At 68.8% G+C, this 55,683-nt stretch carries 53 protein-coding genes, 1 tRNA gene and 1 pseudogene (2 of these 55 cut by a window edge); 25 read left to right on the top strand and 30 right to left on the bottom strand.

Annotated elements, in window-relative coordinates; translation table 11 throughout:
* Window positions 1-652: the 5' portion of an ArsR/SmtB family transcription factor gene (locus AB4Y72_RS10765; RefSeq protein ID WP_441426148.1), read on the bottom strand. Its footprint begins 17 nt before the window's first position; 652 of the gene's 669 nt are visible here — the first part of the coding sequence; the start codon lies at window positions 650-652; its stop codon lies off the left edge, out of view.
* A 79-nt stretch (window positions 653-731) separates the two neighbouring features.
* Here AB4Y72_RS10765 and AB4Y72_RS10760 point away from each other — a divergent pair.
* Window positions 732-1,994, top strand: a pseudogene (locus AB4Y72_RS10760) (MFS transporter); the annotation flags it as partial.
* A 93-nt stretch (window positions 1,995-2,087) separates the two neighbouring features.
* On the opposite strand, the gene AB4Y72_RS10755 reads toward AB4Y72_RS10760, so the two are convergent.
* Together AB4Y72_RS10755 and AB4Y72_RS10750 are read right to left on the bottom strand one after the other, a co-directional pair.
* Window positions 2,088-3,644, bottom strand: a complete 1,557-nt coding sequence (locus tag AB4Y72_RS10755) for a DUF7059 domain-containing protein (protein ID WP_441426221.1) — start codon at window positions 3,642-3,644, stop codon at window positions 2,088-2,090.
* Window positions 3,645-3,845: 201 nt separating this feature from the next.
* Entirely contained in the window at window positions 3,846-4,646 is an 801-nt protein-coding gene (locus tag AB4Y72_RS10750; protein ID WP_441426147.1) for a MerR family transcriptional regulator, read from the bottom strand.
* 258 nt (window positions 4,647-4,904) lie between these two features.
* Between AB4Y72_RS10750 and AB4Y72_RS10745 the strand changes: the two genes are divergently transcribed.
* Together AB4Y72_RS10745 and AB4Y72_RS10740 are read left to right on the top strand one after the other, a co-directional pair.
* Window positions 4,905-5,363 carry a hypothetical protein gene (locus AB4Y72_RS10745; protein WP_441426146.1) on the top strand — a complete coding sequence of 153 codons (459 nt, stop codon included), beginning with the start codon at window positions 4,905-4,907 and terminating at the stop codon, window positions 5,361-5,363.
* A 136-nt stretch (window positions 5,364-5,499) separates the two neighbouring features.
* Window positions 5,500-6,045, top strand: a complete 546-nt coding sequence (locus AB4Y72_RS10740) for a hypothetical protein (RefSeq protein ID WP_441426145.1) — start codon at window positions 5,500-5,502, stop codon at window positions 6,043-6,045.
* A gap of 110 nt (window positions 6,046-6,155) precedes the next feature.
* Here AB4Y72_RS10740 and trhO read toward each other — a convergent pair whose 3' ends face one another.
* Complete coding sequence (gene trhO, locus AB4Y72_RS10735) at window positions 6,156-7,049, bottom strand: oxygen-dependent tRNA uridine(34) hydroxylase TrhO (RefSeq protein ID WP_441426144.1); 894 nt, start codon at window positions 7,047-7,049, stop codon at window positions 6,156-6,158.
* A 117-nt stretch (window positions 7,050-7,166) separates the two neighbouring features.
* Between trhO and AB4Y72_RS10730 the strand changes: the two genes are divergently transcribed.
* Together AB4Y72_RS10730 and AB4Y72_RS10725 are read left to right on the top strand one after the other, a co-directional pair.
* On the top strand, window positions 7,167-7,859 hold the full coding sequence (locus tag AB4Y72_RS10730) for a GNAT family N-acetyltransferase (RefSeq protein ID WP_441426143.1): 693 nt from the start codon (window positions 7,167-7,169) through the stop codon (window positions 7,857-7,859).
* 48 nt (window positions 7,860-7,907) lie between these two features.
* On the top strand, window positions 7,908-10,334 hold the full coding sequence (locus tag AB4Y72_RS10725) for a DEAD/DEAH box helicase (protein ID WP_441426142.1): 2,427 nt from the start codon (window positions 7,908-7,910) through the stop codon (window positions 10,332-10,334).
* Window positions 10,335-10,364: 30 nt separating this feature from the next.
* On the opposite strand, the gene AB4Y72_RS10720 is transcribed toward AB4Y72_RS10725, so the two are convergent.
* The 7 genes from AB4Y72_RS10720 to ssd form a co-directional block, all read right to left on the bottom strand.
* Entirely contained in the window at window positions 10,365-10,805 is a 441-nt protein-coding gene (locus tag AB4Y72_RS10720) for an Rv3654c family TadE-like protein (RefSeq protein ID WP_441426141.1), read from the bottom strand.
* Window positions 10,802-11,179, bottom strand: a complete 378-nt coding sequence (locus AB4Y72_RS10715; protein ID WP_441426140.1) for a TadE family type IV pilus minor pilin — start codon at window positions 11,177-11,179, stop codon at window positions 10,802-10,804. Before AB4Y72_RS10715 ends, AB4Y72_RS10720 begins: the two co-directional genes overlap by 4 nt.
* A gap of 68 nt (window positions 11,180-11,247) precedes the next feature.
* Entirely contained in the window at window positions 11,248-11,532 is a 285-nt protein-coding gene (locus AB4Y72_RS10710) for a DUF4244 domain-containing protein (RefSeq protein WP_441426139.1), read from the bottom strand.
* A 152-nt stretch (window positions 11,533-11,684) separates the two neighbouring features.
* A complete protein-coding gene (locus AB4Y72_RS10705) occupies window positions 11,685-12,296 on the bottom strand; it encodes a type II secretion system F family protein (protein WP_441426138.1) in 612 nt (203 codons plus the stop codon).
* Window positions 12,297-12,309: 13 nt separating this feature from the next.
* On the bottom strand, window positions 12,310-13,047 hold the full coding sequence (locus AB4Y72_RS10700) for a hypothetical protein (RefSeq protein WP_441426220.1): 738 nt from the start codon (window positions 13,045-13,047) through the stop codon (window positions 12,310-12,312).
* A 191-nt stretch (window positions 13,048-13,238) separates the two neighbouring features.
* Window positions 13,239-14,576, bottom strand: coding sequence for a TadA family conjugal transfer-associated ATPase (locus AB4Y72_RS10695; protein ID WP_441426137.1), 1,338 nt, complete (start codon window positions 14,574-14,576; stop codon window positions 13,239-13,241).
* A complete protein-coding gene (gene ssd / locus AB4Y72_RS10690; RefSeq protein WP_441426136.1) occupies window positions 14,573-15,679 on the bottom strand; it encodes a septum site-determining protein Ssd in 1,107 nt (368 codons plus the stop codon). Before ssd ends, AB4Y72_RS10695 begins: the two co-directional genes overlap by 4 nt.
* A 148-nt stretch (window positions 15,680-15,827) precedes the next feature.
* On the opposite strand from ssd, the gene AB4Y72_RS10685 reads away from it, so the two are divergent.
* Together AB4Y72_RS10685 and AB4Y72_RS10680 are read left to right on the top strand one after the other, a co-directional pair.
* Window positions 15,828-17,558: a bifunctional 3'-5' exonuclease/DNA polymerase gene (locus AB4Y72_RS10685; protein ID WP_441426135.1), complete on the top strand. Its 1,731-nt coding sequence runs from the start codon at window positions 15,828-15,830 to the stop codon at window positions 17,556-17,558.
* Window positions 17,559-17,700: 142 nt separating this feature from the next.
* Window positions 17,701-17,994, top strand: a complete 294-nt coding sequence (locus tag AB4Y72_RS10680; RefSeq protein ID WP_441426134.1) for a YegP family protein — start codon at window positions 17,701-17,703, stop codon at window positions 17,992-17,994.
* A gap of 163 nt (window positions 17,995-18,157) precedes the next feature.
* Here AB4Y72_RS10680 and AB4Y72_RS10675 read toward each other — a convergent pair whose 3' ends face one another.
* The 3 genes from AB4Y72_RS10675 to AB4Y72_RS10665 are packed head-to-tail and all read right to left on the bottom strand — an operon-like array spanning window position 18,158 to window position 21,164.
* The gene (locus AB4Y72_RS10675) at window positions 18,158-18,838 is read right to left on the bottom strand and encodes an NUDIX hydrolase (RefSeq protein ID WP_441426133.1); all 681 of its coding nucleotides are present in this window, start codon (window positions 18,836-18,838) and stop codon (window positions 18,158-18,160) included.
* Window positions 18,835-19,716 (bottom strand): endonuclease III, encoded by an 882-nt coding sequence (gene nth, locus AB4Y72_RS10670; protein ID WP_441426219.1) that lies wholly within the window; start codon window positions 19,714-19,716, stop codon window positions 18,835-18,837. The genes AB4Y72_RS10675 and nth overlap by 4 nt, the downstream gene beginning before the upstream one ends.
* Before the next feature lie 14 nt (window positions 19,717-19,730).
* Window positions 19,731-21,164: a hypothetical protein gene (locus AB4Y72_RS10665; RefSeq protein ID WP_441426132.1), complete on the bottom strand. Its 1,434-nt coding sequence runs from the start codon at window positions 21,162-21,164 to the stop codon at window positions 19,731-19,733.
* A gap of 451 nt (window positions 21,165-21,615) precedes the next feature.
* Between AB4Y72_RS10665 and acs the strand changes: the two genes are divergently transcribed.
* Window positions 21,616-23,646: an acetate--CoA ligase gene (gene acs / locus AB4Y72_RS10660; RefSeq protein ID WP_441426131.1), complete on the top strand. Its 2,031-nt coding sequence runs from the start codon at window positions 21,616-21,618 to the stop codon at window positions 23,644-23,646.
* 90 nt (window positions 23,647-23,736) lie between these two features.
* A complete protein-coding gene (gene aroQ / locus AB4Y72_RS10655) occupies window positions 23,737-24,213 on the top strand; it encodes a type II 3-dehydroquinate dehydratase (RefSeq protein WP_441426130.1) in 477 nt (158 codons plus the stop codon).
* Between the two features lie 44 nt (window positions 24,214-24,257).
* On the opposite strand, the gene AB4Y72_RS10650 is transcribed toward aroQ, so the two are convergent.
* Complete coding sequence (locus tag AB4Y72_RS10650) at window positions 24,258-25,442, bottom strand: MarP family serine protease (RefSeq protein ID WP_441426129.1); 1,185 nt, start codon at window positions 25,440-25,442, stop codon at window positions 24,258-24,260.
* A 222-nt stretch (window positions 25,443-25,664) separates the two neighbouring features.
* Here AB4Y72_RS10650 and AB4Y72_RS10645 point away from each other — a divergent pair, with 222 nt between their 5' ends.
* On the top strand, window positions 25,665-26,342 hold the full coding sequence (locus AB4Y72_RS10645; RefSeq protein WP_011693220.1) for a Crp/Fnr family transcriptional regulator: 678 nt from the start codon (window positions 25,665-25,667) through the stop codon (window positions 26,340-26,342).
* A gap of 347 nt (window positions 26,343-26,689) precedes the next feature.
* Here the strand turns inward: AB4Y72_RS10645 and AB4Y72_RS10640 are convergent, their stop codons facing one another.
* From AB4Y72_RS10640 to AB4Y72_RS10630, 3 genes are read right to left on the bottom strand one after another with little or no spacing between them, the layout of a single operon-like run.
* The gene (locus tag AB4Y72_RS10640; protein WP_441426128.1) at window positions 26,690-27,601 is read right to left on the bottom strand and encodes an NUDIX hydrolase; all 912 of its coding nucleotides are present in this window, start codon (window positions 27,599-27,601) and stop codon (window positions 26,690-26,692) included.
* Between the two features lie 16 nt (window positions 27,602-27,617).
* Entirely contained in the window at window positions 27,618-28,220 is a 603-nt protein-coding gene (locus AB4Y72_RS10635) for a RidA family protein (protein ID WP_441426127.1), read from the bottom strand.
* A gap of 2 nt (window positions 28,221-28,222) precedes the next feature.
* Window positions 28,223-28,378 carry a DUF4177 domain-containing protein gene (locus AB4Y72_RS10630; protein ID WP_009359196.1) on the bottom strand — a complete coding sequence of 52 codons (156 nt, stop codon included), beginning with the start codon at window positions 28,376-28,378 and terminating at the stop codon, window positions 28,223-28,225.
* Window positions 28,379-28,415: 37 nt separating this feature from the next.
* Here AB4Y72_RS10630 and AB4Y72_RS10625 point away from each other — a divergent pair, with 37 nt between their 5' ends.
* The 5 genes from AB4Y72_RS10625 (at window position 28,416) to AB4Y72_RS10605 (ending at window position 36,000) form a co-directional block, all read left to right on the top strand.
* Window positions 28,416-30,815 (top strand): transglycosylase domain-containing protein, encoded by a 2,400-nt coding sequence (locus tag AB4Y72_RS10625; protein ID WP_441426126.1) that lies wholly within the window; start codon window positions 28,416-28,418, stop codon window positions 30,813-30,815.
* Window positions 30,812-31,759 (top strand): metallophosphoesterase, encoded by a 948-nt coding sequence (locus tag AB4Y72_RS10620; RefSeq protein ID WP_441426125.1) that lies wholly within the window; start codon window positions 30,812-30,814, stop codon window positions 31,757-31,759. The genes AB4Y72_RS10625 and AB4Y72_RS10620 overlap by 4 nt, the downstream gene beginning before the upstream one ends.
* Before the next feature lie 374 nt (window positions 31,760-32,133).
* Entirely contained in the window at window positions 32,134-33,957 is a 1,824-nt protein-coding gene (locus AB4Y72_RS10615) for an ABC transporter ATP-binding protein (protein WP_441426124.1), read from the top strand.
* Window positions 33,954-35,849 carry an ABC transporter ATP-binding protein gene (locus tag AB4Y72_RS10610; protein ID WP_441426123.1) on the top strand — a complete coding sequence of 632 codons (1,896 nt, stop codon included), beginning with the start codon at window positions 33,954-33,956 and terminating at the stop codon, window positions 35,847-35,849. Before AB4Y72_RS10615 ends, AB4Y72_RS10610 begins: the two co-directional genes overlap by 4 nt.
* Before the next feature lie 74 nt (window positions 35,850-35,923).
* Window positions 35,924-36,000, top strand: a tRNA-Pro gene (locus tag AB4Y72_RS10605).
* Window positions 36,001-36,171: 171 nt separating this feature from the next.
* Here AB4Y72_RS10605 and AB4Y72_RS10600 read toward each other — a convergent pair.
* Window positions 36,172-36,390 (bottom strand): hypothetical protein, encoded by a 219-nt coding sequence (locus tag AB4Y72_RS10600; protein ID WP_441426122.1) that lies wholly within the window; start codon window positions 36,388-36,390, stop codon window positions 36,172-36,174.
* 130 nt (window positions 36,391-36,520) lie between these two features.
* Here AB4Y72_RS10600 and AB4Y72_RS10595 point away from each other — a divergent pair, with 130 nt between their 5' ends.
* Window positions 36,521-37,786 carry a helix-turn-helix domain-containing protein gene (locus tag AB4Y72_RS10595; protein WP_441426121.1) on the top strand — a complete coding sequence of 422 codons (1,266 nt, stop codon included), beginning with the start codon at window positions 36,521-36,523 and terminating at the stop codon, window positions 37,784-37,786.
* A gap of 96 nt (window positions 37,787-37,882) precedes the next feature.
* On the opposite strand, the gene AB4Y72_RS10590 is transcribed toward AB4Y72_RS10595, so the two are convergent.
* The gene (locus AB4Y72_RS10590) at window positions 37,883-38,869 is read right to left on the bottom strand and encodes a phosphoribosylaminoimidazolesuccinocarboxamide synthase (RefSeq protein ID WP_441426120.1); all 987 of its coding nucleotides are present in this window, start codon (window positions 38,867-38,869) and stop codon (window positions 37,883-37,885) included.
* Between the two features lie 2 nt (window positions 38,870-38,871).
* Complete coding sequence (gene purD, locus AB4Y72_RS10585; RefSeq protein ID WP_441426119.1) at window positions 38,872-40,182, bottom strand: phosphoribosylamine--glycine ligase; 1,311 nt, start codon at window positions 40,180-40,182, stop codon at window positions 38,872-38,874.
* Between the two features lie 131 nt (window positions 40,183-40,313).
* Here purD and AB4Y72_RS10580 point away from each other — a divergent pair, with 131 nt between their 5' ends.
* Genes AB4Y72_RS10580 through AB4Y72_RS10570 form a run of 3 tightly spaced genes read left to right on the top strand, consistent with a single transcriptional unit; the run spans window position 40,314 to window position 43,378 of the window.
* Window positions 40,314-41,903, top strand: a complete 1,590-nt coding sequence (locus tag AB4Y72_RS10580; protein WP_441426118.1) for a molybdopterin-dependent oxidoreductase — start codon at window positions 40,314-40,316, stop codon at window positions 41,901-41,903.
* 36 nt (window positions 41,904-41,939) lie between these two features.
* Window positions 41,940-42,956 (top strand): asparaginase, encoded by a 1,017-nt coding sequence (locus tag AB4Y72_RS10575; protein WP_441426117.1) that lies wholly within the window; start codon window positions 41,940-41,942, stop codon window positions 42,954-42,956.
* Between the two features lie 17 nt (window positions 42,957-42,973).
* Window positions 42,974-43,378, top strand: coding sequence for a sterol carrier family protein (locus AB4Y72_RS10570; protein WP_441426116.1), 405 nt, complete (start codon window positions 42,974-42,976; stop codon window positions 43,376-43,378).
* Between the two features lie 27 nt (window positions 43,379-43,405).
* On the opposite strand, the gene AB4Y72_RS10565 is transcribed toward AB4Y72_RS10570, so the two are convergent.
* The 3 genes from AB4Y72_RS10565 to AB4Y72_RS10555 form a co-directional block, all read right to left on the bottom strand.
* On the bottom strand, window positions 43,406-44,167 hold the full coding sequence (locus tag AB4Y72_RS10565; protein WP_441426115.1) for an SDR family oxidoreductase: 762 nt from the start codon (window positions 44,165-44,167) through the stop codon (window positions 43,406-43,408).
* Window positions 44,168-44,267: 100 nt separating this feature from the next.
* On the bottom strand, window positions 44,268-44,576 hold the full coding sequence (locus AB4Y72_RS10560; RefSeq protein WP_441426114.1) for a hypothetical protein: 309 nt from the start codon (window positions 44,574-44,576) through the stop codon (window positions 44,268-44,270).
* A 214-nt stretch (window positions 44,577-44,790) separates the two neighbouring features.
* Window positions 44,791-46,644, bottom strand: a complete 1,854-nt coding sequence (locus AB4Y72_RS10555) for a glycoside hydrolase family 15 protein (RefSeq protein ID WP_441426113.1) — start codon at window positions 46,642-46,644, stop codon at window positions 44,791-44,793.
* A 96-nt stretch (window positions 46,645-46,740) separates the two neighbouring features.
* Between AB4Y72_RS10555 and AB4Y72_RS10550 the strand changes: the two genes are divergently transcribed.
* The 3 genes from AB4Y72_RS10550 to AB4Y72_RS10540 are packed head-to-tail and all read left to right on the top strand — an operon-like array spanning window position 46,741 to window position 49,546.
* Window positions 46,741-47,622, top strand: coding sequence for an aldo/keto reductase (locus AB4Y72_RS10550; protein WP_441426112.1), 882 nt, complete (start codon window positions 46,741-46,743; stop codon window positions 47,620-47,622).
* A 36-nt stretch (window positions 47,623-47,658) separates the two neighbouring features.
* Entirely contained in the window at window positions 47,659-48,429 is a 771-nt protein-coding gene (locus AB4Y72_RS10545) for a DUF72 domain-containing protein (protein WP_441426111.1), read from the top strand.
* Between the two features lie 49 nt (window positions 48,430-48,478).
* The gene (locus tag AB4Y72_RS10540; protein WP_441426110.1) at window positions 48,479-49,546 is read left to right on the top strand and encodes an App1 family protein; all 1,068 of its coding nucleotides are present in this window, start codon (window positions 48,479-48,481) and stop codon (window positions 49,544-49,546) included.
* Here AB4Y72_RS10540 and AB4Y72_RS10535 read toward each other — a convergent pair.
* Window positions 49,543-51,003: a GH1 family beta-glucosidase gene (locus AB4Y72_RS10535; RefSeq protein ID WP_441426109.1), complete on the bottom strand. Its 1,461-nt coding sequence runs from the start codon at window positions 51,001-51,003 to the stop codon at window positions 49,543-49,545. The two genes, AB4Y72_RS10540 and AB4Y72_RS10535, sit on opposite strands and share 4 nt — an antisense overlap.
* Window positions 51,004-51,125: 122 nt before the next feature.
* Between AB4Y72_RS10535 and AB4Y72_RS10530 the strand changes: the two genes are divergently transcribed.
* The gene (locus AB4Y72_RS10530) at window positions 51,126-51,704 is read left to right on the top strand and encodes a TspO/MBR family protein (protein ID WP_441426108.1); all 579 of its coding nucleotides are present in this window, start codon (window positions 51,126-51,128) and stop codon (window positions 51,702-51,704) included.
* Between the two features lie 18 nt (window positions 51,705-51,722).
* Here AB4Y72_RS10530 and AB4Y72_RS10525 read toward each other — a convergent pair whose 3' ends face one another.
* From AB4Y72_RS10525 to AB4Y72_RS10515, 3 genes are all read right to left on the bottom strand, one after another.
* On the bottom strand, window positions 51,723-52,112 hold the full coding sequence (locus AB4Y72_RS10525) for a hypothetical protein (RefSeq protein WP_441426107.1): 390 nt from the start codon (window positions 52,110-52,112) through the stop codon (window positions 51,723-51,725).
* Between the two features lie 66 nt (window positions 52,113-52,178).
* Window positions 52,179-52,610, bottom strand: coding sequence for a J domain-containing protein (locus AB4Y72_RS10520; RefSeq protein WP_441426106.1), 432 nt, complete (start codon window positions 52,608-52,610; stop codon window positions 52,179-52,181).
* A gap of 65 nt (window positions 52,611-52,675) precedes the next feature.
* Window positions 52,676-53,104, bottom strand: coding sequence for an Hsp20/alpha crystallin family protein (locus tag AB4Y72_RS10515; RefSeq protein WP_441426105.1), 429 nt, complete (start codon window positions 53,102-53,104; stop codon window positions 52,676-52,678).
* Between the two features lie 152 nt (window positions 53,105-53,256).
* Here AB4Y72_RS10515 and AB4Y72_RS10510 point away from each other — a divergent pair, with 152 nt between their 5' ends.
* Window positions 53,257-53,544 (top strand): MerR family transcriptional regulator, encoded by a 288-nt coding sequence (locus AB4Y72_RS10510; RefSeq protein WP_441426104.1) that lies wholly within the window; start codon window positions 53,257-53,259, stop codon window positions 53,542-53,544.
* A gap of 55 nt (window positions 53,545-53,599) precedes the next feature.
* Here the strand turns inward: AB4Y72_RS10510 and AB4Y72_RS10505 are convergent, their stop codons facing one another.
* Entirely contained in the window at window positions 53,600-54,382 is a 783-nt protein-coding gene (locus tag AB4Y72_RS10505; RefSeq protein WP_441426103.1) for a phosphatase PAP2 family protein, read from the bottom strand.
* A gap of 427 nt (window positions 54,383-54,809) precedes the next feature.
* Here AB4Y72_RS10505 and AB4Y72_RS10500 point away from each other — a divergent pair, with 427 nt between their 5' ends.
* Window positions 54,810-55,019 (top strand): hypothetical protein, encoded by a 210-nt coding sequence (locus AB4Y72_RS10500; protein WP_441426102.1) that lies wholly within the window; start codon window positions 54,810-54,812, stop codon window positions 55,017-55,019.
* Window positions 55,020-55,157: 138 nt separating this feature from the next.
* Here AB4Y72_RS10500 and AB4Y72_RS10495 read toward each other — a convergent pair whose 3' ends face one another.
* Window positions 55,158-55,683 carry the 3' portion of an aldo/keto reductase gene (locus tag AB4Y72_RS10495; protein ID WP_441426101.1) on the bottom strand. The gene runs 506 nt beyond the window's last position, so 526 of the gene's 1,032 nt are visible here — the last part of the coding sequence; its start codon lies beyond the right edge, outside the window; the stop codon is at window positions 55,158-55,160.

Here is a 55,683-nt window from a genome sequence, read left to right as displayed (position 1 = left end):
CGGGTTTCGGGGCGGCTGGTCCGCGATCGTCCGGAATCATCGACCACATGGTGGCCATGCGCTCGGCACCCTCGGGCACGTGGTCCGGATCCTCCAGCTCGTAATCCCGCAGGAGGTCGAAGACCCGACCCGTCAGCTCGGCCCGCTGGTCCGGTGTCAGGTACAGCAGGTTGCTGGCCAGCACCACGGAGGACGGCCCTTCGGTGGTGTCCCCGCCCTGGCGCCGTTCATTGCGGGTCTTGGCGTACGCAAGGACCCGCCGCCGGTAGGCCTCGAGCTCTAGGTCCAGGACGGCGAGTTCCGGGCTGGCCACTCCCCCAAGGGAGTGGATCGTGAAATCGGTGCCCGCAGCCTTCCAGCGCCGCTCCCGGGCATCCCCGGCCGTTGCCGCCGGCACCACGATGCCCCACTTCTGCAGCGCCCGCAGGTGGTAACTCATGGCGCTGGGAGTCAGGCCGGTCTGCGCCGCGAGTTCGGTGGCCGTCCGGCTCACCTGGGTGGAATACAGTTCGGAAATAACCTCAAGCCGGGCCGCGTGGGCCAGCGCCCGGATCGCCTTCGGGTCGGTGATCTCCACTTGCTTTTCCGGACGGTGCCGGCGCTTGGCGGCCGGTGGAGCCGTGGCCTCCGCGGGCGGGGTTTCTGCATTCACCCCTCCAGTGTATCCAGCCGTTCCAAACTATGAAAGAAATGCTTGACATTAGTTTCCGGACGAGGCTAGATTCCTATTTATGAAACATACCCTTCATAAAAGTTCTGCTTCGGCGACTGCGGCGCAGGCAGGGGCGCTGCCCCTGTGGCGCAACCGCGATTTCCTGATTGCCGGCACCGCCCGGTTCGTTGCGACGGCGGGGATGGGCGCCGTCGTCGTCAGCGTCATGCTGCACCTGCAGAACGCGGCCGCCGCCGGCGAAACGCCTGTTGCCGGGCCCTGGCTGGTGGCCGCCTACCTGCTGTGCTCAGCGCTGCCGCTGGTGCTGCTGGCCCCGTGGGCCGGCCGGCTGGCCGACACCATGGACTCCCGCACGCTGGCGACGGCGAGCTCCGCGGTCAGCGCCGCCGCCGTCGCCGGCATGGGGCTGGGCATGCAGTACCTGGAGAACTATCTGCCCGTGCTCTTCGCCATGACGTTCCTGCTTGACGCGGCGCAGGCCGTGGCCAGCCCCACCTGGCAGGCCCTGCTGCCGCGGATCGTCGGCGAGGACCGCACGCCCCGGGCCATGGGGACCATGCAGGCGACCATCATGATTGCGGGCATGGCAGGGCCCGCCGCGGGCGGTCTGCTCAGCGGCTGGGGCGGAACCGGGCTGGTGTTCGCCGTGGCCAGCGGCTGCTACGTCGCCATGTCGCTGGGCGCCCTGCTGATCCGCACCCGCCGGGGCACGGCCTCCGAACGGGCGGGCCAGGCGAAGCCGGCACTGCTGGACGGGCTGCGCCTGATCCGCCGGGACGGCCTGGTCTGGGCCCTGGTTCTGGGGGCGATGTTCTTCATCATTGTCGGCGAGGCAACCAACGTGCTCGAGGTGTTCCTGGCCCGCAACGAACTTGGCGCCACCGAGACGCAGTACGGCCTCCTGTCCGCAGCCTTCGGCCTCGGCATGGCGGCGGGCGCCGCGATGGCCGGGAGGATCAGGACGCCCCGGGTCAGGCTGCGGGTGCTGCTGGCCGCCATGACCGGCGCCTCGGGGTTCCTGGTCCTGACGGGGATGGTCCCCAGCGTGGAGCTGCTCTTTGCGGCCTACACCGGGACGGGAGCGGCCTGCGGCGTCCTGAATGCCTGTTTTGGCGCCATCGCGATCCTGCGGATTCCGGAAAGCGGGCGCGGCCAGGCGATGGCGATCGTCGGCGGGATGACGCGTGCTGTCTCCATTGGCGCGCTGGCGCTGGGCGGGCTCCTGGGCGCCGTGGTGCCGGTACGAGTCAGCTTCGTGTTCACCGGGGCGGCCGGGGCCCTGGTAGCCCTCGCCCTGACCGCGTACGTCCTGCCGCGGTTCGGCCGGGAGGACTCCGGCGTTCCGGCGGAAGGGGCAGCGCTGCCGGTCGCGGCAGCTGCCGCGGGTGTCCTCGCAACGGCTGGACCGGTGGTCTCAGGCGGGCAGCAGGAAGCCGTCGCGCACCAGGTTGCCCACCTCCTCGAGCAGACCGGCGCGGAACGCCGCAGCCTCGAACCCCTCGTAGCCGCCCAGCAGCGCCTCGAGGGCGCCAATGATCTGCCCGACGGAGAGGTCGCCGTCGCACGCTGAGACGAAGCCGGCCAGCTCGGTGCTCAGCAAGTTGGTGCGCCGCAGCCCGGCGCCCTGCCGCAGCAGGATGACGCCGGGGTGTTCGGCGCCCGGGCGCTGGTGCCGCTCTTCCGTAACGTCGTCCGCGACCAGCAGGTGGGCGCCGGCCAGATCATGGGCGGCCAGCCAGTCGGCGCGCTTGACGGCGGCGCCCAAGTGCGGCCCCACCGGCTGCTCGATCGGGTAGGTGATCTCCTCGAAACGGGACAGCACCCGCCCGGCGCCGTCGGCGGGGCGCCGCAGCCAGATCATGCCAAAGCCGATCGCCGTCACGTTGCGCGAGGCGAAGTCATCGAGGTAGGCCGCGTACGAGTCCTGGTAGAGCGAGCGGTCGCGGTTTTCCGAGGCGTCCTGCAGCCAGGTCTCGGCGTACTGGTCCGGGCCGACCTGCTCGCGCTGGATGAACCAGGCGTCGGCGGCCGGGCTGGTCCAGCTCTGGGGCCGTTCGGCCCAGCCGGCGCCGGCCGGGATCTCCCAGTTGCCCAGGAGCTGGGCCGTTCCGCCCGGGGCAAGGACCGAGGGGAGCGCGCGGACCAGCGACGAAACGATCTCGTCCCCCGGCAGGCCGCCGTCGCGGTACGTGAACTGGTCCGTGGCAGTCTCGCCGGGGCTGCGGGGCGTAATGACGAACGGCGGGTTGGACACCACCAGCTCAAACTCCTCTCCGGTGACCGGTTCCAGGAGGGATCCAAGCCTCAGGCTCACGCGGGCGTCAAGGTCGGCCGGGTCCAGGTGCAGCTCGGCGGCATTGAGCATCAGGTTGAACCGGGTGAACGCCAGTGCGCGCTCGGAAATGTCCGTGGCGGTCACGTGTTCCGCGTGATGGAGCAGATGGAAGGTCTGGATGCCGCAGCCCGTGCCGAGGTCCAGGGCCTTGGCGACATGCCGGCGGGCCGTGACCTGAACCAGGGTGGTGGAGGCCTGCCCGATCCCCAGAACGTGATCGTGGCGCAGCACCCCCGCGCGCTGGTGGGCCGCGAGGTCGCTGGCCACCCAGAGGTCCGCCCCGCCCTCGGCGGCCCCGTCTTCCCCGATCGTCGGATCCCAGCCGTATGGCCGGAGGTCCACTTTCGCCTGGACCAGGTCCTCGCTGACGGGCTCCACCAGACCGAGTTTCATCAGCCCGGCCGTGCGGACGCCGGGGAGGGCGGCGTCGAGGGTCCCGGCGCGCTGCGGCTCGGCCAGGAGCCAGAGACGCACGACGGCGGCGAGCGCAGCCGTCTCCGGCTCACCGGCGGCGCGGCCCGTGACGATCAGCGCGGGGATGAGCTGGTCCCGGCCGAGCGCTGCATGCGCGGCGTCGCCCAGCAGCTCCGCGACCCCGTCCACGGTGTAGCCCACGGCGCGCAGGTCGGCGGCCAGGGCTACGAGGAGGGCCGGAAGATCACTCCGTGGCGCCTCCGGCGTGCTGCCGGCCGTGAACGGCGTTGAGGGAACGGGTGTGGTGGGGACCGGCGTGGAGTCGACCGGCGTCGAGGGGCCTTGCGCTGAGGAAGTCACCGGACAAGTTTAGTCCCGGGGCTTTGGCCCCGGGACTCCCGCCGCTGGGCCGGGCGGGTCCGGCTAGAGGTTGGCCTCCGCATAGATCCGCAGGGCGTCCCGGACGAAGGCCGCGCCGTCGGCGCCGCCGTAATTCGCGGCGAACCGGGGATCGGCCACATACATCTCGCCGAGTCCGGTGACGTACGCCTTGATGTCCGGCGCGGCGCCTGTGGTGCGGCCCGCGTCTTTGGCACTGCCCGCGCCCGGGGATGCCGCCGGAGTGCCCGGGATGCCCCGGAGCCAGTCGACGTGGCGCCGAGCCAGGCCCTGCGCCAGCGCGCCGTCCGCCGGGACGCCCGACTCCGCCGCGGCTGTCCAGTCGGCGCCGAGCTGCCGGGACTGTTCCGCCCAGGCAGCTTTCTCCGCGGCCCCCATGCCGCGCCACCACGTGTCCGACGTCGCATAAGCATCCTTGCCCCACCGCTGTTCGACTTCCTCCCGATACTGGGTGTGGTCGAAGCCATCGAACATCTTCTCGGCCATGATCTTTCCTCCCGCTTCCAGTGCCTCAATGGTGTGACGGACCGAGGCGATCTGCCGTCCCAGCCTGTCCTGTTCCTGCTGCAGCCATTCCAGATGACTGCCCAGAGCCTGCCCGGCGTGCGCCTCGTTGCGGAGCACCCCGGCGATCGCCGGCAGCCCGAGCCCCAAGTGGCGCAGAAGCAGGATCCGCTGCAGGCGGACCAGCGACTCCTCGTCGTAGTACCGGTAGCCGTTGCTGCCGGTACGGCTCGGGGCGAGCAGGCCGATGTGGTCATAATGGCGCAAGGTCCGGCCGGTGGTGCCCGTCATTTTTGCGATCTGTTGAACTGACCAGTCCATGTCCGTCTTCCCTCCGCCTGGTTGCCTAGTGTGCCGTGGTGCGCCGTGGCGCGGCGTCCCGCCGGCTTGGCTTCCTGCCGGTCCTGCTCGCCGAAACCTCCGGGCTTCCCGGTGCTGGCACCCTGTTCCTTCGACCCTAAACTTTGACGTCGCGTCAAAGTCAACCGCCATGCCCGGCATCGAAGGGAGTCCGAGGGAGACGGCGCCCGGGCAGACGGTGCGGGCGGAGGTGAAGCTGCAAGACGGTAAGTTGGAGGCATGGTTTTCCCTTCCTCCCAAGCCCCGGCCGCCCGGCTGGTTCGGCGGACGCTGACGGGTGCGGCTGCCGCCGCCGTCGTGCTGGCCGCAGTTGCATGTTCCCCGGCCGGTTCAATCGAGAACGCCGATGTCCCGGCGTGGAAGGCCACGGCCCTGCCCTCTGCCCCCGGAACTGTGCTGGAGGATGCGGGCAAAATCCTGAACCGGGATCCGGTCGTCCGGACCGCTTCCAGCGTGCCCGCCGGCACCTATACCTTGACCATGACCTGCGACGGCGGCGGGAAGGCGTTCATCGCCGTCAGCCTGGACGGACGCCAGTTGGCCGAAGCCGGAGCCGCCTGCAACGGAAGCCGCGAAACAACACGGCTCAAGGTGCCCGCCGCGGGCGACGTCACGCTCAGCACGTCAAGTGTGGATGCCCCGCTCCTCTACGCCTATCACCTGGCCGCGGCCGGCTAGCCCACCGCCCGCAGCCGCATCCTCATCGTCCGGCGCAGCACCTCCCGAAGGCCCCGATCAGCGCCTCCGGAGGGCCTCTCCGGCTGCGGACCATTGACCTCTGGCGCTTGATCCCGGGCGGTCCTAATCTCAGGGTATGCCAACTGTGCCGCCCCGCAGGGTGCCGCGACGGCGTATTCCGGCGGCCGCCGTGGTGCTCTCAATTGCGGTGTGTCTCGGGGCGGCCCTTCCCGGTTGTGCGTATGAATACAGTGCCGATCATTGGGACGACGAATCGCCCTCGATTGCGGCTTCGCCGCCGCCGGATGCTGCCCTGCCGCAGGATCCCCATCTCAACGAGCCGGTGACGGGCGACGAGCTGAACGACTGGGTTGACCGCGTGCTGCCCGACGCCGAGGGCCACGTGTTTCAGACCAGCTACGGCTCAGTCAAAGCCGGCGCGGTTCACACGGAGACGACCACGCCGCTTCCCGGCGGCACCTATTCCCTGACGTTGGCGTGCAGGAGCACGGGCCGGGTCTCCTTCACGGTCCGCAGTGGGCAGGAATCGCTGGTGGACCTGAGTTTGCGCTGCGGGACGTCACGGGTCAACGTCGTCTCCCTGGCCAAAGACGCCATTCTCACGATCCAGGTGACCGGACGGGCGGCAGCCAACTTCGCCTACCGGGTGAGGCGGATCTAAGACAGTGGATCTAAGACAGTCCGCGGCGCCGGGCATCGCCCGGGGAATCGCAGGTCCAGGGCTTCCTGCCCGGCGGCTGAGTCCATTTAGCCCCGCATTGCCGGCGCTGGTCAGGCGGCGCAGCCCTCGGGGCATCGCAGGGTTTCAGGGCTCGCGGCGCACTCGGCACAGTAGAGCGTGAGCGTTCGGCAGCTCGGGTTGGAGCAGTTTTCGAACTTGCTCGTGGGCGCCGAGCACCGGACACATGCACCGATGGTCTTGGCGTCCTCGCTGAATTCGAGGTGCATGCGCTTGTCGAACACGTACAGGGATCCCTCCCACAGCCCCTGGTCCTTGAAGGCCTCGCCGTACCGGACGATGCCGCCGTCGAGCTGGTACACCTCTTTGAACCCGCGGTTCACCATCAGGCTGGAAAGGACCTCGCAACGGATGCCGCCGGTGCAGTAGGTGACCACCGGCTTGTCCTTGAGGGCATCGTATTTGCCCGAGTCGAGTTCCTTGATGAAGTCATGGGTGGTGGCGACGTCGGGGACCACCGCGTCCTTGAACTTGCCGATCTGGGCCTCGAAGCCGTTGCGTCCGTCGAAGAATACAACCTCGTCGCCCTGCCGTTTCTTGGCCTCAACGAGTTCGTGCAGTTCCTGGGGTTTGAGATGCGTGCCGCCGCCCACCACGCCGTTGGCGTCTACCTTGAGTTCGCCCGGTGCGCCGAAGGACACGATCTCGTCCCGCACCTTGACGCTGAGCCGCGGGAAGTCCGCCGCGCCGCCGTCGGACCACTTCACGTCGATGCCGTGAAACCCCCGGTACTCGCGCGTGGTCTTGACGTATTGCTTCAGGGCGTTCAGTTCTCCGCCGACCGTGGCGTTGATGCCGTCCTTGGAGATGATGATGCGGCCGGTCAAGCCGAGTTTTTCGCCCAGGGCGCGCTGCCAGAGCCGGACGGCGTCCGGGTCTGCGAGGGGGGTAAATCCGTAAAAGAGGACAATCCTGTTTAAAGCCACGCATTTAAGGGTACTGGGTGCGCCGGACAGCCGTGCGACAGTCACAATTGGATAAGCAAGTGGTGTTCCCGAACCCGGCCCCTGTTGCTCGTGGCACCGCTGGAATACGCTCATCACATGAGTCTTGACGCCATGGTTGAAGACACCACACACCTGCTGGAAATCTGGGTGGCCGGTTGGGCAGGTTGTCGCGGATATGAGACGCGCAGGGAGGGACGGTTCCCGGCGGCTTTTCGCGCGGACACCACCCACCAATGGGAATACTTCGCCTTCGACCCCACCGATTCGGAATTCGCGGATCTGGCGGCCAAGACTGCTGAGGTGCCGGCAAGAGTCCTCACGATCCTCACCAACGATGTGGCAAGATACACGTTCCTGAGCCAGGCCAATGGCCTCCATGTCACCTCGGCTTCCCAGACCATGATGATCGTGGACATGGAGACCCAGGACGCGGAGGACCCCTGGCTTTCCGACGACGACCTCAAGCTGGAGACGTCCCGGGCGGGAGGCGTCCACCATGCCGTGGTCCGCGCAGACGACGAGATCGCCGCAAGCGGTCGCGTCTTCGTGGTGGGACACACCGCTATCTTCGACAAAATCGTGACGGCGGAGGCGTACCAGCGGCGGGGATTGGGCAGCTTCATCATGAAATCCCTCGCGGCGCAGGCGTTCGAACACGACGTCGATTCCGGGCTGCTGCTCGCATCACTGGATGGCCAAAAGCTCTATTCGCACCTTGGCTGGCGCATGGTCTGCAATGTCCTGATGCTGTCCACGTCGGACGAAGGAACAGATCTGTCCGTGGGCTGACGGATTCCGCCACCCGGCCGATTTGAGGCCGGATGAAAGAATGTGTGAGTGAACCCGCATGAGTCCCTGATTCCGCTGCTGGGCCGAGGTCCGGACCCGGAACAGCTGCGTCATGTGCGAACGATCCCCGCCCGCCAGGCCGTCATTGCGCCGTGGCCGGACTGGTCCCACCCGGATCTTGTGGCGGCCTACGGTTCCCTGGGCATCCACGAGCCCTACCGGCACCAGGTCCAGGCCGCCGAGCTGGCCCACGCCGGCGAGCACGTGGTCATTGCCACGGGCACGGCGTCCGGCAAGTCCCTCGCGTATCAGCTGCCCGCCCTGGACGCGATCCACCGCTCCGAGCTCAGAGTCCTGGCCGATCCCGGGAAAATCCACGACGACGGCGCCGTGACCCTCTACCTCTCCCCCACCAAGGCCCTGGCTGCCGACCAGCTGGCTGCCATCCGGGCGCTGAAGCTGCCCACAGTCCGGGCCGAAACCTACGACGGCGACACCGACCCCGCCTCCCGGCGCTGGATCCGGGACCACGCGAACTTCATCCTCGCCAACCCCGACATGCTGCATTTCGGCATCCTCCCGAACCACGCCTGGTGGGCCAGGTTCTTCCGGCGCCTCCGCTACGTGATCGTGGACGAGGCCCACAGCTACCGAGGCGTCTTCGGTTCCCATGTGGCGAACCTGATGCGCCGGCTGCGTCGGATCTGTGCCTACTACAGCCCGGGCGGATCTCATCCCGGGCCGGTATTCATCGCGGCGTCCGCCACGGCGTCCGAGCCCGGGACGTCCTTCGGCAGGCTGATCGGCGCACCGGTCCGCGCCGTTTCCGAGGACAGCTCGCCCCATGGATCCACCACTGTGGCGTTTTGGGAACCGGCACTGACGGAACTCCAGGGCGAAAACGGTGCCAAGGAGCGCCGGACCGCCGTCGCCGAGACCGCCGATCTGCTGGCCAACCTGGTGGCCTCCCGCACCCGCACCATCGCCTTTATCAAATCCAGGCGCGGGGCCGAGACGATTTCCTCCATCGCCAAGCGCCTCCTCGATGAGGTGGACCCGAGCCTGCCGCAGCGGGTGGCCGCCTACCGCTCGGGCTACCTGCCGGAGGAGCGCCGGGCCCTGGAAAAGGCGCTGCGCTCGGGAGAGCTGTTGGGTGTCTCGAGCACGTCCGCGCTGGAGCTGGGCATCGACATTTCCGGTCTCGACGCCGTGCTGGTCGCCGGCTGGCCCGGCACCCGCGCGTCGCTGTTCCAACAGATCGGCCGGGCAGGCCGCGCGGGCCAGGACGCCATAGCGGCCTTCGTCGCCAGCGACGACCCGCTGGACACCTACCTGGTCAACCACCCCGAGGCGATTTTCGACGTCTCGGTGGAGGCCACGGTCTTCGATCCCTCCAATCCCTATGTCCTCGGCCCGCATCTTTGCGCCGCCGCCGCGGAACTTCCGCTGGGCTTCGCCGAACTGGAACTCTTCGGAGCCACGGCCGAAAAGCTGCTGGACCGGCTGGTTGCGCAGGGCTACCTGCGCAAACGCCCGGCCGGGTGGTTTTGGACCCACCCGCAAAGTGCCGCCGCCATGGTAAACCTGCGGGCGGACGGCGGGGGTCCGGTGAGCATCGTCGACGCCGACACCGGCTCCTTGCTCGGCACCATGGACTCTCCCCAAACCCACTATCAGGCCCACACCGGCGCGGTCTATGTCCATCAGGGCGACAGCTACGTGGTGGAGGACCTCAATGAGGACGACCACTGCGTGGTGGTGCGCCGGGCGAACCCCGACTACTACACCACCGCCCGGGACGTCACCCAGATCGAGGTCCTCGAAACGGAGCGCACCACCCAGTGGGGCGACGTGGCCGTGCACTTCGGCGATGTGAAAGTCACCACCCAGGTGGTTTCCTTCCAGCGCAAGGCGTTGATTTCGAACGAGATTCTCGGCGAAGAACCCCTGGAATTGGGCGCCCGGGACCTGTTCACCAAGGCGGTCTGGTTTGTCATGGACAACCGCTCCCTGACCGGAGCGGGACTGATCGAAGCCCAGTTCCCCGGTGCGCTGCATGCCGCCGAGCACGCGGCCATCGGCCTCCTGCCGCTCGTGGCTTCCAGCGACCGCTGGGACATCGGCGGGGTCTCCACGGCCATTCACGCCGATACCGGGGTGCCCACGATCTTCGTCTACGACGGCCATCCTGGCGGGGCCGGCTTCGCCGAACGCGGCTACGACAAGGCCCGGCTGTGGCTGACCGCAACGCGGGACGCCATCAAGGCCTGCGAATGCGAGTCCGGCTGCCCGTCCTGTGTCCAGTCACCCAAGTGCGGCAACAAGAACAACCCGCTGGACAAGGACGCTGCGGTCACCCTGATCGACGTGCTGCTCAACGACGCCGGCGATCTGATGAACCCCGGCCACGCGGACACGGCGGCGGCCGCGACCGGGGCTTCGGGAGAGAATCCCGCCCAAGCGCTCCGGGCCTGAGGCCAACCCCCGGGGGCGGCCCGCCGGCCGTCACGGCGAGGGCCCGCTCCCGGGCGCCGGAGGCGGTCCCGCTCTGGCCAGCCCTGTGGCCGCCCCGAGCCATGGCCCCGCACTGAGCTGGGTGCGGACCTGAACTGTCGCGTCAGGGGCCTCAGAACAGGCGAGCACTGTGGCGTTGTTCTGCAACGCGACCTGGCGGGCCACGGCGCAGGGATCGCCGGACGTGATTCCGCGGGCGGCGTCCGCGGCGGCCAGCGCCGCGAGGTCGGCAGCCGCCGCCGCCCGGGACGCCGCGGCAGCCGACTGGGCCAGCAGCACCAGCAAGACCGCGGCCGTGATAACGACAAACCCGAGTCCCAGCGCCAGCACCGTGCCGGAGCCCCGCTCCCGCGGCCGGCGCTGACGCGGGTCACGGGGAGGGTGCGGATTCGGCGGCGACCACCTGCGGTCGCGGGCCCCCATCGGCCTCATGTGAAGCTCCGACGGGAGCCGGACGGGTCATCCAGCCGGGGCCATTGTGCCGCCACCGGGGCCTCCGACCGGGCCCAGGCGCTGGCGCTGACGGTCCACGGGATGAGCGCCCCGACAGCCCCCGGGACACGGAGGGAAACCGTGACTCTGAGCCAGTCGCCGTCGAGCGTCACCTCCGACCCGGCCGTTTCGCCGGCGAGCCGGCGGACGATGCTCCCGACTTCGCCGGCCGCAGCGCCCCTCGCCAGCGCCCGGGCGCCGCCCCGGGCTGCTTCTTCGACGCGGAGTTGCGTCACGCCCGCCGCCGACCCTGCGAGCAGAAGAGCGAGCAATAGGACGACGGAGGGCAGCGCCACGGCAAACTCGGCAGTCACGGCGCCGCGGCATCCCGGGTTGGGTGCCGGAGCGCGTCGGGGGCCACCCCCGCTGTGCCGGTCGCGTTTCATGGCAAGGTAAGCGCCGTCCTGATGAGGTTCAGGAGGAACCCGCGGACCTCATCGCTGCGCATGATGAACACGAGGAGTCCGGCGAACCCCACAGCGGCGAGGGTGGCGATGGCGTATTCCGCGGTCGCCATTCCCGCCTGCGCCGAGGGCGGCCTCCTGTGCCCGAAAGGCTGAATGGGAACAACTGAGCTGGCACCGGGGTAGATTTCGTACACCTCGGCAACGCCGTCCTCCCCCGCATCTATGCGATTCGCAGCGGGGGTGTCTTGGTTGATTGACATCTGCTTTCCTTCCACGGGATACCGGCAGGATCGCCGGCTGATTCGACTCTCCCGGCTCCGGCGCTGCGTGGTAAGCCCCGATGTCCGCCAAGTGGAAAACCCGGCCGGGACCGGCGCCATGGCGTGCTGTGGGGGAGAAGTCACGGGCCGCCTCAGGCCGGGAGCAGTCCCAGGAGCACGGGCACGACGCCGAGGCACACAAACGCCGGCAGCGAGCACAGGCCCAGCGGCACGACGAGTTTCACGCCGAGCGCCGCCGCACGCTGCTCGGCCGCCCTGTTCCGTCCGCGGCGAAGTCGGGCCGCCTGGGCATAGAGGAGGGCAGCGGACGGGGCGCCCGTGAGCGCAGCAAAGGCAAGAGCGTCGCGGAGGGCAAGCAGTTGCGGCGAGAGGGCACCGGAACTGCGCCATGCCGTCTCCCAGTCCGCTCCGACGGCGAGTGCTGAGACAACCGGCCGAAGCTGCCGTTCGAGGTCCGGCGGCACCAGTGCGGCGACGAGTTCCAGGGAACGGCCCAGCCCGGCCCCGGCATCCAGCATGGCGCCGATCAGTTCCAGCATCATGGCGGCGTCCCGCAACCCGGGGAAACCGGCAGGTCCCCGCCCGCTGCCGGCGTGAACCGTCCGACGGCCGCCGGTCCCGCCGGCCGGGGCCGGAAACTGGCGCCGGAGCCGGCGGCGGACGCGGCCCGGGCGTGCCAGGACCACAGCGGCTGCACCAGCCAGGCTCGCTGCCACGACGGCTCCGGCGACTTCGGGCCTCACGGCGGCCGCAGAGTCATGCGTGGGCTCCCGCCGCGGCCCGGACGAGCCCCGAGGACCACAACCGGCCCGCGGCGGTCAGGACCGCACCCGCGGCCAACGCCGCGAGGCCCCACGGGTTCCCCAGGAACGTCGCCACCGGGTCCACGCCGAGCAGCACGCCGAGGCCCAAGCCCGACAGCGGCAGCCAGCTCAGCAGGCGCACCGTTGCCCGGGGCCCTGCCAAGGCCGTCCGCCGGGCGGCTTCGGCGTCGTCCTCCGTCTCCAGGTTCGCGGCAAAGCGCGCCAGCACGTCGGCGAGCGGGCAGCCGCTGGCTTCCGCTGCGTCAAAGCATGCGGCGAGTTCGCCCCACACCCGCCCGTCGTGTCCGGCCCGGACACGCCTCGGCGGCTTGGCGACGGCGCCGCCAGTCCCCTCGCTGGCCGGTTCCCCGGAGATCTCATGGCGGATCGCCCCGGCCACGGAGGAGCCGCGCAGCGCGGCCGCGCGTGCTGCTGCGAGGATCCTGAGCGAGTCCGGGTTGAGCACGGGTCCGGACGCTGCACGGGTCCCGTCGCGCCCATTTCCGTCGCCCGCGCGGGTGGCCTCGGGCCCGTCCCGCTGGGCCTCCCCGCCGTATAAGACCCACATTTCGTCCCACAGCCGGGCCGGGATGCGCCCTCCCTTCAGCAACGCGGCCAATTGCTGAACCACAACGGTCATCGGGACAGCCTCAGAGGGTCCCCCGCCAAACCACCGTCCCGGGCCCGGCATGGTTCCCCGGACGGGCCCGCGGACGGGCCACCGGAGGGAACCCCCGGTCCGGGATCGCGGATGATCGCCGGCCGCGGAGCCCCGCATGCCCGCGCCTGACAATGCCCTGCGGGCACGCCGGGCTGCCGCGCCCGGAGCCGGCAGCGCCAGCCACGAGGCCGCACCCAGAACGACGATCAGGAGGACTGCCATCACAGGTTCCATGACTGCGGCGATTCACCGCCGATACCTAGTAGGCGCCCGGCGCGCTCCGCCACCTGAACCACTGAGGTGGCTGCCCCGGCCATTCCGGGATCCAGTCCAAGCCGGTCCGCCAGTTGCCGCCAGGCCGGCCCGAAGCGGACCTGGCCGCTCAACACCTCCAGTGCGGCAGTGACAACCAGCCCCTGCTCCTGTGCGTCCAGGATTCCAATGCTCGCGACCTGGCGCCCGGTCCCTGTCCGTTCGACATGAACTACGGCATCGATGGCACTCGCCACCTGCAGGCGCACAGCATCCGGGCCCATGCCGGCGAGCGCACCCAGGGCCGCCAGCCGGGCCGGCACAGCCTCCGCCGCATTCGCGTGGATGGTCCCGCCGCCTCCGGCGTGTCCGGTATTCATGGCTGACAGCAGTTCCCGGACCTCCGCGCCGCGGCATTCGCCGACCACCAGCCGGTCTGGCCGCATCCGGAGTGCCTGCCGGACCAGTTCGCCCAGGTCCACGGCGCCGCCGCCCTCCAGATTTCCGTGCCGTGACTCGAGCGAGACGACGTGCGGATGGACGGGATTCAGTTCCGCGGCATCCTCAATCAGGACGAGCCGCTCCCGGGGAGGGCACAACCCCAGCAACGTGGCCAGCAATGTGGTCTTCCCCGAGCCTGTGGCCCCGCTGATGAGGAAGCTCAGCCGACCCGCCACCATACGTTCGAGTACAGACTGGACCAGGGCCCCGCACGTTCCGGTTCCGAACATGCCGTCGCGCCTCAGCTCGGACATGGAGAAGACCGTGGCGCGGCGGATTCGAACGCTCAAGAGGGTCCCGGTCGTGGAAATCGGCGGCAGGACCGCGTGCACCCGGTAACCGCCGTCCAGCCTGACGTCGACGCACGGCGAACCGTCGTCCAGGCGGCGGCCGCCGGCCGCCACGAGCCTCGCGGCCAGGGCCCGGATCTGCGGCTCCCCGGAAAAGACCACCGGTGCCCTCTCCAGTCCGTCGCCGCGGTCCAGCCAGACCGAGTCCGGGCCGTTGACGAAAATGTCCGTCACGGCGGCGTCGAGGGTGAGCGGCTGCAGGGGCCCCAGTCCGTTCAGTTCGGCGCTGATGCTTTCCACCGCGGCCAGGGCCCCCGCCGTGCCGAGCAGCCGCCCGCTCGCCTGGACCGCCGCCGCGACCCGCGACGGTGTGACCGGCGCGGCATCGGTCATGACGGACTTCCGCACGGACTCCAGCAGCGTTTCGTCGAAAAATCCCGGCGTCCTGCCCCGCCCCGGTGCACGCCGTGAGGGCCGGTCCGGTTCGCCGAGGCCCCCAGCCGCATGGGCGCTCATGGGAGGTCACCCCAGTCCAGATCAAGGAGCCCGGCGACGCACCGGCGGACTCCGCGCTGCCGGCCGGCCTCTAGAAGACGGCCGAGCTCCGTCGCCGCGGCCAGACCCTTGATTTCCGGCAGGATCCCGTGCAGGGGAAGCCCCACGGATTCAGCGATCAGGGGCGCATCCAAGGCGGCGCCCGGACTCGCGCGGACCACCAGCGCCGTATCCACCGGAGGAAGCTCCTGCAGTAGCCGCGCCGTGGCGACGGCCGCCCGGAGCCGGGCCGGCGCCACGATCACGATCCGGTCGCATTCCCAGGCAAAGGACCGCAACGCCTCCCTTCCCCGGCCGATGTCCAGCACAACCAGTTCGCAGCCACGCCGGGCGGCATCGAGAACCCCGGCCACGGTGGTCGCGTCCACACCGGCTGCACCGTCCCGGGTTCCCTGCCACGACAGGAAGGAGAACCCGCCCGCCGTCGGCAGGGCGTCATCCAACTCGGCAGGATCGATGCTGCCGCTCGCCCCGGCAAGATCCGGCCAGCGGAGCCCGGGCGCGTCCTCGGCCGCCAATGCCAGTTCCAGCCCGCCGCCCCAAGGGTCGCCGTCGACCAGGAGCACCCGGACCCCGAGTCCGGCGGCGGCCTGCGCGATCCAGACGGCGGCCGTCGTGGCCCCGGCACCACCGCAGCCGCCTGTAACCCCGACGACGAGTCCGCCGGCTTCCGGCGCGCGGGACCGGCTGAGGTAGTCCGCCAGCCAGGCGGCGGCGTCCGGCAGCACCGCGACGCGTTCTGCCCCGATGGCGGCGGCCAGCTGCCACAAGCCGTCCCCCTCACCCTTGAGGCCGACCAGCACCGCAGGTGCCCTCCTCCGCAGCGGCAACTCACGGATGTCGCTGCCAACCAGCACGGCAGCCGCGGCGTCCCAGAAGGGCCCGGCATCGGCCACGTCCTGCACGGTCCGCAGTTGGCCCCCGGCGGCGGCGACGATGCGCTCCACCTCATTGCGCAGCACATCGACCCCGGTGACGAGCAAAGTTTGCGCGGACTCTTCGGGGATCCAGGGTCCCGGCCCCGCGGGCGGCGGGACTGGACCTGGCTGCTGGTGCCTCTTCATGCTGCCACTGTGCCCGCCCCGGAAGCGCTGCGGAACCGCCGACGTCGGCTATGTGGACAAGTTATGGGAACAAGACGATCGGGTTTCCGACGGCCGGCGCCGGCAAAGGCGCGCGGACCATTCCCCGGAGCAGGGCAGAATTGACCCTATGTACCTGCTGCTCGCCGCCCACGCCGACGGTGCGGCCCTCCAGGAAGTCACGGCGGAAGGCGTCCCGGAACCGTCCAATCCGGAACCCCGCGTTGTCAGCGCCGGCGACTTGGCCGGCGTCGTGCGCGGGCTGGAGGAGCGGCACCCGCGCTGGATCTGGCACCGTACCCAGGACTGGTACCCCCGGCTGTTGCGCGCCGGGGTGGAGCTCGAGCGCTGCTACGACCTCACGCTGTGCGGCATGATCCTGGCCCACTCGGAAGCCACCGCCCACACCGGCTATGCGCAGGCGGCGGAGAAGCTGACGCAGGATGACGAGCTGAACCAGCCGCCGCGGGCCCTGCAGCCCCCTCCCCCGCCGCCGGACCAGGGGGCGCTCTTCGATGCCCCGGCCCCCGGCCAGCGTCCCGGCCAATCCCTTGAGGCCCTTCGCGCCGAGTATGCTGCCCAGCAGGAGGCGCTTCGCCAGGCGGGGACGGACCCCGGCACGGCCAGCGCCGCTGACGCCACCCGACGGCAACGGCTTCAGCTGCTGCTCGCGGCGGAATCCGCGGGCGCCATGATCGCTGCCGAAATGCAACACACCGGTGTCCCGTGGCGTGAGGACCTGCATGAGCAGATCCTCGCCGACCAGCTGGGGCCCCGACCGGCCCCGGGCCAGCGGCCGGCCAAACTCGAATCGCTCACAGCCGAGCTCAGGCAGCTGCTGCGTTCACCCGCGCTGAACCCCGACTCGCCGCAGGATCTCATGCGCGCCCTGCACCGCAACGGCATCGAGGTGAAGACCACCCGCCAATGGGAGCTGAAGGAATCCAGCCACCCCGCGATCGTGCCGCTGCTGGCTTACAAGAAGCTGGCCCGTCTTCACGCGGCCAACGGCTGGACGTGGCTGGACACGTGGGTGAAGGACGGCAGGTTCCAGCCCGAGTACGTGGTGGGCGGCGTGGTGTCCGGGCGGTGGGCGTCGAGGGGCGGCGGGGCGCTGCAAATTCCGCGCCAGGTCCGCGGCGCGGTTCATGCTGATCCCGGCCACAAACTGATTGTTGCCGACGCCTCGCAGCTCGAACCGCGGGTGCTCGTGGCGCTCGCGCAGGATTCCAAAATGGCCGAAGCCGCCCGGGACAAGGATCTTTACGCGGGCATCGCCGCACAGGGCTTCGGCGGCGACCGGGCAAAAGCCAAGGTGGCCCTGCTCGGGGCCATCTACGGTGCGACGACGGGCGAGTCCGGGCGGCTGATGCCCCAGCTCGCCCGCACCTATCCCCGGGCCGTGGGTTTCGTCGAGCAGGCTGCCCGCGACGGCGAAGCCGGACGGACGGTCACCTCGCGCCTGGGCCGGAGCAGTCCGCCGCCGTCGGAGCGGTGGCTGCAGAGTCAGCAGTCCACCACCGCGGAGGAGCAGCGCCGGGCAGACTCGATCGCCCGTTCGCGCGGCCGCTTCACCCGCAACTTCGTGGTGCAGGGCTCGGCCGCCGACTGGGCGGCGTGCTGGCTGGCGGAACTTCGACGCCGGCTGCGCGCCATGCGGGCGGACGGCACCGCGGCGGGTCAGCTCGTGTTCTTCCTGCACGACGAAGTGATGGTGCACTGCCCCGAGGACGCCGTGGGGGACTGCATCCGGGCGATCGAAGAGTCCGCAAATGCGGCTAAAGAGCTGTTGTTCGGCCGCATTCCGGTGGAATTTCCGGTCAGCGTGGCCGTCGTGGACTCCTACGACACCGCTAAATGAGGGGCCGCGGTCACCGTCTGTAACGTACCCGTTGGTAGCTTTGTGTGGTCTCCGTCACCGGGCTAGGCTCGAAAAAGGCCGGCACATTTCCCGAACTCCGCCGGCCATTGCAACGACGCAAGGATATTGGGGAGGCAGAGGTTTGGCTGGCATTTTTGAGATCGCACAAGCAGGAGACAGGGCATATTTCTTCAAGCTGACAGCGGCGGACGGCACGGTTGTGGCCGTTTCCCCGCTGTTCAGCTCCATCCAGGGCGCTGCGGCTGGCATCACCGCCGTGCGCGAGAACGCCGCGACCGGCCTGGTGGTGGACCGTTCCGAGGCACCCGGCAGGAAAGCCGCCACCAGCAGGGCCGGAGGGCGGGCAATTGCGCCGCCGCAGGTCAGCAGGCGGGCAGGCAGCGCCCTGGCCGGCAGCGTGGCGGCGTCCAGCTAGCAACCGGCAGCGTCGCAGCGTCCAGCTAGCGGCGTCCAGCTAGCGGCGTCCAGCTAGCGGCGTCCAGCTAGCGGCGTCCAGCTAGCGGCGTACAGCCAGCGGGCGGGGCGGCAGGCCGGCGCCTGCCGCGCACGGCGCCTGTCCCTCGCATCGCGGACGGGACTCAGGCATCGATTCCGTACAGCCGTGCGCGGTCCCAGGCGACCGCCCAGCCCAGCTGGTCAAAAAGCTGGTTCAGGATCATCCCGGTAAACCCCCACACCACCACGCCATTGACGGTGAATGCGGGGCTCTGGAAGGTCTGGCCGGCCCGGCTGACCGTCGCCATGACCCGGTTGTCCGGGTCCAGCAGGTCCCGGACAGGGACACGGAACACCTGCGCCGATTCGCCGTAATCCACCACCCGCACCGGGGACTGGGAGGCCCACCAGGCCAGGACCGGCGTCACCAGGAAGTTGCCCCGGGGCAGCGCCAGTTCAGGCATGGCCCCGAGCACGTCCACGCCGGCAGGGTTCAGGCCGGTCTCCTCTTCCGCTTCGCGAAGGGCCGCCGCGACCACGGATTCACCGGGGTCGATGCCGCCGCCGGGAAAGGCCACTTGCCCGGGATGATCATCCAGCGTTTGGGCCCGCTGCAGCAGCAGGACGTCCAGATCTGCCGGCGCCAGCAACTTCTCGGAGACCGCCGGGACGTTGTCCAGCGCACCGAAGAGCATAAGTACCGCGGCCCTGCGAACGCGTTCGCCGGGTTCGACGGCGAGTTCCCGCCACCGCGGATCCGGCGGCGGCGCTATGCCCGCCTCCACTGCGGCAACCAGATCGACGAGGTCCTGGCGCGCGGTCACCGCGGTTTCCTCTGCGATTCCATCCGGATTTCCGCGGCGCGGTGCGTCTCGGCCAACAGCCGGGCCAGCAGCTCCTCTTGACCCGGCCCGAGTTCGTACTTCAGCAGCTTCTTGGCCTTCTCCGGGTCGGTCTCGCCTGCGCCGTAGCTGGGACACCAGTTCGCGACGGCGCAGGCGCCGCAAGCCGGCTTGCGCGAATGACAGACGCGGCGGCCGTGGAAGACGACGCGGTGGGAGAGCATGGTCCAGTCCTTCGGCTCGAACAGCTCGGCGACGTCGGATTCGATCCGGACCGGATCATCGGAATCCGTCCAGCCAAAGCGCCGGGCCAGGCGGCCGAAGTGGGTGTCCACGGTGATGCCCGGGATGCCGAAGGCATTTCCCAGCACCACATTGGCCGTTTTCCGTCCGACGCCGGGCAGCGTCACCAGGTCCTCCAGCCGGCCCGGCACCTCGCCGTCGTACTCGTCCACAAGCCGGTTGCACAGCGCCAGGAGGTTCCTGGCCTTCGCGCGGAAGAAGCCGGTGGGCTTGATGATGGCTTCCAGCTCTGCCGGGTCCGCCTCCGCCATCCGCCGCGCATCCGGGTAGCGTGCGAACAGCAGGGGCGTGATCTGGTTGACCAGCACGTCCGTGGTCTGGGCGGACAGCACGGTTGCCACCACGAGCTCGAACGGGCTGCGGAAATCCAGTTCCGCGTGAGCATACGGGTACTGGTCCGCGAGAGCCCGGTTGATCCGGCGGGCGCGGCGCTTGAGCGCCAGGAGCGATTCCCCCGGCGCTGGCACGGTCCCGGGCGCGGCCCGGCCGGGGCCCGCCGCGCCGGACCCCGCACTTGCGGCTCCGGCGCGTGCGGATTCCGTGCCTCCGGGTTCCATGGTCACAGCCGGGGCTAACCGCGTTCGATGTTGCTGAGGTCCCGCAGCACGCCGAGTCGGCCGTCAGTGTGCTGGACCAGGAATGAGGTGCCGCGGTCCTCAAGGGCAAGGACCCAGCCGCCGGGTTCAATGACGAAAGCCGGCGCGCCGGTGTTCTCGTCGACGGCGGTGCGTGGCTGTGCGACCGCGAACCAGAATGCCTCGTGCGCAGGGTGGGCCCCGTCCTCCGAATGCCGGCTGGCGGGGTCGACAGTGGCCCCGATGGGCTCCTGTGCGCGGACCTGCTCCTGCGGCCTGACCTGGGGGTTGACCGTGGTGGGGGCACTGCCGCCCGAGGCCGCCGGAACGTCGGCGGCGCGGGTCTGTTCCCCGGCGGTCGGGGCAGCGACGGCGGCGGTCGGGGCAGCGACGGCGGCGGCTGAGGCCGCCGGAACGTCGGCTGCGCGGGTCTGCTCGCCGGCGGTCGGGGCAGCGGTGGCTGCAGCCGCGGCGCCGGTGGCCGGCTTCTGTTCCGCGGCGGGCGACGCCGGCTCATTGGCGGGGGCCGGCGTCGACGTCGCTGCCGAAGCAGCCGCAGGTGAAGCAGCCGCAGGTGATGCCGACGGGGCAGGGCCGGCGACGCCGGCTGCCGGCACGGCGCCGGAGACCTGGGTCTCGGGCGCACTTGTAGCCGGAGGGACCGGAGCTACGACAGGCGCCGCGACCGCAGCCGCTTCGGCTGCCGAGACAACGGGTGAGACAGATGCCGGCGCGGCGGCCTGCCCGCCGGTAGCCGGACGCTTAGCCCAGCCTGCGGCGGTCCCGGATGCGGCCGCGGAGTCCTTAGCCAGCTTGGGCTCCTTCGGCGTTTTGGGCGCACGGGGCTTTTGCACCGGGGCGACGGCCTCGCGGGCCACCACGTGGGCGGGCGTTTCCTCCCGGCCCAGGAAGTCACCGGCGAAGAACGGGATCCAGCGGGCCAGTACCGTGGCCGCGAAGAGGCCGGCGGCGCCCAGGAGGGCGATCAGCATGCTCGGCACGAACGCCCCTGCGGCGGCGAGGAAGAAGAACGCGAGTGTGAACGACGCCACGACGGATGCGAACTGGTCGATCGACAGGGAACCTACCCGGATCCTCGTCGCCGGGCTGAGGCGGCGGGCTACAAACAAGGCGGTGACGATGAGCGGCAACACGATGCCCAGCCCCAGGAAGAACAGGCTCCCCAGGTTCCACAGGTTGTAGGCGAGGGCGAACATCGGAATCAGCGAGGCGACGAAAAGAAGCAGCGTGGAGCCGAAGACGGTGAGGTCACGGATGGTGAAGGGACCGAGGACGGCTTCGTGCTTCTTCGCGGATTTCTTGTCCACGGTGAAGCGCGGCGCGTCACCGAACCCGGCGGGACCCGGCTGCGCCGATCCGCCTTGGCTCTGGGCCGGCGCCCGGACCTGCCCGTTGTCTTGCTCGTTCATTCCGTATCTCCTTAGCATGGCGGCGCCCTGGACAGCGCCGTCTAACGGCAGGCAAGAACGGGACCGCCAGCGGGTCCCGTCTCGCCTCCATCGGATTGTCACAACTTCATCTCAGCCTAGCCAAGTGAATGGCCGATCACTAGCTGACAAGCCGTGGGCGGACGCAGCAGGCCACCCGGGATTTCTTCGATCCCGGCCGCCGCGCAGAACCGCCCTCCTCAGCGCCCGGCAAAACATGCGGCGCGTACCACTCGGGGCTTAACAAACACCACCCACGGCCTTCTTTGTGACTAGGCGCACGTTTGGTCGGACCCACGTATTAGTGTTTGTTGCAGAACAGCTCTTGCGGTAGCGCCGTGACCTGCCGCCGCCCGACGTCGCGCATGCGGCCCGGGCGCGCGGACGCCACGGACATCCACTGAGCCCGGATCGATGAATGATGAGGTTCACCATGTCCCAGCAGACTCCCGGATCCACGGCAATGCAGGCGCCTCAGGGCGACGCCTTCGAAAACCTGTCCCAAGAGAACCGCCGTTTTGCGCCCTCGGCCGAGTTCGCCGCGAACGCCGTGGTCACGGCGGGCGAGTATGCCGAGGCCGACGCCGACCGTCCCGCGTTCTGGGCGAAGCAGGCCCGCGAACTGCTGAGCTGGTCCAAAGACTTCACCCAGACGCTGGACTGGTCCAACCCGCCGTTCGCGAAGTGGTTCGTCGGCGGGGAGGTCAACGCCGCGTACAACGCCCTGGACCGGCATGTCGAGGCCGGCCACGGGGACCGGGTGGCCATCTACTTCGAGGGCGAGCCGGGAGATACCCGCACCTACACCTACGCGCAGCTGACCGAGGAAGTGAAGAAGGCCGCGAACGCCTTCGAGTCCCTGGGCGTGGCCAAGGGCGACCGCGTCGCGGTCTACCTGCCCATGATTCCCGAGGCCGTCATCACCCTGCTGGCCTGCGCCCGCATCGGCGCGATCCACTCCGTGGTCTTCGGCGGTTTCTCTGCCGAGGCCCTGCGGTCCCGGATCGACGACGCCGGGGCCAAGCTCGTCGTCACGGCCGACGGCACCTACCGCCGCGGCAAACCCAGCCCCCTGAAGCCGGCCGTCGACGACGCGTTGTCCCACGAGGGGGACGGGAACGGCCACACCGTGCAGAACGTCGTGGTGGTCAAGCGCAACGGCCAGGACGTGGACTGGCACGAGGGCCGGGACCACTGGTGGACGGACACCGTCGGGGCCGCGTCCGCCGAGCACACCGCCGTCGGGCATGACGCCGAGCACCCGCTGTTCATCCTCTACACCTCCGGCACCACGGGCAAGCCCAAGGGCATCCTGCACACCACCGGCGGCTACCTCACCCAGGGCGCCTACACGCACAAGGCGGTCTTCGACCTGCACCCCGAGACCGATGTCTACTGGTGCACCGCCGACATCGGGTGGATCACCGGGCACTCCTACGTCGCCTACGCCCCGCTCATCAACGGCGCCACCCAGGTCATGTACGAAGGCACGCCGGACTCCCCGCACCAGGGCCGCTGGTGGGAGATCGTGGAGAAGTACAAAGTCTCCATCCTCTACACCGCCCCCACCGCCATCCGCACCTTCATGAAGTGGGGCAAAGAGATTCCCGCCAGATCGGACCTCTCCTCGATCCGCGTGCTGGGATCGGTGGGCGAACCCATCAACCCGGAGGCCTGGATGTGGTACCGCGAGGTTATCGGCGGCAACGGCGGCAGGAACGGCGAACGCAAGGAAAACCCCGCACCGATCGTGGACACCTGGTGGCAGACCGAGACCGGGGCGCAGATGATCGCCCCGCTGCCAGGCGTCACGGCCACCAAGCCCGGCTCGGCCCAGGTCCCGCTCCCCGGCATCGCCGTGGACGTCGTGGACGAACTCGGCGAGACCGTGCCCAACGGCCACGGCGGCTTCCTGGTGATCCGCGAACCCTGGCCGGCCATGCTCCGCGGGATCTGGGGCGACCCGGAGCGGTTCAAGGAGACGTACTGGTCCCGCTTCGAGACGATGTACTTCGCCGGCGACGGTGCCAAGAAGGACGAGGACGGCGATATCTGGCTGCTGGGTCGCGTCGACGACGTCATGAACATCTCGGGCCACCGCCTGTCCACCGCGGAAATCGAATCCGCCCTCGTCTCCCACCCCGCGGTCGCCGAGGCCGCCGTCGTGGGCGCCGCCGACGAGACCACCGGCCAGGCGGTCGTGGCCTTCGTGATCCTGCGCGGGGACGCCGTGGACACCGGCGATGCCATCGTCCAGGAACTTCGCAACCACGTCAGCAAGGAGATCGGCCCCATCGCCAAACCGAAGACCATCCTCGTGGTGCCGGAACTGCCCAAGACCCGCTCCGGCAAGATCATGCGCCGCCTGCTCAAAGACGTCGCCGAAGGCCGCGAGGTTGGCGACGCCACCACGCTCGCCGACAACACCGTCATGGCCCAGATCGCGCAGTCACTGAGGAAATAGCCGTCAGACCTTGCCGCAGCGCCGGTTCGTACCGGCGCTGCGGCAGTAACGAACAGCGCGTGCGGCCTGCGGCGCGATACATTGGCAGACATGACTGAAGCCACCTCCGCCAACGGTGCCGGCCGCGGCACCATCCTGGTTCTCAACGGACCCAATTTGAACCTGCTCGGCACCCGGGAGCCCGAAAAGTACGGGACGGCGACGCTGGCCGATGTCGAACAGCTCGTCAAGGACGCCGGCGCGGCGCACGGCCTGGACGTCAAGTGCTTCCAGTCCAACCATGAGGGTGCCCTCGTGGACGCCATCCACGCCGCGCGCGGGAAGGCGGTGGGAATCGTGCTTAACGCCGGCGCCTACACGCACACGTCCGTGGCCATCCGGGACGCCATTTCCGCCGTCGCCGTGCCCACTGTCGAGGTGCACATCACCAATGTCCATGCCCGCGAGCACTTCCGGCACCATTCCTACCTGTCGGACATCAGCAAGGCCGTGATCGCGGGCGCCGGGATCATGGGCTACCGCTTCGCGGTGGAATACCTCGCCGGTCTGGACGCGGACAAGGGCTGAGCCTGGACTGGCTCTAGCCGGCGGCCGGGCGTTGGGCTAAGCGGCTATTTCTTGACGCATTGCCCGGACGAGACGGCGCTGCCCAAACCGGGCGCCTGCTCCGCAACCGGACGGAGGTCATGCATGGTGATGGCGAACCCGAGCGAGGACTCGGTGGTCGCCTTGGCAAAAACCACGCCCGCCACGTGGCCGTCCATGGTCAGGAGCGGGCCACCGGAGTTGCCCGGCTGCACGTCCCCGGCAATCCGGTACACGTCCTCGGGGGCGGCATTGTTGCCGTATATATCCGGGACGAGCACGGTGGTGATGTCCTGCACCCTGGCCGGCTTGGACTGGAAGGGGCCGCCGTGCGGGTAGCCGGCAAAGGCCGCGGAGCTGCCGGACGGCAGGTCGGATGTCAGGGGAAGCGGCGTCGACTGCAGGCCGTCGACCGCCACGACGGCGAGATCATGCTTGGTGTCAAAGTACACAATGCGTCCGGGCAGGGCGCCGCCGCCAGGCGTCTCCACTACGGGCTGGTCGACTCCGGCGACCACGTGGGCGTTGGTCACCACGCGCCCGGGGGCGACCACGAAGCCGGTTCCCGTCTGGTTTTGACCACACTGGTAAGCAGTACCGGCGATCTTCAGCACCGACGCGGCGGCCGTGTTCAGCGCGGGGGTGTCCGTATTGGTGTTCGGGACTGCGACGGGCTGGCCGTGGCCGAAGCCGTCCAGCAGGGTGGGTATGCCCTCGCCGATCACGGCGGACCGCAACTGCGCCATCGACGCCTTGACCGGCGTCGGCGTCACGCCATCGATGAATCCGATGACCTTGGACTCGGCGAGCTGCTGGGAAACAAACGGCACGCCCAGGGCTCCGATGCTGAACGCCAGCATCGACATCACCAGGGCGGACACCACCACGTTCACGCCGCCCCCGACCAGGCGGTCCGCCGCCCGCAGGGGGCTGAACGGAACCACGCTGCGGATCCGCCGCCCGATCATGGTGCCGAGGCCGTTCCCCACGATCATCAGCAGGACGGCTGTGGCAACAATCGCCGTCAGGCGCCAGCCGCTGTCCTCCACGAGCCCGCTGACAATGGGAACGGACACGAAGGCCGCGACCGCGCCTGCGGCGAAGCCGGCGATGCCTCCCAGGGTCACCAGGAAGCCGTTGCGAAGGCCATGGATCAGGTAGGACAAGAGCGCCACAACCAACACCAGGTCCAAAATGGTCAAGCCAAACACCGGGGCTCCTTACAGACAGTTCAGCCATGATTCTAGCGGTGTAAGCTGAACGTTTGCCGATTAGCCGTCGGCCTTGCGGGCGCGCCGGGATCGGCGGCGTCTTCCCGGACCGTGAGCATTCGGGTCCTTCGGGCGTTTCGCTGCCAACTACGTCACAGAAGCGCCAAAATTCTGAAAGAATGGCTGAAGCGACCCAGCCGACACAGCTAGTCAGGAGATTTCATGGATATCGAGGTATTGCGCCGCGCACCCCTTTTCGCCACGCTCGACGACGAGGCGTTCCGTCTGCTGACGGACGAACTCACCGAGGTGGACCTTTCACGCGGTGCCTCGGTATTCCGGGAAGGCGACCAGGGTGACCAGCTCTACTTCATCGTCTCCGGCAAGGTGAAGCTGGGCCGCACGTCACCGGACGGCCGCGAATCACTGCTGGCCATTCTCGGCCCGGGCGAGCTTTTCGGCGAAATGGCACTTTTCGACCCCAGCCCGCGGACGGCCACGGCAACCGCCGTTTCCGAGACGCGTCTCGCCGGACTGAAGAACGAAAGCCTGAACGCGCTGCTGCGCACCCGGCCCGAGGTTTCGGCCCAGCTCCTGCAGGCTCTGGCACGCCGCCTGCGCCGCACGAACGATTCGCTCTCCGACCTCGTCTTCTCCGACGTGCCGGGCCGTGTGGCCAAGGCACTGCTGGATCTGGCCGACCGCTTCGGCCGCCCGGCGACCGACGGCGTCCTGGTTGCCCACGAACTGACGCAGGAAGAGCTGGCCCAGCTGGTCGGCGCCTCCCGGGAAACGGTCAACAAGGCCCTCGCCGAATTCGTGCAGCGCGGCTGGCTGCGCCTGGAAGCCCGCGCCGTCGTCATTCTCGACATGCAGCGCCTGCGCCAGCGTTCCCGCTAGGAAAACTCAGCAGCAAGCCAGAAGGCCGGTCCCGGACGGGACCGGCCTTCTGGCTTTGCGCCGGAGCCGGCCGGCAAATTCGCTGGCTGGGTGGGTGGGCTGGGCTGACTCCCCCACGGGACATGCCCAGTCCTGGCAACGAGGACTGGGCATAATGCCACTATGTCCAAGCGCCGGAGCCCCCGGAGGACATGTCGCCAGGCTAACGCGCGGCAGGAAGGGACATGTCCAGTCGCGAAGTCCAGGGAGGGGCATGTCCCGCGCCTGCAGGCCCAACCACGTCCCGCAGGCGGCCCTGTGCGGACCAGGCGCTCCAGCTGCCGGCCCGCAGGCCGCCCTGTGCGGACCTAGCGCTCCCGCTGCGGCTCGCCGGCGACCGTCTTGGCGGCCTCGACTTCGAGCATGAGCCGGCCGTCTTCCTCGACGAGCTTCGGCTGGTACACGTGGGCCTTGCGCTTGTAGCTGAGGTAGGCGATGCAGCCGTTGGCCTTGGCCATCTTCTCGAGCATGATCTCCGAGCCCGGCACCAGGAGTTCGCCCAGGGTCCGGCCCACGGTGTTCTCCTGGCCCGCCTCATCGCCAAGCAGGGTGGTGTCCCGCTCGTCGATGACCCTGCGAACGCACACCCACCGGCCCCAGACGCCCTTGCTGGCCAGCAACGAAGGCTGCTGGTTCACGGGCAGGGTGGCGGCGAAGTAGCGGGTGTTGAACCGGCGATGCGCAAAGTCGGGGCTGAGCCAGTTGACCAGCGGCTTGAGGAGGTCCGTGCGCAGCGAGAGCCCGCGCTTGGCGAGCACGTCGGTGAAGGATTTTTCCTGATCCGCCACGGCTTCGCGGGCGCGCATCCATTCGGCGCTCGACGTCGACTCCACCGTGGTGGACAAGTCCGGGCCGGCCAGCAGGATCCCGGTCTCCTCAAACAGTTCCCGGATGGCGCCGACCACATGGCGGCGGGCCAGCCCGACGTCGGCCGTCCCCATCTGCTCGGCCCAATGCTGGGGCGTCGGACCAAGCCAACCGACGGCGTCACCGTCGGACGCTTCCAGCGACCCCCCGGGGAAGGCGAGGACGCCGAGCGGGGAGGACCCGGTCCGATAGCCGAGCCAGGTCTCCAGGCCTGTGGGCGAGTCCCGCAGGAGGACCACTGAGGAGGCGAAACGCGGCGCGCGGGGCGTGCGTTCTCCATGTTCAAGCCAGCTGCGGGCTGCTCCTTCGAGGTCGGGGGGCAGAACGAACAGGCGGCGTGCTAACTGAGGCAAAGAAGTGACCGGCCTTCTAGGCGAATTCGGCGATCAGTTCGACTTCAACAGGTGAGTCGAGCGGCAGGACGGATACTCCGACGGCGGAACGTGCGTGCTGGCCGGCGTCGCCGAGCACCTGGCCCAGCAGCTCCGAGGCGCCGTTGATGACACCGGGCTGGCCGGTGAAGGAAGGATCGGAGGACACGAACCCGACAACCTTGACGATCCGGGTAATGCGGTCCAGATCCCCGATCACGCTCTTGACGGCCGCGAGGGCGTTGACGGCGCAGACCGCGGCGTAGGCCTTGGCTGCTTCCGGGGACACCGTGGACTCAGCCGAGGCGCCTTCCGAGCCGGCAGACACCTTGCCGGTGGCCTCAAGCTTGCCGTTGATGAAAGGCAGCTGGCCCGAGGTGTAGACGTGGTTGCCGGAAATGACGGCAGGAACGTAGGCGGCCACCGGGGCCGCGACGTCGGGGAGCGTCAGGCCCAGCTCGGCCAGGCGCTGTTCGACGGCGGACGACGCGCCCGCGCCGCCAGCCTGGCTCGCTGCGCCGGGCGTCGTGGCGGCCGCGGTGTCGGAGAGGTTTTCCGGGCTCGCAGATCCGGCCGGGACTGCTTCTGAGGGGGTGCTCATGGCTACTGCTTCTCCCGCTTCAGATAGGCAACCAGGCCGTTTCCGTCGGGGCCGGGAACAACTTGGACCAGCTCCCAGCCGTCCTCGCCCCACTGGTCCAGGATCTGCTTTGTGGCATGGATAATGAGCGGAATCGTGGCGTACTCCCATTTGGTCATGACATAAAGCCTAGTCGTTGCCGGTAAAGTGGAAAACATGGCGACTGGCAAGAACCCTTTATTCGACACGGCCACCACCCTCGGAAAGATCATTCTTTTCCTGGGCGTGAGCGCTATTTGCGGTGTTCTGGTGGCGGGCCTCCTGGTCCCCGCGGCGGCCGTTTCCGGCAGCGCGGCGAGTGGATCCATCCAGTTCTTTGACACGCTCCCGGCCGAGCTGAAGGTCGATCCGCCCAGCCAGGCGACCACCGTCCTCGCCGCCGACGGCAGCGTCATCGCCAACCTCTACACGGAAAACCGCACCCGTGTCTCGCTGGACCAGATGTCCCCCAACATCAAGAACGCGATCATCGCCATCGAGGACAACCGCTTCTACGAGCACGGCGGCGTGGACACCACCGGCATCCTGCGCGCTCTCGTCAGCACCGCGCGCGGCCAGAAGCAGGGCGCGTCCACCATCACGCAGCAGTATGTGAACAACGTCATCAACTCCTCGCTCGAGGCCGAGGGCAAGAGTGACCAGGTCCTCCTCAACGGCGTCAACAAGAGCGTCGGTGACAAGCTCCGCGAAATGAAGCTGGCCATCGCGCTGGAGAAGAAGTTCTCCAAGGATCAGATCCTTGAGGGCTACCTGAACATCGTGTTCTTCAACCGCGACGCCTACGGCATCGAGGCCGCCTCCAGATTCTTCTTCAGCACCACGGCCAAGGATCTGACTCTCCCGCAGGCCGCCTTGCTGGCCGGCGTGGTGAACAGCCCTTCGTACTACGACCCGATTACCCACCCGGATAACGCCAAGGTCCGGCGCGATCTAGTGCTCAAGGCCATGCTCACCCAAGGCAAGATCAAGCAGGCTGACTACGACGCTGCGGTTGCGACGCCGGTGAAAACCAAGGTCACCCAGCCCCACCAGGGCTGCCCCTACGCGTCGACGGCGCCGTATTTCTGCGACTACGTGGTGCACCTGCTCATGAACAACCCGGCCTACGGCGCCGACGCCGCCGAGCGCGAGCGGAGGATCTTCCGCGGCGGCCTGACCATCAAGACCACCCTGGAACCCAAAGCCCAGTCCGTGGCCCAGGCCCAGGTGGACGCTGCAGCCGGCGCCAATCCGGACAAATGGGGCGCCGCACTGGTCTCCGTGGAGCCAAAAACCGGCAAGATCACCAACATGGCCCAAAACACCTCGTTCCTTGCGGCCAAGGGAAAGTTCGACACCGAGCTTAATTTCAACGTCGACAAGTATGACGAGAGAGGCAATGACCTCAACGGCCTGGGCGGTTTCCAACCCGGCTCCACCATGAAGCCGTTTACGTTCGCCGAATGGCTGAACGAGGGCAAATCCATGAACACCGTGGTGGACGGCAGCGTGCGCGAGTACCCCACGGGCTTCCCGTGGAAGAACTCCTGCGGCACCACCACCGGCACCTACAGCACGGCGGAACATGCCACGGACCCGGGCATCGCGGAAGACCTCCAGAATGCCGAAGAGGGTTACTACAGGCCCATGACGGTCCTGAAGGGCCTCTACAACTCGATCAACACGATTACCTTCGCCTCCGCCGCGCAGCTCGACTTTTGCGGTATCCAAAAGATCATTGACTCCGTCGGCTTGCACTCCGGCCTGCCCACCGTGGAGCAGGGCACCGGCAAAATCCTCGAACCACACCCAAAGATCAACATGTCTTACGTGGGCAACCTGCTGGGTTCCACCCAGACCGCCCCCCTGACCATGGCCAGCGCCTTCGCCACCTTCGCGAACGACGGCCGGTACTGCGCACCCATCGCCATCACCTCCGTGACGGACGCAACCGGCGCCAAGCTGCCCGCCCAGGACACGGACTGCCGGGACGCCATCAAGCCCGAGGTCGCCCGAGGGGTGAACTACGCGTTGCAGGAAGTCCTGAACCGCGGCTCTGGTGCGCTCATTGAGCCCCGCATTTCCACCAAGACCGACTTCCCGATCGCGGCCAAGACCGGTACCTCGAACAACAACGGGTCGACTTGGGTGGTGGGCCACACCACCGGTCTGGCCACGGCCGCCTGGTTCGGCGATCCCCTCGGCAACCAATTGCGTTCCGGACAGAACATCACCGTGAACGGCCAGTTCTACCAGGGCATCGACGGGTACATGATCGCCGGGCCGATGTTCTCCAAGTTCATGGCCGCGATCGCCCCGTCGCACGGTACCGATCCGTTCCCGGAGCCCCCGTCGAACTTGCTGGGCGACTCCAACCCGTACCAGCAGCCCAGCTATGACAACGGCGGGAACAACAACAACAACAACTTTGTGCCTCCGGCTCAGCAGAACCCGGCACCGGCACCGGCACCGGCACCGACGTCGGCGCCTGCACCGTCACAGGCGCCGACTCCCGCTCCTGCTCCGAAGCCGGCACCGGCTCCGGCTCCGAAGCCGACGAATCCCAAGAAGCCATGACCCAGGGGAATGATCTGGCAAGCCGCGTCCGAAGCATCGGACGCGGCTTTGCCGTGACCGCAGCGATCGGAACGGCGGCCGGGGCGGCCGCCACCGGCTACGGCCTGTGGGAAAAGAACCAGTTCGTGCTGCGGGAGGAAACTCTCCCCATCCTGCCGGCCGGCTTCGGCCCGTTCCGGATCCTCCATCTCTCCGACATCCACTTCGTCCCGGGCCAGCACCGGAAGGCCAAGTGGCTGTCCTCGCTGGCGGAGCTGCGGCCGGACCTCGTGGTGAACACGGGCGACAACCTCAGCCATGCCAAGGCCATAGACCCCCTCGTGGCGGCCCTGCGTCCCCTGATGGAATTCCCGGGCGTGTTCGTTCCCGGCTCCAACGACTACTTCGGCCCAAGCTTCAAGAATCCGGCCTCATATTTTCGCGGCCCCTCCGCCCAGCGCAAAGACCCCGAGAAACTCGACTGGCCCCGGCTGCGGTCCGAGTTCGGCATGTCCGGCTGGGTGGATCTGACCAACCGCTGCCAGTCCGTCGTGCTCAAAGGCATGCGCTTCGATTTCTCCGGCGTCGACGACCCCCACCTGGGCCTCGAACGGTACGCCGGCTGGCCGCGCGGCACCAAGGGTCGCGACGCCGATCCGCACCTGCGCGTCGCCGTGGCGCACGCCCCCTACCAGCGCGTCCTGGACCACTTCACCGAAGCCGGAGCCGACCTCCTGTTGGCCGGCCATACCCATGGCGGCCAGATCTGCGTTCCGGGCTACGGGGCACTCGTCACCAACTGCGACCTTCCCACCTGGCGGGCCCGGGGCCTGCATACGTGGGAGGTCAACGGCAGCACGACGCCGGTCAACGTCTCCGGCGGCATCGGCACCTCCCGCTTCGCCCCGGTCCGCATCGCCTGCCGGCCCGAAGCCGTCCTGCTCACGCTGACCTCCCGAACCTAAGTCCCAGTCCGCCGGCCGGCTCAGGGGATGGACATGTCCTCCCGTGGCCCTTCTCTCCGCGGGACATGCCCTCCCCTCATCGCGAAGAGTGGGCATAAGGGCACAGTGTCCACTCCTAGGGGCCAGGACTGGACATGTCCCCTCGTGGTTGGCGCTAGGACTGGACATGTCCCCCGGGGCCAGCGCAAAGAATGGACATGTCCCGCGGGGCACGGGGCGCGGTACCCTGTCTCCATTGCGGATCGTAATGACTGGGCCAGATCAGGGGACTAATCCAGACCGTGTGAATCCGCTCACTTCATGGCCTAGGGTAGTTGCTACAGGAAACTACATTCAATGGTGCTATCTACGCACGCGCGTCCTAAGAAGCAGGCATGGCCAAGCAGAGTTCATTTTTCACCTCCATCAGCCGTCTCTATCCGCACGTCAGGCCCATCCTGCCGCGGCTGGTCATGGGCCTGCTCAGCGCGCTGCTGGCAAGCGTCGTGGCGCTGGCCATCCCCCAGGTGCTCCGTGTCTTGGTCAATGAATCCCTCAAACCCGGCGGCAGCGCAGAAGCAGTCTGGACCGCCTCGCTCGTGATCCTGGTCCTGGGCATCGCCGAGGCCGGGCTCGTAGCCCTGCGCCGCCAGTTCGTCATCAACCCGGCCACCACCGTGGAGACCCGAATGCGGGTCTCCCTCTATGGGCACCTCCAGGACCTGACGGTCTCCTTCCACGACCGCTGGGGTTCCGGCCAGCTGCTCTCCCGCGCCATGACAGACCTGAACTTCCTGCGCCGCTGGATGGCCTTCGGCGCCATCATGCTGGTGGTCACCACGCTCACCGTATTGATCGGCGTCGCGGTGATGTTCGCAATGAGCTGGCAGCTGGCCCTGATATTCCTTGCCGCCGCCGTGCCGATCATGATCTACGGGTTCCGTTTCCGCACGAGGTTCAGCAAGGTGGCCCGCCGCAGCCAGGACCAGGCCGGTGACCTTGCCACGACGGTCGAGGAATCAGTCCACGGCATCCGTGTCCTGAAGGCGTTCGGCCGCAGCCGCGAGGCACTGGAAAACTTCAACGAACAGGCCGAGGGACTCCGGCAGACCGAGATCGCCAAAGCCAAGCACCTGGCTACCTTCAGCCTGGTCGTGACGCTTCTGCCCGAGCTCGCCCTCGGTGCCGGGCTCGTCGTCGGGATCCTGCTCGCCTCCACGGATCAGCTCTCCATCGGGTCCCTGGTGGCCTTCTTCGCCACCGCCGCGGTGGTTGCTGCGCCGGTCGAGTTCTGCGGCCTGCTGCTGGCGATGGCCCTCACCGCAAAGACCGCGGTGGACCGGCACTTCGAGGTCATGGACGCAAAGAACACCATCACCAGCCCGGACCAGCCGCGCCGGCCGGCCGAACTCAAGGGCGCCCTCAGCTTCCGCGATGCCGGCTTCGCGTTCGAGGACGCCCCGGACAAGCCGATCCTCAGGAACATCACCCTGGACGTCCGGCCCGGCGAAACCATGGCTCTCGTGGGCATCACGGGCAGCGGCAAGAGCGCCCTGCTTCAGTTGGTCCCCCGCCTCTACGACGTCACCGAAGGAGCCATCACCATCGACGGCGTGGACCTGCGCGAGTTCAAGGTGGAGGATCTGCGAACGGTGGTTGCCGTCGCGTTCGAAGACACCACCTTGTTCTCCAGCTCCGTCCGGGATAACGTCCTGCTCGGCGCGCCCGACGCCGGGTCAGCGGAAGGCCGCGAGGCGGCCCTGGCTGAAGCCCTCGACGTCGCCCAGGCCCACTTCGCCTACTCCCTGCCGGACGGGGTGGATACCCTCATCGGCGAGGAGGGCCTCAGTCTCTCCGGCGGCCAGCGCCAGCGCATCGCCCTGGCCCGCGCCATCGCGGCGAAACCGGCCGTACTGGTCCTGGACGACCCGCTCTCGGCACTTGATGTGAACACCGAGGAGCTGGTCGAGAGACGGCTGCGCGAGGTCCTCGCGGACACCACCACGCTGATCGTGGCCCACCGGCCCTCCACAGTTGCACTGGCCGACCGGGTGGCCCTGCTCGAGGACGGCCGGATCGCCGCGGTTGGCACCCACACGGAACTGCTCGCCACGAACAGCCACTACCGCTACGTGATCGCCAGCCTCGACACGGAACCGCGGGACCTGGATTCAGAATTGTCCGCCCTCGAGGACCAGTCCGAGGAGATTTCCCGATGAGCAGCGCAACGTTCGGCACCGCCAACGAGGACAATGCCAACCTCAGCCGGAGCGAAAGCCAGGCTGTCCGGCGGCGCTCCCTGGCCCTGTTGGGCTCGCTGATCCGTCCCGTCCGGGCCCGGTTCTGGCTGACGATCATCGCCGTCGTCCTGTCCCAGGCCACCCGGGTGGCCGGGCCGGCCTTGATCGCCTTCGGCATCGACCACGCCCTGCCGGCCCTGCGCGCCGGCGACAGCCTTCCCCTGATGCTCGCCGGCGTCGCATATGTGGCCGCGGCCGTCGCCACCGCCGGCCTGACCGCGCTTTACGTGACCTCCACGGCACGGCTCAGCCAGGCCATGCTGCTGGACCTCCGCGTCCGGGTCTTCCGCCACACCCAGCGGCTGAGCCTGGAATTCCACGAGAAATACACCTCCGGGCGCATCATCGCCCGGCAGACCTCGGACCTGGAGGCCCTGCGCGAACTCCTGGATTCCGGCGTCAGCTCGCTGGCCTCGGGCATGCTTTTCATGGCGTTCACGGCCATCACCATATTCGCCCTGGACTGGCGCAGCGGGGTGCTCGTGCTGGCCGCCGGCGTCCCGATGTACTTCCTGACCCGCTGGTACCAGAAGCACTCACAGATGGCCTTCCGCGAATCCCGGGTTGTCTCGGCCCGGCTGATCGTGCACTTCGTGGAGACCATGACCGGAATCCGGGCTGTCAAGACGTTCCGCAAGGAACGCGAGAATGCCGCGCGCTACGCCGAGCTCTCCGAGGAGTACCGCCGCGCCACCGTGCGCACCATCAACCTCAACGGCGTCTTCCAGCCCGGGCTGGTGCTGATCGGCAACGTCAGCGTCGCCGTCGTGCTCCTCACCGGCGGCTTCCGGGTCCTCAGCGGCGACCTCGCCGTCGGCGTGCTCCTGGCCCTGATCCTGTCCACCAAACGCTTCTTCCAGCCGGTGGACCAGATGGCGATGTTCTACAACTCCTTCCAAAGCGCCCAGGCGGCCCTGGAAAAGGTCTCGGGCCTGCTCGAGGAAATCCCCACGGTCCGGCCGCCCCAGACACCGGTGGCCCTGCAGGACGCGCGGGGCAGCATCGACTTCGACGGCGTCGAATTCCGCTACGGCGACGGCCCGGTCATCATTCTGCGGCTGGACCTGCACATCCCCGCCGGCCAGACGGTCGCGCTCGTCGGGCAGACCGGGGCCGGCAAGTCCACCCTCGCGAAGCTGATCGCGCGCTTCTACGACGTCTCCGCCGGGTCCGTCACGCTCGACGGCGTGGACCTGCGCCAGCTCTCGACCGAGGACCTGCGCCGGAACGTCGTCATGGTCACCCAGGAGGCGTTCCTGTTCAGTGGGTCCGTGGCGGACAACATCGCGCTGGGCCGGCCCGACGCCTCCCGCGCGGAGATCGAGGACGCGGCCCGGGCGGTGGGGGCGCACGACTTCATCATGGAACTTCCCGACGGCTACGACACCGACGTCAACAAGCGCGGCGGCCGCGTCTCCGCCGGACAGCGCCAGCTGATCAGCTTCGCCCGGGCGTTCCTGGCCCGCCCGGCCGTCCTGATCCTGGACGAGGCGACGTCCTCACTGGATATCCCCTCGGAACGCATGGTCCAGCAGGGCCTCGCGGGCCTACTGCGCGGCACGCGGGAGGCCGGCACGCGGGAGGCCCGCACGGGGGAGGCCCGCACGGGGGAAGCCCGACCCGGCGGCGCCGCGGGCGCCGGGCGGACCGCCCTCATCATCGCCCACCGGCTTTCCACCGTGGAGACCGCGGACCGGGTCCTGGTGGTGCACGACGGGCGCGTCGTCGAAGACGGCACGCCCAAGCAGCTGATCGGCGACGGCGGCGCGTTCGCCCGGCTCCACGGCGCCTGGAAGGACTCGCTGGTCTGATCGGCCCCGCAGCCGATTTCGCATCCGGGCCCATGATCGGATACTCTTGTGAAGTTGCTTTTGAAGCAACGGATCGGGATGTGGCGCAGCTTGGTAGCGCGCGTCGTTCGGGACGACGAGGTCGCAGGTTCAAATCCTGTCATCCCGACCAATATGAAGAGGACCCTCCCCGCGGAGGGTCCTCTTTTGCTTACTCCGGCCGGTCCGATGGAGGCCGCGCCCCGGGCGCACTACGGCCCCGGCAAAAATCTGCCGGGGCCGTGGTGGATAGTCGTGACGCGGGTGCCGGCGCCTGGTGCGCGGCATCCGCCGTATCGGTCTGCTACATCGGGTCGGGCCAGTTGCCGACGTTGAGCGAGTGCATCATGGGGTCGGGCCAGTTGCCCACCGCCTGGGCCGTGCGCATGGGATCGGGCCAGTTGCCGACGGCGGCAACGTGTGAGGCGTCGGTCAGTGAAGCAGCGGACAGCACGGCCGGGGCCGCGGCGGAAAATGCCAGTGCGCCCGCCAAGACGGCGCCGGCTGCAATCTTCTTCAACATAGAGTTCCTCAATATGCGTTGGGGTCCTTAACCAAGTCAGTACTACCCTTGTTGACACACATTGTAAAATGGTTTCCACAGAGACTGTCAAGCATTTAGTACAAAGAATGTCCGGAATTAGGAGGTATCCGTGGGGAACGGATTTGGGGAGAAGCTCCGCGCGGAACGGCTCGAGCGGGGCCTTACGCAGGCGGAGCTGGGCCGGGACCTGTACTCCCCCAGCTACATTTCTCTGCTGGAAACCGGACGCCGCGAGCCCACCGCGGATGTCATCGAGGAGCTGGCCCACCGGCTCGAACTGGCCCCCAAAGCGCTCGAGGCGTGGAGCCAGCCGGTGTCCGTCAGCGACGCCGAATATGTTCTCGCCGGACTGTATGCCCGCCAGGCGTGGGACCTCCGGGACTACCCGGTGGCCGCCGCCCACGCCGCCGCCGCCGCCAAGATCGCCCTGGAGGCCAAGAACACCAGCGCGTGGTGGAACATGACCTACATGCAGGCCGAGTGCCTGATCAAGCAGGGGCTCTGGCAAGAGTGCAAGGACGTCGTGCAGAATCTCCTGGAGCACCCGATGGCCGCCGAGTCCGCCGGCCTCGGCGTCCGGGCCGAACAGATGCTCGCCGCGGCCTCGCAGGGCCAGGGCCAGCTGACCGCAGCCGTCGAGCATGCCCAGGAAGCCGTACGGCTTTGCGCCGGGCTGCCCAAGGGCTCCACCATGATCATCGGTGCCCTGCGGGCCCTCATCGGCGCGCTGGCCGAGAGCGGCCGGCTGGACGAGGCGTGGGAATACTGCCAGGCCATGAACGAGCAGATGGATGACCACTCCATGTCCCAGCTTGCCGGCGAGGTGGCCTGGGTGATCGGCAATGTCGCCTTCATGCGCCACGACTACCCCGAGGGGATCAAGTACCACGAGCGGGCCGGCCGGCTGCTCTCCCCTGCCAACGACATCGACCTGTGGGCCCGGTTCAACAAGGCCTCCGCGGCCGTGCGCCTGTCCTCGGGCATCGTCGAACCCGAAACCCTGTCGTCGATCGAACGCGCCGAACTGGCCCTGTCGATTGTGGGCGGCAACAAGACGGACCAGCTGGAGGTCGCCTTCATCCGGGCCCGCTGGCTCTACCTCACCGGGGACATCGTGGCGGCCGTGCAGAAGCTGCGCGAGATCCACGCGGAGCGCGAATCTCTGGCCCGGCACACGGCAGGGGAGGTCTCGCTGCTCCTGGGCAAGGCGCTCAAGGCCGCCGGGGAGTCCGCCGAGGCGCTGGTCTACCTCGACGAAGCCCAGAAGGAGTTCAGCGCGGCGGGAGCCTCGGACCGGGTCCAGCAGGCCCTGGATGCCGTGCTGGAGATCAAGCTCGCCCAGCGGCGGGCCGAGGCCGCCTCCACCGACGCCTAGCCCGGGGGCGGCCCGGCAGCGCTGCGCAGGCAGGACATCCGGCGCCGCCGGACTCAAGCCGCCGGGTTCCGCCGCGCCGCCAGACTTCGCTCCGGTCTAGACGAACGTCCGGCCGGTGAGCAACTCGAAAGCCTCCACGTAGCGGCTGCGCGTGCGCGCCACGACGTCGGCCGGCAGCGCCGGCGGGGGCGTGTCGGAGGCCTTGTCCCAGCCGGATTCCGGCGAGGTCAGCCAGTCGCGCACATACTGCTTGTCGTAGGACGGCTGCGCCTGCCCGGGCCGGTACGTGGCCGCATCCCAGAAGCGCGAGGAATCCGGGGTCAGCACCTCGTCTCCCAGGGTGATCACGCCGCTCGCCGCGTCGACGCCGAATTCCACCTTCGTGTCCGCCAGGACGATGCCGCGGTCGCGGGCGATTGCCTCGGCGCGGGTGTAGATCTCCAGGGTGAGCTCGCGCAGCCGCGCCGCGACGTCCTCTCCCACGAGGCCAACGACGGCGTCGTAGGTGATGTTCTCGTCGTGCTCGCCCACCTCGGCCTTGGCCGAGGGGGTGAAGATGGCGTCCTCCAGCCGTGACCCGTCGACGAGGCCGGCGGGCAGCGGGATGCTGCACACGGTGCCGGACTCGCGGTACTCCAGGAGCCCGGAGCCGGTGAGGTAGCCGCGGGCGATGCATTCGACCGGGAACATGTCCAGTTTCTTGCAGATCATGGCCCGGCCCTCGACGGCGGCGGGAACCCCGCCGTCGACCGTGGAGGCCAGGACGTGATGGGCGACGCCAAGCTGTTCGAACCACCACAGGCTCAGCTGGGTCAGGATGCGTCCCTTGTCCGGGATCTCACTGGCCAGCACGTGGTCATAGGCGCTGATGCGGTCGCTGGCCACCACCAGGACGCAGTCCTGGCCGATGCGTTCCGTGATGGCCGCGTCGGCGGGGACGTAAAGGTCGCGGACCTTGCCGGAGTAGACGTGCCGCCAGCCCGGGAGGTCCTGCGTGGCGGTGTCCAGGCCGCCCTTGGCCTTGGTGTCGGGCGTGGCGCCGGGCTGTGCGGTGCCGGAGGTCGGGGCTGCGGGATCTGTCATGTTCAGGCCTTCGCCTTCGACGCGGCCGGGGCGCCCGGCACCGTCACGTGGATTTGACCGCGGGCGGCCTTGCGGCCGATGTCCGTGCGGAACTGGCTGCCGTCAAGCTGGACAAGCTCGACGCCGTCGTACGCCCGTTCCCGGGCTTCCACCAGATCGGTGCCCAGCGCCACGACGGCGAGGACGCGGCCGCCGGCGGAGACCACCCGGCCTTCGTCGTCGAGCTTCGTGCCGGCGTGGATCACGTGGACTCCGTCCAGCGCGTCGACCTTCTTCAGGCCCCGGATGCGGTCGCCCGTCCGCGGCGTGTCCGGGTAGTTTTCGGCGGCCACGACGACGGCGACGGCCGTGTCCTTGGACCAGCGCAGCGGCTGCGCCTTGTCCAGTTCGCCCTTGGCGGCGGCCATGAGCAGCCCGCCGAGGGGGGTCTTGAGCCGGGCCAGGACGGCCTGGGTTTCGGGATCGCCGAACCGGACGTTGAATTCGATGACCCGGGTGCCGCGCGAGGTCAGTGCGAGGCCGACGAACAGGACGCCGACGAAAGGCGTGCCGCGGTGGGCCATCTGGTTGACCGTGGGCTGGGCGACGCGGTCGATCACTTCCTGGACCAGGCCTTCGGGGGCCCATTCCAGCGGGGTGTAGGCGCCCATGCCGCCGGTGTTGGGGCCTTCGTCGTTGTCGAAGATCCGCTTGAAATCCTGTGCCGGGGACAGCGCCACGGTGTTGCGGCCGTCGCAGAGGACGAACACGGAGACCTCGGGCCCGTCCAGGAATTCCTCGATGACCACGGTGCCGCCCGCGTCGAAGCAGCTCTGCGCGTGGGCCAGCGCCGCGTCCCGGTTGGAGGTGACGACGACGCCCTTGCCGGCGGCAAGCCCGTCATCCTTGACGACATAGGGGGCGCCGAAGGTGTCGAGGGCGTCGGCGGCTTCCCCGGCGTTGGAGGCGACGCGGGCCATGGCGGTGGGAACGCCTGCCTCGGCCATGACTTCCTTGGCGAAGGCCTTGGACGCTTCGAGCTGGGCCGCGGCCTTGCTGGGGCCAAAGACCGGAATGCCGGCGGCACGGACGGCATCGGACACGCCGGCGGCGAGGGGCGCCTCGGGCCCGACCACCACCAGGTCCACGCTGAGCTTGACGGCGAGCGCGGCGACGGCGTCGGGATCGTTAGCGTCGATCGGATAGGTGGGGACGAGCGCGCTGATGCCGGCGTTGCCCGGGGCCGCGTGGACCTCGGAAACGTTGGGGTCTGCAAGCAAGGAGCGGACAATGGCGTGTTCGCGGCCGCCGGGGCCGATGACAAGTACCTTCACAGTCTCCAAGGGTACGTGGTGCACCCGGCAGGCTCCTAAGCTGTGTCGGCCGCCGGGCATGCTCCCCCGGGCGCGGGGAGTAAGTCCACTCGCCGGACAATCCGCCAGCCCCGTGGCAACGAATGGCCTGTATGAACAAGCCCAGCATGAAGTCCAGCAAGCGGTCCCGCGGCGCCACAGCCCTGGCCGCGGTGGCCGGTGTGGCCGCCGCCGCCGTCGTCCTGTCCGTCGCGGAACTGATCGGCGCGTTCTTCACCACGCGGGCGACGCCCCTGATTGCGCTGGGCTCGACGTTCATCGACTTCACGCCGCTGTGGATGAAGAACTTCGCCGTTGAAACGTTCGGCACCAACGACAAGGCGGCGCTCTTCGTCGGCATGGCCGTCACGATACTGCTCCTCGCGTGCGTGCTCGGCATCGTGGCCTACCGGAAATGGGCGCTGGGCGTGGCCGGCGTGCTGCTGATGGGCGCGGTGATCGTTGGCAGCGTCGTAACGCGGGCCAGCGTCAAGCCAATCGATGCCGTGCCCTCCCTGATCGGCACCATCGCGGGGCTCGTGGTGCTGCGGCTCCTGGTCTCCCGGCTGTGGCGGATGCAGGAGTGGCCGGACCGGGCGGCGGACCTCGCCGCCAAGGAACCCGAGCGTCCGGCGACCACCCGGCGCGGGTTCTTCGCCGCCGCCGGCATCACCGCGGCTGCCTCGGCCGTTGCCGCGACCGGGGGCCGGATGCTCAGCGCCGCCCGCAGCAACGTGGCCGCGGCTCGGGAGTCGCTGCAGCTGCCCGCCCCCGCCAAGGCCGCCGCCGCGGTCCCGGCCGGTGTGCAGTCCAAGGCTCCCGGCGTCACTCCGTGGCTGACGCCGAACAAGGACTTCTACCGGATCGACACGGCCCTTAGCGTGCCGGAGATCAATGCCCAGGACTGGGAACTGCGCATCCACGGCCTGGTGGAGCAGGAAGTCCGGCTGACCTTCCAGGACCTCCTCGACGCCAAGCTCATCGAATCCCATGTCTCCCTGACCTGCGTGTCCAACCCGGTCGGCGGCAACCTCGCCGGCAACGCCAAATGGCTGGGCATGCCCATCCGTGACGCCCTGAAGATGGCCCGGCCGAAGGAGGGCGCGGACATGGTGCTTTCGACCTCGGTCGACGGCTTCAGCGCCTCCACCCCCTTGGAGGTCCTTCAGGACGGCCGCGACGCGATGCTGGCGATCGGCATGAACGGTGAGGCCCTCCCGCTCGAACACGGCTACCCGGTGCGGATGGTGGTCCCGGGGCTGTACGGCTTCGTTTCTGCCACCAAGTGGGTCGTCGACCTGGAGGTGACCCGGTTCGCCGACAACAAGGCCTACTGGACCCAGCGCGGCTGGTCCGAGCACGGCCCGATCAAGACCATGGCGCGGGTGGAGGTGCCGAAGTCCTTCGCCAAAGTCCCGGCCGGCAAGGTCGCTATCGGCGGGACCGCGTGGGCCCAGACCCGCGGCATCACCAAGGTCGAGGTGCAGATCGACAACGGCGCCTGGACCGAGGCCGTGCTGTCGGAAGAGGCCTCCCTCATCACATGGCGGCAGTGGTCCCTGGACTGGGATGCCACGCCCGGCCCGCATTACATCAAGGTCCGCGCCACGGACGGGACCGGCGAGGTCCAAACGGACAAGCGGGCGGATCCGGTGCCGGACGGCGCCTCCGGCTGGCAGTCGGTCATGGTGACCGTGGAGTAACCGGGGTATCCGCGTCCGGCACCATAGACTTGCTGCATGGCTTTGAACCCGCATGCAACTTTCACAGTCGACTCCGCCGTCGAGCTGGCAGTCATCGAACGCAGCGGCTTCGTGGAGTCCCGCCACATCGGCTCGGCGGTGGTGCTGGCCGCGGACGGAACCGTGGTGATTGAGCTCGGCGATGTCAACGCCCCCATTTTTGCCCGGTCCACCCTCAAACCGCTGCAGGCCCTCGCCTCGATGCAGTCCGGCGTGCCCCTGCGCGGCGCCCAGGTGGCCATCGCGTGCGGCAGCCACATCGGCTCCCTGGACCACATGGATGTGGTGGAGGGCATGCTCAAGGCGGCCGGGGCCAAGGAAGACCAGTTGCAGTGCCCGGCCGACTGGCCGCAGGACGAGACCGCCCGGAACTGGCTCGTCCAGACCGAGCGCGGCAAGTCCCGGCTCGCCTTCAACTGCTCGGGCAAGCACGCCGCGTTCCTCTGGGCGTGCACCGAAAACGGTTGGGACAAGAACAGCTACCTCGAGCCCAACCACCCGCTGCAGCAGCGGATCCGCTCCGTGATCGAGGAGTACTGCGGCGAACACATCTCGCACCTGGGCATCGACGGCTGCGGCGCGCCGGTGGCTGCCGTCTCCCTGATCGGCCTGGCCCGGGCCTACTCGAAGCTGGCGAAAGCCCCGGGCGACAAGAACTCCAACGCGCGCGCCGCCACGATCGCCACGTCCATGCTGGACTATCCGTGGGCCGTCCAGGGCCGCGGACAGGCCAACACCATCGTCATGGACGAGCTCGGCATCCTCGCCAAGATCGGCGCCGAGGGCGTGCTGGTCATGGCCACCCGCCAGGGCGTCTCCGTCGCCATCAAGATGCTCGACGGTAATATCCGGGCCACCACGCTCGTCGGACTGACCCTGCTCGCCGCCTCCGGCGCCGTCGAAATCCCTGAGGTGTCCAGTGTTTTGGACAAGGTGGTGGACCCGGTCCTGGGCGGGGGCCGCCCGGTGGGCAAGATCCGGCTCGGCCGGGCCGTCGCGGCCCTGCTGGACTAGCAGGGCCGAGGCTGGAAATGGCTGTATCGCGCCGTCGAATCGCCGTGGAAGAGGGCCGCGCGGCCCTCGCCGCATGGCAGGACGCCCACCCGGCAGCCCGGCCCGCCGGGACTGGCGACACCGGGACTAGCGGCGCCGTCCCGCGCACCACAATAGCGACGGCGGTGCGTTACTCCCTGGAGGAAGTCACCGCCCGGGCCCCCGGCAACTCGGTAGAGGTGCGCGTCCCGCCGTTCGGCGTCACGCAATGCGTCGAGGGCCCGCGGCACACGCGCGGCACTCCCCCGAACGTCATCGAGTGCGACGCCGCCACCTGGTTGGCGATGGTCAGCGGGCAGCTGAACTGGGCCGACGCCGTCGCGGCCGGCAAAGTGGCGGCCTCGGGGCTGCGCGCGGACCTGTCCGCCCTCCTGCCGCTCTAGGTCTGGTCCTTCAGCCGGTCCGGGGCCTCAGCCGCGCCCGATGAACGGCATGCCGGCAGCCGTCACCACGAGGGACCCCACGTTGGCCGACGCCGGCATTCCCGCCATCAGCAGCACAGCCCGGGCCGCCTCCTGCACCGGAAAGGTCGGCTCGGCCCTGCGGCTGCCGTCCGCCTGCATGGCCCCGGAGCCGCCGCCAATCTGGTCCAGGAGATCCGTGGCGGCGTTGCCGATGTCGATCTGTCCGCAGGTGATGCCGAACCCGCGCCCGTCGAGTTCAATACTCTTGGTCAGCCCCGTGATCGCGTGCTTGGTCACCGTGTAGGCGACGGTCCGCGGCCGGGGTGAATGCGCCGCGATCGAGCCGTTGTTGATGATCCGCCCGCCTTGGGGGTTCTGGAGCTTCATGGCACGGACGGCGGCCGCGGCGCAGAGCAGGGATCCGGTGAGGTTCACCGCCACGGTCGCGTCCCAGTCCGCCAGCTCGATCTCATCCACCGAGGCCGCGGGCCCGGACACGCCGGCGTTGTTGAACAGCACGTCAACCCGTTCCCATTGCCCCAGTGCCGCGGCGAAGAGCCGCTCGACGTCGGCGGCCACGGTGACATCGCACGGGACTGCGAGCGCCTGGCGGTGCCCGGCCGCCGTTTCAAGGAGCGGTTCCTCCCGCCTTCCCGCGAGCACCACCCGGTAGCCCTCGGCCAGCATGAGCCGGGCCACCGCACGGCCGATGCCGGAGCCGGCCCCGGTAATGACGGAGACCCTTCCGGGCGTATGGTGCTGGCTCATGCGGTCCTCCTCGACGGTTGCACGGTTGCCCGGCCAGCGTACCGCCGCGAAGGGACCCGGCGGCAGTGCTTCGCCGTTGCGGGCACCGCCGCCAGGAGGATCAGTTGCGGGCGCGTGACCGCTTTCCCGCGGCCAATGAGCCGCCGGTCGCGGTCAGCGAACGCCCCGACCCGCCGAGCGGCCGCCTGATCACGCGCGGTGTCGAGCCGGGCACGGCGGTCCGGGCATCGGAGCTGCCGTCCCTGATCAGCCCGGTTCCGGCGATCTCGCGCGCCTGGGCGACCCCGGCAACGGCCGCCTTCTTGGTGGGAAACGTGACCGAGACTGCCGCCAGGTTTCCCGCCCCGTCCATCATCCGAATCCGGTAGCCGCCCTCGGGCGCGTCCACGAGCTCAAAATATCCCGCCATTGCACAGTCCTCGTTTCCTGTATCCCCCGCCTTAATATTAGTAAGTATACTTACTTGGCGTCGGGCGGGGAAGCGCGGCAGATCCAGCCGGCGCCCTGGCGGCTCCCGGCAGCGCCCCCCAGAACAGGTGCACAGGTCTCACCACCGGGCTTCATCACGGGACTCGATCACGCGGCGAGACGAACTCGCGGTCCAGTCGCGGTCTAGTCGCCGTCTAAGAGTGTGGAGCGGCGCCGTGCGCCGGGTGCCCTTCCCCGCCGGGGCGGCCCGTGACCGCACCGGAGCGCATCGGTGCATCGCTGCGGCGCACGCCGTCGTCGTGCAGTTCCAGGGCGCTCATCACGAGGGCAAAGTGGCTGAACGCCTGCGGCGTGTTGCCCAGCTGCCGGCCGGCTTCGACGCCCCACTCCTCACTCAGGAGCCCGACGTCGTTGCGCAGCGCCAGCAGGCGCTCGAACAGTTCCCGGGCCTCGTGGCGCCGGCCGGCCCCGATCAGGGCCTCCACCAGCCAGAAGGAGCAGGCCAGGAACACCCCTTCTTCGCCGGGAAGCCCGTCGTCGCTCTCCGCCGGCAGATAGCGGCGCAGGAAGCCGTCATGCGTCAGCTCCCGCTGGACCGCGTCGATGGTACCGATGATGCGCGGATCATCCGGCGGAAGGAAACCCACCCGCGGCAGCAGCAGGAGGCTCGCGTCCAGCTCGGGCCGCCCGTAGGACTGCACGAAGGTGTTGCGGTCGGCGTCGAACCCGTTGGCCATGACCTCGGCGTGGATGGTGTCCCGCAGCTCCTCCCAGCGGTCCGCGGGGCCGATCAGGCCGAAGTCCCGGACGCCCTTGACCATGCGGTCCGCCGCGACCCATGCCATCACCTTGGAGTGGGTGAAGTGGCGCTGCGGACCTCGCATTTCCCACAGGCCGTTGTCGGGCTGGCGCCAGGCTGTCTCGAGGTGTTCCATCAGGGCCACCTGCACATCCCAGGCGTCGTCGGTGTGCTTGAGGAGCGAGTTCCGTGTCAGGGACAGACAATCGAGCACCTCGCCCCAGACGTCGAGCTGGAGCTGGCCGGCCGCGCCGTTCCCGGTCCGCACCGGGGCGGAATTTTCATACCCCTTGAGCCAGGGCAGTTCGAGCTCCGGCAGCCGGCGTTCGCCGTGGAGTCCGTACATAATCTGCAGATCCGCGGGGTCCCCGGCGACGGCGCGCAGCAGCCAGTCGCGCCACGCGCCGGCTTCCTCCGTGTAGCCCGCGGAGAGCAGCGCCTGCAGCGTCAGGGTGGCGTCACGCAGCCAGCAGAAGCGGTAGTCCCAGTTCCGGGTGCCGCCGATCTCCTCGGGCAGGGAGGTGGTGACGGCGGCCACGATGCCGCCCGTGGGGGCGAAGGTCAGGGCTTTGAGGGTGATCAGGGAGCGCTGGACCGCGGCGCGGTACGGCCCGGTGACCGTGCACTTGGCAGACCAGCTGTGCCAGAACTCCTCGGTGGACGCCAGCACAGTTTCCGGGTCCACGGTGCGCGGCCGGGACAGGTGGCTGGGGCTCCACGTCAGCACGAACGGCACGCGGTCCCCCGCCGAGACGGTGAAGTCGCTGACGGTGTGCATCCGTTCGCCGCGCAAGGGCGCCTCGGTCACGAGGTAGGCGGCGTCTGGCCCGGCGACCGCGTGGATCCCATGCTCATCATGGCGGACCCACGGCACAATGTGGCCGTAGTCGAACCGCATGGCCAGTTCGCCGCGCATCCGCACGGTGCCGCGGACGCCCACGACGATCCGCACGATGTCCGCCACTTCGTCGCGCGGCGGCATGAAGTCGATGACCCGGACCTTGCCCTCGGGCAGATCCCACTCCGTCTCCAGGATGAGGGTCCCCTTGCGGTATCGGCGCCGCGTGCATTCTCCGCCGCCGGCCGGCGCGAGCAGCCAGCGACCGGCCGCGGGGGTATCGAGAAGCGCGCTGAAGCAGGCGGGGGAATCGAAGCGCGGCAGGCACAACCAGTCGATGGACCCTTCCGTGCTGATCAGGGCGGCGGTGTGCAGGTCGCCGACCATTGCGTAATCCTCGATGCGTACCATGACACTTACCCTGCCACACCGGCCCTCCGTGTTCGAGGAGGGAGCACGAAGAGGCGGCCCGGGAAGGGCATTCGAGGAAGGGACTAGGATCCATCCATGTTGAAAAGAAACTTCGGACTATCCGCCCTGCAGGTCTCCGCCCTCGGCTTCGGCGCCGGCCACATCGGCTACGACGGCGTGTCGGAGCGTCAGGCCCACGAGCTCCTGGACCGGGCGCTGGAGCTCGGAATCACCTTCATCGACACCGCCCGGGGCTACGGATTGTCCGAACAGCGCATCGGCAGCTGGCTCCCGGCGCACCGCGAAAACGTCGTCCTGTCCACGAAGGTGGGGTACGGCGTCGAGGGTGCCGCCGACTGGAGCGCCGCGGCGGTGGAAAGGGGCGTGGACGAGGCGCTGGCGACGCTCCGCACTGACGTGATCGACGTCGTCTTCCTGCACTCCTGCCCCCTTGACGTGCTGCAGCAGGGCGACGCCGTGCAGGCGCTGCTCGCCTGCGTGGCGGCCGGCAAGGTCCGGGTGCCGGGATACAGCGGCGAGAACGAGGCTCTCGCCTGGGCCGCCGAGGCCGGCGTCTTCGGCGCCGTGCAGTCCTCCGTGAACCTGGCCGACCAGCGCTCCCTCCGGGAGGTGCTGCCGGGCGCGGCACGGAATGGGCTGGGCGTGGTGGCCAAACGCCCCCTGGCCAACGCGCCGTGGCGGCATGCGGACCGCCCGGCCGGGGTGTACGGCGAGACGTACTGGGACCGGCTGCGGGAGATGGGACTGGAACCCGACGTCGATGACTGGACGGGCACGGCGCTGCGGTTTTCGGCGTACAGCCCGGGTGTGTCCACCGCGATCGTGGGAACCTCCAATCCGGCCAACCTGGAGGCTGCGGCGGCCGCCGTCGCGCGGGGGCCGTTGCCCGACGCGGAGCGGCAGCGCTGGGAGGCCGCGTTTGCCGCGCACGCCGCCGACTGGGCCGGCGAGGTCTAGGCGGGCCGGCAACGCCGGGACGCGGAGCGGCGGCGAATGGCTGACTACGAGCGGCCCAACCACACGGGCGCACTGCGGATCGGGACCTCAGGGTGGAGTTACGACCACTGGGAGGGGGTCCTCTATCCGCCAGGCCTGCCTGCCCGGGACCGGCTGGCGCACTACGCGGCCCGCTTCGACACCGTGGAGCTGAACGCGAGTTTCTACCACTGGCCCAGGGAGACCTCGTTCGCCAGCTGGCGCCGACGCCTGCCCGAAGGCTTCATGATGTCCGTCAAAGCCCCACGCGGCCTGACGCACGGCAAGAAGCTCTACGCCCCCGAGGCCTGGGTGGAGCGCATCACGCGGTGCTGGCACGAGCTCGGCGACAAGCGGGCCGTCCTGCTGGTCCAGCTCCCCCCGGACTTTGCCCGGGACGATGCCCGGCTGGACTACTTCCTGGCCGCGTTGCCCGAGTGGGTCCGCGTCAGCGTGGAGTTCCGCCACCCGAGCTGGGACGACGCCGGCGTCTACGCCCTCCTGGAGCGGCACGGCGCGGCCTACTGCGTGATGAGCGGTGCGGGGCTGCCGTGCATCCTGCGCGCCACGGCCCCGTTCGTCTACGTCCGGCTGCACGGCCCGGACCCGGACGTCCTCTACGGCGGCTCGTACTCGGATGACGACCTGCAGTGGTGGGCGGCGCGGATCGCCGAATGGCGGACGGCAGGCAAGGACGTCTTCGCGTATTTCAACAACGACGGCGGCGGCAACGCCGTCCGTAACGCCGCCACACTGCGCCGGCTGCTGGGCGAGCGCTTTCCCGGGTAAGGCCGCCGGGGTTCCGTCGGGGGTTCCGGCACTGTGAAAGAGTGGAGGCATGGAATTGGCGTCTCAACCAGCGCAGCAACTGCCCGTGTCCGGCAACAGGGCATTCCGGCTTGCCCACTGGGTGTCGGACACCGTCAACAGCCTCCGCCTCAGGACGGCCCGGCGCTGGAAGTTCGTCCCGCAGACGGTCGCCTATCAGGGCTACGGTTCTACGCAGTGGGTCCGGGTGCTGGGCCGCGCGGTCCTCACCAGCAAGCCCATCCCCGGCAGCAAGGCCGAGCGGCTTGCCCTGAACGGCAACCAGAATTTCCGCGGCTGGCGGGCCTTCACCAGCGTTCCGATCCAGTTCACCGAGGTTGAGATCGAGATCGGCGGCATTACCACCCGGGTGCACGCGGACCGCGGCGGCCTGGTGGACACCGTGGTCCCCGTTGAGCTCACCCCCGGCTGGCACACGGCCGTGCTGCGGGCGGAGGGAACCGAACCGGTCGAAGCCAGGATTTTCGTGATCGCCCCGGACACCCGGTTCGGGATCGTCTCGGACATTGATGACACCATCATGGTCACCGCCCTCCCCCGGCCTTTCCTGGCGCTCTGGAACACCTTCGTCCTGAACGAACGCGCCCGGATGGCGACGCCCGGCATGGCCGTTTTGATGGATCGGCTCATGGTGGAGCACCCGGACGCCCCCGTGATCTACCTGTCCACCGGCCCGTGGAACGCGGCGCCCACCCTGGCCCGCTTCATCACCCGGAATCTCTATCCCTCGGGCACACTGCTGCTCACGGACTGGGGCCTCACCCACGACCGCTGGTTCCGCAGCGGCCCGGAACACAAGCGGCGCAACCTTGAGCTGCTCGCCCAGGAGTTCCCTAACATGCGCTGGCTGCTGTTCGGCGACAACGGCCAGCACGATGAGGAGATCTACTCCGGTTTCAGCCAGGAGCACCCGGACCTGGTGGCCGCGATCGGGATCCGGCAGCTGTCGGCCAGCGAGGCCGTCCTCGCCGGCGGCCACTCCGATTCCGGCGACCACTCGGGATCGGGCGTCCCGTGGATTTATTCGCCCGACGGCGCCGGACTCGCCAAGGGCCTGCAGGACCTGGACCTGCTCTAGCCCGCGGCGGACGCCGCGCTCCGGGTCGCGATCACCTCCTGCAGCCAGTAGTACGAGGCCTTCGGCGTGCGCACCTGGGTGTCGAAATCGACGTGGACCAGCCCGAACGGCTGTTTGTAGCCGGCGGACCACTCGAAGTTGTCCATGAGGGACCATACGTAATAGCCGCGAAGATCCACGGACTCGGCGGCGCCGCCCGGACGGATGGCTTCCAGGGCCGTGCCGAGGTGATCCGCCAAGTACCGCACCCGGCGCTCATCCGGAATGATCCGCCGGTCCGCCGCGGCGTCCCGGACCACAATGTCCTCGAAGCTCGCGCCGCCCTCGGTGATGTACACCGGCGGCAGGTCGGGGTAGCGCTCCGCCATCTCGGCCAGGGCGACGGACATGTATTCGGGTTTGACCGGCCAGCCGTACGCGGTGGTCTCGGTATCCGGGAACGGCGCAATGTGGAACGGCGACCCTGGCGTCCCGCTGAGGTCGTCCCCCATGGCCTCCGCCATGCTGGGCGGCACGGCTCCCTCGCCCGGACCCGAAGCGACGCGGGTAGGCATGTAATAGTTCAGGCCGTAGAAATCCAAGGGCTGGGAGATCAGGTCCATGTCCTCGCTGGAGGGGCTGAACGAGGATGAAAAGAACGTCGCTGCTCGGATAACGTCGGGATACTTGCCGAGCAGCACGGGATCCGCGTAGAGCCTGTTCTGTGCCACGTCCATGAGTCCGGCGCTGAGCTTGTCCAGCGGGTTCGCGGTGGCCGGGACCATCGGCGAGTAGACGTTGGTCACGCCGATCTCTCCGCGGACCTTGGCCGCACGCAGCGCCTGCAGCGCCAGGCCGTGGCCCAGCAACTGGTGGTGCACGCTGGGCAGCGCCTTGAGCATCAGCGCTTCGCCGGGGGCGTGCATGCCCAGGGCGTAGCCGTTGGTGGTGACGGTGGCAGGCTCGTTGATCGTCACCCAGCGGTCCACGCGATCCCCGAAGGCAGCGGCGGCGATGCCGGCGAACTCGCCCAGCCGGTATGCGGTGTCCCGGTTCATCCAGCCGCCGGCCTCCTCCAGCGGCAACGGGGTGTCCCAGTGGTAGACCGTGGCCATGGGGGAAATCCCATTTTCCAGCAACAGGTCGATAAGCCGGTCATAGAAGTCCAACCCGGCCGGGTTGACAGGGCCGCTGCCGCCAGGCTGGATCCTGGGCCAGGACAGCGAGAACCGGTATGAATCGATCCCGAGGTCCTTCATCAAGGCCACGTCCTCGGGCATCCGGTGGTAGTGATCACAGGAGATGGCGGCACTCTGGTCCTCCACGATGGACCCCGGCTTCGCGGCGAAGACGTCCCACCCGGACGGACCGCGGCCGTCCACGTCGAGGGCGCCCTCGATCTGGAAGGCGGACGTCGCCACGCCCAGGGTAAAGCCGGACGGAAGAAGGGCAGCCAACTCCTTGGCGGAAGAGTTCATCGACGGGACCTTTATGTAGTTTCGGTGATGGTTGACTGATTTTAGGCCTCCCCCGGGACCGGCGCCACGAACCTCGCCGGTTTGACGCACGCCGGGGCATTGACCAGTGTTGATCCGTGCACGTGAAAATTGAACATCCCGTCGGCCGCCGGCCTTCGCCGCCGTCGGCCCGGCGCGGACCGGGCCCGCAGGGAGCGGCTCTCCTCGGCTTCCTCGCGGTTTCCCATGCAGTGGCCTACCTGGCCTCGCAGGTCATCATCGCCAACGCCGGCGGGTGGTACGCGGCGGCGGACAAGGCTCCGTGGACACCGCCGGCCTGGGCCTTCGGATCGGTCTGGATGGTGCTTTACACAGCGATGGCAGTGGCGGCGTGGTTGGTCTGGCGGCAGCGCCCCGGGCCCGACGCTGGGGTGGGCTCCGGGGTGGGCTCCGGGCAACTCAACCGCGCCATGACGGTCTACGGCATCCTGCTGCTGCTGAACCTGGCCTGGGCGCCGCTGTTCTTTGGCATGTATCCGATGATCGGCGCTGCAGCTCTCTGGCTTGCCCTCTTTATCATCGTGGCGCACGCCGTGGCCGCATCCGCAACCGCGGTCCTCTTCGGCCTCGCCAGCCGGGCCGCTGGCCTGCTCATGCTGCCCTACGTCTCGTGGATCGTGTTCTCGTGCAGCCTGAACGTCTACGCGGCCGCCAGCAACTGAGCTGGCATCCCGCGCCGCTTAGAAACCCGCAGTCTCGGGCCCGAGGAGGAAGTCCTTGGCGTGCGCCACCGCCTTCCGGAAGGCGTCGTTCCGCAGGCCCACGAGCTGTTCCGCCTCGTCCGCGGAAGGCTCCAGATACTCCGTGAAGCCAGGCCGCAGCACCCAGATATCACCCGCGGGCGGCAGGTAGAACACCCCGAAGGAACGGTGCTGGTTGTCCTCGGCCGTCCAGACCGGGACCACCGCCAGCGCCGCCCCCGTGTCGACATTGATCCATTGGGCCCGGGGCAGCGGAGCCTCGTGGGCCTCCGGATCCAGGAACGGTGCCGTGCCCTTGCCCCAGCGCTGCTCGAATCGTTCGTGGAACACCGGCATCAGGTGTGAATCGTAACGGCGCCATGCGCTCATGGATGTTCTCCTCCTAAGTGGGAGCGGCTGGCCAATCTTGTTGGCAGCTACGCCAGCCGCCTCTGCTCAAGGACCTAGATGTGGGGGCTTCTCCGGGCCGGGCAGTGGTTCCCACCGCACCGGGAGCACCCGCAGAAGCGGTTCCCGGCGCCGGATGATGCGCACCGGGATGTCACGGCCGCTTTGGTCGCCTTGGCCGCGTTGGCCGGCGCTGCCCTTCGAAGTGCCGGCGGGAACGGGCTTCCGGCGGCCGCCGGCGTCGTAGTCGGCACGGGCCCCCGGGTCCCGCAGCACGGTGAAGGCGTGCAGGATGGCGCCAACCTCGCCGGCGTCGGCGTCGGCGTCGGCGTTTCCGGCGTCGGCGTTTCCGGCGTCGGCGTCGGGATGGTGCCGGCGCATCAGCGCCCGGAAGGCACGGCCGATCTCCTGCCTGCTCGCGTCCGGAGACACGTGCAGGAGTGCGTAATAGCCGCGGGGGTCAGGGTTGTGCGAGGGCATTGTCGGGCTCCGCCAGGTGAAGCCGGGCCCGGCGCCGGCCCAGTGCTCGACGCCGGGCCCCGGGACTATTTGCCGATTTCCTGCAGGTTGTCCTGCGAACGGGTGATTTCAATCTTCCGCGGCTTGGCCTGCTCCGCCACGGGGATGCGAAGGGTCAGGACGCCGTCGGCGTAATGCGCCGTGACGTTTTCGGTGTCCAGCGTGTCACCGAGGATCAGCTGGCGGCTGAAGACGCCGCGGGGGCGCTCCGAAACCGTGAGCTCCACGTTGGGCTGGGCGGGGTCCCGCCGCTCCGCCCGGACAGTGAGGACATTGCGTTCAATATCCAGTCCGATCGAGTCAGCATCGACCCCCGGGAGGTCGAACGCGACGACGAAGACGCCGTCTTCCTGCCATGCGTCCATGGGCATGGCCGCGGGGCGTGCCACGGTCCCGAACACCTGCTGGGCGAGCCGGTCAAAATCACGGAACGGGTCCGTCCGAACTAACATCATTTCCCACTCCTTTAGCGCGAGTTGGTCGACATTTTCCTACGACTTTATGCCTACACCCACCACAAGTTTTCTATGCTGGCGGGTATAGATTTTTTATAGCACCGGTGAAACACTGATGCAAGGGAAAAGTTGCCGGAACGGGAGGAAAGACCATGGCGCCACGCAGCTCGCAGTCAGGGTTGTACGCCATCTCCGTGGTGGCGCAACTGGTCGGCACGGGGCAACAGAATATCCGGCTCTACGAGCGCCGGGGACTGCTCGCCCCGGATCGCACAGCGGGGGGCACCCGGCAGTACAGCGACGCGGACCTCGTGGCCCTGCGGCGGATCGGCGAACTCCTGGCGGAGGGCCTTAACCTGGCCGGCGTGGCCAAGGTGATGGAACTGGAGGCAGCCAATGCCAGGCTGCGCGCCGAACTCAAGCGGGCGCGCAGCCACTGACCGCGATCAGTTCCGGCAGCGGTCTCTTTTGGCCGCGGTCGTTTTCGAGGGGCGCTTAGTCCTGGCCGGCGTCGGCGGTGGACAGCGTCCCGGTGATCTGCTCGCCCTTGATCCGTGCGGTCCGCCAAGTGTCCAGCGCAATGACGGCGCCCAGAATCACGAGCGAGATCGAGAAGGCGCCCAAGGCATCGGTCAACCAGTGGTAGCCGAGGTAGAGACGGCTGACGGCGGCGAAAAAGATCCCAATGCCCGCCACAATGAAGGCGACGACGGCGGAGCGGGGGTTCGTCCGGCGCGAAAAGACCAGGTACGTGGTGACCAGCAGGAAGTCGCACGCGCCCAGGACGTGACCGGACGGGAACGAGAACGTGGTGTCGCCACCGAAGAGCATGAGGTTGATCGGAGGCCGGTGACGTTCCACGATGTGGCCGATGACCTGCGCCAGGATCACGCCGGTCAGCATGGCGCCGGCCAGGAGCATGGGCCGCCAGGCGTGCTTGGCAAGCAAGCCCCAGGCCACGGTCACGACCAGGACGATGATCGGCAGCCCGATGGGGCCGAAGACGATCGCAAGGATGATCATGATGGTGGTGGCCGGTTGGGCGCGCAGGGTCACGAGCCACGACCGGACGGGCTCGTCTGCCGCCGAGATGCCGTCATGCTGGAGGACTCCCGTCAGGATGATCACGAACAGCACGAGACCTGCGATCATCAGGCCGACGGCGGTGCGGTAGAGGTTCCGGCGCGCCGGCTCGCTCATGTATCGCTCCTCCACGACGAACTTCTCGTGGAAGGTCCGCCACCGTCCCTGCGGTTTCCCTGCTTGAGCCTCTGCCATGTCGTCATGCCGCCTTTGCGCTGTGTTGAAAATAATCTCCCCGCTGAAGATTATCCCCGTTATCTGCAGGGTCATAGGCAATCGGGCCGCACGGAACGTGCCGGGCCGAACCTCATTGCCGCCTTCGCCGTGAAAGAGGCCGAGGTGCACTTCACCGCGTTTGCCCGCACGCCACGTTGATCTGCCCTTCGGAGGAGACAGTTTGGGTCGGAGCGGACGAGACTGCCTCTCGGCAGATTTCTAGGGCCGAAGGTCCCGGATCGAATGGAAGCCGGAACGGAACCGCAGGTCAAGGGCGCACCGCCTGCCCGGCACCTCTTTTGCCGTCAAAACCGGGCCCTCAGGGGATTTGACGGGCCCACAAATATGACGTTAGTGTTCCTGCAACTATTGGGGCCAAGAAGAGACCTCCAAGAAAGACAGTGCCATGACCCACGTTACCCAGACCATCGACATCCAGGTCGACAGCCGGCAGGTCCTCGATGACCGCCTCAATGAAGCCGTTCGCGGCCTCCAGCGGCTCGCAATGACCACAGGAACCCACGGCATCCTGCTGACGCGGCACAAGCCGGGCCACTACACGGCGGCCCTGTCGGACCAGGTGCCCTTCGGCACCACCCGCGAGCTGGTGCACTAAGCCAGCGATCAACCGGACGCTGATAGCCGGACCCAAAAAAGCCAGGTCCCGGGCGGCTGAGCATCGACTCGCCGCCCGGGACCTTTTTGGTGCCGGTTCCTCCCCTGCGCCACGGTTGTCCCAGCGCGGCCCGGGACGCTAGCGGCCCCCCTCGAGCTTCCGGCTGCGCTGCTCCTGGGCCATCGGCCCGTACGGATAGACGCCGACGCGCGGCCGGCTCACCTCGGTCAGGCGCTCCGCCTCCCCCGCGGTGAGCCGGAGGTCCGCCGCCGCGAGGTTGTCCGCGAGCTGCTCGGTGGTGCGGGCGCCCAGGATCACCGAGGTGACCGCGGGCCGGTCCGCCAGCCAGGCCAGCGCGACCTGGGACGGGCTCACGCCATGCCGCCCGGCGGTTTCCTGCACCTCGGCGAGCACGTCCCAGGTGCGCGGATCGGCGTTCCGGGCCTCCCAGGCCTCCATTCCACGTTTCGGATTTTCGCCGAGCCGGGTGGCCCCTGCCGGCGGCTGGTCGCGCTGGTACTTTCCGGAGAGCCAGCCGCCACCGAGCGGCGACCACGGCAACAGGCCGATCCCGGCGTCGAGCGAGGCCGGGACGATCTCCGACTCGATCTCGCGGACCAGCAGGCTGTACTGCGGCTGCAGCGTCACGGGAGCGCTCCAGCCA

Origin of the sequence: Arthrobacter sp. YAF34 (assembly GCF_052113245.1) — a bacterium.
In the GTDB taxonomy this organism is placed as follows: domain Bacteria; phylum Actinomycetota; class Actinomycetes; order Actinomycetales; family Micrococcaceae; genus Arthrobacter.
Note: the sequence above shows the minus strand (reverse complement) of the source record. Positions and strands in the feature narration are given on the sequence as shown.

Coding starts and splice junctions, on each gene's coding strand:
- AB4Y72_RS10750 (WP_441426147.1), bottom strand. CDS start 4,646: ATGGACTGGTCAGTTCAACAGATCGCAAAAATGACGGGCACCACCGGC.
- AB4Y72_RS10745 (WP_441426146.1), top strand. CDS start 4,905: ATGGTTTTCCCTTCCTCCCAAGCCCCGGCCGCCCGGCTGGTTCGGCGG.
- AB4Y72_RS10740 (WP_441426145.1), top strand. CDS start 5,500: ATGCCAACTGTGCCGCCCCGCAGGGTGCCGCGACGGCGTATTCCGGCG.
- AB4Y72_RS10730 (WP_441426143.1), top strand. CDS start 7,167: ATGAGTCTTGACGCCATGGTTGAAGACACCACACACCTGCTGGAAATC.
- AB4Y72_RS10720 (WP_441426141.1), bottom strand. CDS start 10,805: ATGAGGCCGATGGGGGCCCGCGACCGCAGGTGGTCGCCGCCGAATCCG.
- AB4Y72_RS10710 (WP_441426139.1), bottom strand. CDS start 11,532: ATGTCAATCAACCAAGACACCCCCGCTGCGAATCGCATAGATGCGGGG.
- AB4Y72_RS10700 (WP_441426220.1), bottom strand. CDS start 13,047: ATGCCGGGCCCGGGACGGTGGTTTGGCGGGGGACCCTCTGAGGCTGTC.
- AB4Y72_RS10695 (WP_441426137.1), bottom strand. CDS start 14,576: ATGAGCGCCCATGCGGCTGGGGGCCTCGGCGAACCGGACCGGCCCTCA.
- ssd (WP_441426136.1), bottom strand. CDS start 15,679: ATGAAGAGGCACCAGCAGCCAGGTCCAGTCCCGCCGCCCGCGGGGCCG.
- AB4Y72_RS10685 (WP_441426135.1), top strand. CDS start 15,828: ATGTACCTGCTGCTCGCCGCCCACGCCGACGGTGCGGCCCTCCAGGAA.
- nth (WP_441426219.1), bottom strand. CDS start 19,716: ATGGAACCCGGAGGCACGGAATCCGCACGCGCCGGAGCCGCAAGTGCG.
- AB4Y72_RS10665 (WP_441426132.1), bottom strand. CDS start 21,164: ATGAACGAGCAAGACAACGGGCAGGTCCGGGCGCCGGCCCAGAGCCAA.
- acs (WP_441426131.1), top strand. CDS start 21,616: ATGTCCCAGCAGACTCCCGGATCCACGGCAATGCAGGCGCCTCAGGGC.
- aroQ (WP_441426130.1), top strand. CDS start 23,737: ATGACTGAAGCCACCTCCGCCAACGGTGCCGGCCGCGGCACCATCCTG.
- AB4Y72_RS10645 (WP_011693220.1), top strand. CDS start 25,665: ATGGATATCGAGGTATTGCGCCGCGCACCCCTTTTCGCCACGCTCGAC.
- AB4Y72_RS10635 (WP_441426127.1), bottom strand. CDS start 28,220: ATGAGCACCCCCTCAGAAGCAGTCCCGGCCGGATCTGCGAGCCCGGAA.
- AB4Y72_RS10630 (WP_009359196.1), bottom strand. CDS start 28,378: ATGACCAAATGGGAGTACGCCACGATTCCGCTCATTATCCATGCCACA.
- AB4Y72_RS10625 (WP_441426126.1), top strand. CDS start 28,416: ATGGCGACTGGCAAGAACCCTTTATTCGACACGGCCACCACCCTCGGA.
- AB4Y72_RS10620 (WP_441426125.1), top strand. CDS start 30,812: ATGACCCAGGGGAATGATCTGGCAAGCCGCGTCCGAAGCATCGGACGC.
- AB4Y72_RS10615 (WP_441426124.1), top strand. CDS start 32,134: ATGGCCAAGCAGAGTTCATTTTTCACCTCCATCAGCCGTCTCTATCCG.
- AB4Y72_RS10610 (WP_441426123.1), top strand. CDS start 33,954: ATGAGCAGCGCAACGTTCGGCACCGCCAACGAGGACAATGCCAACCTC.
- AB4Y72_RS10600 (WP_441426122.1), bottom strand. CDS start 36,390: ATGTTGAAGAAGATTGCAGCCGGCGCCGTCTTGGCGGGCGCACTGGCA.
- AB4Y72_RS10590 (WP_441426120.1), bottom strand. CDS start 38,869: ATGACAGATCCCGCAGCCCCGACCTCCGGCACCGCACAGCCCGGCGCC.
- AB4Y72_RS10580 (WP_441426118.1), top strand. CDS start 40,314: ATGAACAAGCCCAGCATGAAGTCCAGCAAGCGGTCCCGCGGCGCCACA.
- AB4Y72_RS10575 (WP_441426117.1), top strand. CDS start 41,940: ATGGCTTTGAACCCGCATGCAACTTTCACAGTCGACTCCGCCGTCGAG.
- AB4Y72_RS10570 (WP_441426116.1), top strand. CDS start 42,974: ATGGCTGTATCGCGCCGTCGAATCGCCGTGGAAGAGGGCCGCGCGGCC.
- AB4Y72_RS10565 (WP_441426115.1), bottom strand. CDS start 44,167: ATGAGCCAGCACCATACGCCCGGAAGGGTCTCCGTCATTACCGGGGCC.
- AB4Y72_RS10560 (WP_441426114.1), bottom strand. CDS start 44,576: ATGGCGGGATATTTTGAGCTCGTGGACGCGCCCGAGGGCGGCTACCGG.
- AB4Y72_RS10555 (WP_441426113.1), bottom strand. CDS start 46,644: ATGGTACGCATCGAGGATTACGCAATGGTCGGCGACCTGCACACCGCC.
- AB4Y72_RS10550 (WP_441426112.1), top strand. CDS start 46,741: ATGTTGAAAAGAAACTTCGGACTATCCGCCCTGCAGGTCTCCGCCCTC.
- AB4Y72_RS10545 (WP_441426111.1), top strand. CDS start 47,659: ATGGCTGACTACGAGCGGCCCAACCACACGGGCGCACTGCGGATCGGG.
- AB4Y72_RS10540 (WP_441426110.1), top strand. CDS start 48,479: ATGGAATTGGCGTCTCAACCAGCGCAGCAACTGCCCGTGTCCGGCAAC.
- AB4Y72_RS10535 (WP_441426109.1), bottom strand. CDS start 51,003: ATGAACTCTTCCGCCAAGGAGTTGGCTGCCCTTCTTCCGTCCGGCTTT.
- AB4Y72_RS10525 (WP_441426107.1), bottom strand. CDS start 52,112: ATGAGCGCATGGCGCCGTTACGATTCACACCTGATGCCGGTGTTCCAC.
- AB4Y72_RS10520 (WP_441426106.1), bottom strand. CDS start 52,610: ATGCCCTCGCACAACCCTGACCCCCGCGGCTATTACGCACTCCTGCAC.
- AB4Y72_RS10515 (WP_441426105.1), bottom strand. CDS start 53,104: ATGATGTTAGTTCGGACGGACCCGTTCCGTGATTTTGACCGGCTCGCC.
- AB4Y72_RS10510 (WP_441426104.1), top strand. CDS start 53,257: ATGGCGCCACGCAGCTCGCAGTCAGGGTTGTACGCCATCTCCGTGGTG.
- AB4Y72_RS10505 (WP_441426103.1), bottom strand. CDS start 54,382: ATGGCAGAGGCTCAAGCAGGGAAACCGCAGGGACGGTGGCGGACCTTC.
- AB4Y72_RS10500 (WP_441426102.1), top strand. CDS start 54,810: ATGACCCACGTTACCCAGACCATCGACATCCAGGTCGACAGCCGGCAG.